Origin of the sequence: Streptomyces sp. NBC_00076, assembly GCF_045041235.1 — a bacterium.
In the GTDB taxonomy this organism is placed as follows: domain Bacteria; phylum Actinomycetota; class Actinomycetes; order Streptomycetales; family Streptomycetaceae; genus Streptomyces.
Map to the genome: position 1 here is coordinate 1,721,480 of NZ_CP108242.1, position 55,602 is coordinate 1,777,081.

56 protein-coding genes (1 of these 56 running past the window's edge) are annotated in these 55,602 nt (G+C 71.9%); 25 read left to right on the top strand and 31 right to left on the bottom strand.

Going from position 1 to position 55,602, the window contains the following annotated elements; translation table 11 throughout:
- Positions 1-160: 160 nt before the first annotated feature.
- The 4 genes from OHA64_RS07930 to OHA64_RS07945 all read left to right on the top strand — a co-directional run bounded on the left by OHA64_RS07930 (position 161) and on the right by OHA64_RS07945 (position 6,566).
- Positions 161-1,582: a PLP-dependent aminotransferase family protein gene (locus tag OHA64_RS07930; protein WP_405609978.1), complete on the top strand. Its 1,422-nt coding sequence runs from the start codon at positions 161-163 to the stop codon at positions 1,580-1,582.
- A 147-nt stretch (positions 1,583-1,729) separates the two neighbouring features.
- Positions 1,730-3,316 carry an alkaline phosphatase D family protein gene (locus OHA64_RS07935; protein WP_405609981.1) on the top strand — a complete coding sequence of 529 codons (1,587 nt, stop codon included), beginning with the start codon at positions 1,730-1,732 and terminating at the stop codon, positions 3,314-3,316.
- A 193-nt stretch (positions 3,317-3,509) separates the two neighbouring features.
- Positions 3,510-4,796, top strand: coding sequence for a GNAT family N-acetyltransferase (locus OHA64_RS07940; RefSeq protein ID WP_405609984.1), 1,287 nt, complete (start codon positions 3,510-3,512; stop codon positions 4,794-4,796).
- Between the two features lie 78 nt (positions 4,797-4,874).
- On the top strand, positions 4,875-6,566 hold the full coding sequence (locus tag OHA64_RS07945; protein WP_405609987.1) for a DUF885 domain-containing protein: 1,692 nt from the start codon (positions 4,875-4,877) through the stop codon (positions 6,564-6,566).
- Positions 6,567-6,624: 58 nt separating this feature from the next.
- Here OHA64_RS07945 and OHA64_RS07950 read toward each other — a convergent pair whose 3' ends face one another.
- The 3 genes from OHA64_RS07950 to OHA64_RS07960 all read right to left on the bottom strand — a co-directional run bounded on the left by OHA64_RS07950 (position 6,625) and on the right by OHA64_RS07960 (position 9,202).
- Entirely contained in the window at positions 6,625-7,848 is a 1,224-nt protein-coding gene (locus OHA64_RS07950; protein ID WP_405609990.1) for an RNA-guided endonuclease InsQ/TnpB family protein, read from the bottom strand.
- Positions 7,849-8,163: 315 nt separating this feature from the next.
- The gene (locus OHA64_RS07955; protein ID WP_405609993.1) at positions 8,164-8,673 is read right to left on the bottom strand and encodes an immunity 21 family protein; all 510 of its coding nucleotides are present in this window, start codon (positions 8,671-8,673) and stop codon (positions 8,164-8,166) included.
- 43 nt (positions 8,674-8,716) lie between these two features.
- Positions 8,717-9,202 (bottom strand): rhodanese-like domain-containing protein, encoded by a 486-nt coding sequence (locus tag OHA64_RS07960; protein ID WP_405609996.1) that lies wholly within the window; start codon positions 9,200-9,202, stop codon positions 8,717-8,719.
- A gap of 122 nt (positions 9,203-9,324) precedes the next feature.
- Here OHA64_RS07960 and OHA64_RS07965 point away from each other — a divergent pair, with 122 nt between their 5' ends.
- Positions 9,325-9,771 carry an Lrp/AsnC family transcriptional regulator gene (locus OHA64_RS07965; protein ID WP_405609999.1) on the top strand — a complete coding sequence of 149 codons (447 nt, stop codon included), beginning with the start codon at positions 9,325-9,327 and terminating at the stop codon, positions 9,769-9,771.
- A gap of 2 nt (positions 9,772-9,773) precedes the next feature.
- On the opposite strand, the gene OHA64_RS07970 is transcribed toward OHA64_RS07965, so the two are convergent.
- The 5 genes from OHA64_RS07970 to OHA64_RS07990 all read right to left on the bottom strand — a co-directional run bounded on the left by OHA64_RS07970 (position 9,774) and on the right by OHA64_RS07990 (position 16,285).
- Positions 9,774-12,956: an AAA family ATPase gene (locus OHA64_RS07970; protein WP_405610002.1), complete on the bottom strand. Its 3,183-nt coding sequence runs from the start codon at positions 12,954-12,956 to the stop codon at positions 9,774-9,776.
- The gene (locus OHA64_RS07975) at positions 12,953-14,113 is read right to left on the bottom strand and encodes an exonuclease SbcCD subunit D (RefSeq protein WP_405610005.1); all 1,161 of its coding nucleotides are present in this window, start codon (positions 14,111-14,113) and stop codon (positions 12,953-12,955) included. The genes OHA64_RS07970 and OHA64_RS07975 overlap by 4 nt, the downstream gene beginning before the upstream one ends.
- Before the next feature lie 177 nt (positions 14,114-14,290).
- On the bottom strand, positions 14,291-14,917 hold the full coding sequence (locus OHA64_RS07980; protein ID WP_405610008.1) for a YigZ family protein: 627 nt from the start codon (positions 14,915-14,917) through the stop codon (positions 14,291-14,293).
- 67 nt (positions 14,918-14,984) lie between these two features.
- The gene (locus tag OHA64_RS07985; RefSeq protein ID WP_405610011.1) at positions 14,985-15,524 is read right to left on the bottom strand and encodes a SixA phosphatase family protein; all 540 of its coding nucleotides are present in this window, start codon (positions 15,522-15,524) and stop codon (positions 14,985-14,987) included.
- Positions 15,521-16,285 carry a hypothetical protein gene (locus OHA64_RS07990; protein ID WP_405610014.1) on the bottom strand — a complete coding sequence of 255 codons (765 nt, stop codon included), beginning with the start codon at positions 16,283-16,285 and terminating at the stop codon, positions 15,521-15,523. Before OHA64_RS07990 ends, OHA64_RS07985 begins: the two co-directional genes overlap by 4 nt.
- A gap of 169 nt (positions 16,286-16,454) precedes the next feature.
- On the opposite strand from OHA64_RS07990, the gene OHA64_RS07995 reads away from it, so the two are divergent.
- Complete coding sequence (locus OHA64_RS07995) at positions 16,455-16,862, top strand: CoA-binding protein (RefSeq protein ID WP_405610017.1); 408 nt, start codon at positions 16,455-16,457, stop codon at positions 16,860-16,862.
- A 37-nt stretch (positions 16,863-16,899) separates the two neighbouring features.
- On the top strand, positions 16,900-18,120 hold the full coding sequence (locus OHA64_RS08000; protein WP_405610020.1) for a 4-hydroxybenzoate 3-monooxygenase: 1,221 nt from the start codon (positions 16,900-16,902) through the stop codon (positions 18,118-18,120).
- 32 nt (positions 18,121-18,152) lie between these two features.
- Here OHA64_RS08000 and OHA64_RS08005 read toward each other — a convergent pair whose 3' ends face one another.
- Entirely contained in the window at positions 18,153-18,512 is a 360-nt protein-coding gene (locus tag OHA64_RS08005; RefSeq protein ID WP_405610023.1) for an ArsR/SmtB family transcription factor, read from the bottom strand.
- Positions 18,513-18,573: 61 nt separating this feature from the next.
- Here OHA64_RS08005 and OHA64_RS08010 point away from each other — a divergent pair, with 61 nt between their 5' ends.
- Positions 18,574-19,713, top strand: a complete 1,140-nt coding sequence (locus OHA64_RS08010; RefSeq protein ID WP_405610026.1) for a cation diffusion facilitator family transporter — start codon at positions 18,574-18,576, stop codon at positions 19,711-19,713.
- 9 nt (positions 19,714-19,722) lie between these two features.
- Here OHA64_RS08010 and OHA64_RS08015 read toward each other — a convergent pair whose 3' ends face one another.
- The 3 genes from OHA64_RS08015 to OHA64_RS08025 form a co-directional block, all read right to left on the bottom strand.
- On the bottom strand, positions 19,723-20,280 hold the full coding sequence (locus OHA64_RS08015) for a YbaK/EbsC family protein (protein ID WP_405610029.1): 558 nt from the start codon (positions 20,278-20,280) through the stop codon (positions 19,723-19,725).
- Between the two features lie 32 nt (positions 20,281-20,312).
- Entirely contained in the window at positions 20,313-20,885 is a 573-nt protein-coding gene (locus OHA64_RS08020; protein WP_405610032.1) for a helix-turn-helix domain-containing protein, read from the bottom strand.
- Between the two features lie 142 nt (positions 20,886-21,027).
- The gene (locus OHA64_RS08025) at positions 21,028-21,792 is read right to left on the bottom strand and encodes an acyltransferase (protein WP_405610035.1); all 765 of its coding nucleotides are present in this window, start codon (positions 21,790-21,792) and stop codon (positions 21,028-21,030) included.
- A 107-nt stretch (positions 21,793-21,899) separates the two neighbouring features.
- Between OHA64_RS08025 and OHA64_RS08030 the strand changes: the two genes are divergently transcribed.
- Positions 21,900-22,427, top strand: coding sequence for a gamma carbonic anhydrase family protein (locus tag OHA64_RS08030; protein ID WP_405610038.1), 528 nt, complete (start codon positions 21,900-21,902; stop codon positions 22,425-22,427).
- A gap of 89 nt (positions 22,428-22,516) precedes the next feature.
- Here OHA64_RS08030 and OHA64_RS08035 read toward each other — a convergent pair whose 3' ends face one another.
- Positions 22,517-23,167: a DedA family protein gene (locus OHA64_RS08035; RefSeq protein ID WP_405623897.1), complete on the bottom strand. Its 651-nt coding sequence runs from the start codon at positions 23,165-23,167 to the stop codon at positions 22,517-22,519.
- Between the two features lie 299 nt (positions 23,168-23,466).
- Entirely contained in the window at positions 23,467-25,386 is a 1,920-nt protein-coding gene (locus OHA64_RS08040) for a ricin-type beta-trefoil lectin domain protein (RefSeq protein ID WP_405610041.1), read from the bottom strand.
- A 386-nt stretch (positions 25,387-25,772) separates the two neighbouring features.
- Here OHA64_RS08040 and galU point away from each other — a divergent pair, with 386 nt between their 5' ends.
- Positions 25,773-26,735: a UTP--glucose-1-phosphate uridylyltransferase GalU gene (gene galU / locus OHA64_RS08045; protein ID WP_405610044.1), complete on the top strand. Its 963-nt coding sequence runs from the start codon at positions 25,773-25,775 to the stop codon at positions 26,733-26,735.
- A 159-nt stretch (positions 26,736-26,894) separates the two neighbouring features.
- Here the strand turns inward: galU and OHA64_RS08050 are convergent, their stop codons facing one another.
- The gene (locus OHA64_RS08050) at positions 26,895-27,332 is read right to left on the bottom strand and encodes a DUF4442 domain-containing protein (RefSeq protein ID WP_405623898.1); all 438 of its coding nucleotides are present in this window, start codon (positions 27,330-27,332) and stop codon (positions 26,895-26,897) included.
- An 85-nt stretch (positions 27,333-27,417) separates the two neighbouring features.
- On the opposite strand from OHA64_RS08050, the gene OHA64_RS08055 reads away from it, so the two are divergent.
- Both OHA64_RS08055 and OHA64_RS08060 read left to right on the top strand, forming a co-directional pair.
- Positions 27,418-28,374: a hypothetical protein gene (locus OHA64_RS08055; RefSeq protein ID WP_405610047.1), complete on the top strand. Its 957-nt coding sequence runs from the start codon at positions 27,418-27,420 to the stop codon at positions 28,372-28,374.
- A 66-nt stretch (positions 28,375-28,440) separates the two neighbouring features.
- On the top strand, positions 28,441-29,442 hold the full coding sequence (locus tag OHA64_RS08060; RefSeq protein WP_405610050.1) for a hypothetical protein: 1,002 nt from the start codon (positions 28,441-28,443) through the stop codon (positions 29,440-29,442).
- Between the two features lie 33 nt (positions 29,443-29,475).
- Here the strand turns inward: OHA64_RS08060 and OHA64_RS08065 are convergent, their stop codons facing one another.
- Entirely contained in the window at positions 29,476-30,321 is an 846-nt protein-coding gene (locus tag OHA64_RS08065; RefSeq protein ID WP_405610053.1) for a spermidine synthase, read from the bottom strand.
- 123 nt (positions 30,322-30,444) lie between these two features.
- Complete coding sequence (gene tuf / locus OHA64_RS08070) at positions 30,445-31,623, bottom strand: elongation factor Tu (protein WP_405610056.1); 1,179 nt, start codon at positions 31,621-31,623, stop codon at positions 30,445-30,447.
- Between the two features lie 309 nt (positions 31,624-31,932).
- Between tuf and OHA64_RS08075 the strand changes: the two genes are divergently transcribed.
- The 3 genes from OHA64_RS08075 (at position 31,933) to OHA64_RS08085 (ending at position 34,123) form a co-directional block, all read left to right on the top strand.
- A complete protein-coding gene (locus OHA64_RS08075) occupies positions 31,933-32,721 on the top strand; it encodes a TVP38/TMEM64 family protein (protein ID WP_405610059.1) in 789 nt (262 codons plus the stop codon).
- A gap of 218 nt (positions 32,722-32,939) precedes the next feature.
- Entirely contained in the window at positions 32,940-33,815 is an 876-nt protein-coding gene (locus OHA64_RS08080; RefSeq protein WP_405610062.1) for an undecaprenyl-diphosphate phosphatase, read from the top strand.
- A gap of 128 nt (positions 33,816-33,943) precedes the next feature.
- Positions 33,944-34,123, top strand: a complete 180-nt coding sequence (locus OHA64_RS08085) for a hypothetical protein (protein ID WP_405610065.1) — start codon at positions 33,944-33,946, stop codon at positions 34,121-34,123.
- Between the two features lie 90 nt (positions 34,124-34,213).
- Here OHA64_RS08085 and OHA64_RS08090 read toward each other — a convergent pair whose 3' ends face one another.
- Positions 34,214-34,954 carry an SDR family oxidoreductase gene (locus OHA64_RS08090; RefSeq protein ID WP_405610068.1) on the bottom strand — a complete coding sequence of 247 codons (741 nt, stop codon included), beginning with the start codon at positions 34,952-34,954 and terminating at the stop codon, positions 34,214-34,216.
- Between the two features lie 101 nt (positions 34,955-35,055).
- A complete protein-coding gene (locus OHA64_RS08095; RefSeq protein ID WP_405610071.1) occupies positions 35,056-36,042 on the bottom strand; it encodes an LLM class flavin-dependent oxidoreductase in 987 nt (328 codons plus the stop codon).
- A 240-nt stretch (positions 36,043-36,282) separates the two neighbouring features.
- Here OHA64_RS08095 and OHA64_RS08100 point away from each other — a divergent pair, with 240 nt between their 5' ends.
- The 3 genes from OHA64_RS08100 to lnt all read left to right on the top strand — a co-directional run bounded on the left by OHA64_RS08100 (position 36,283) and on the right by lnt (position 39,640).
- A complete protein-coding gene (locus OHA64_RS08100) occupies positions 36,283-37,461 on the top strand; it encodes an FAD-dependent monooxygenase (RefSeq protein ID WP_405610074.1) in 1,179 nt (392 codons plus the stop codon).
- Between the two features lie 88 nt (positions 37,462-37,549).
- Positions 37,550-38,041 carry a nuclear transport factor 2 family protein gene (locus tag OHA64_RS08105; protein ID WP_405610077.1) on the top strand — a complete coding sequence of 164 codons (492 nt, stop codon included), beginning with the start codon at positions 37,550-37,552 and terminating at the stop codon, positions 38,039-38,041.
- Positions 38,042-38,065: 24 nt separating this feature from the next.
- Positions 38,066-39,640: an apolipoprotein N-acyltransferase gene (gene lnt, locus OHA64_RS08110; RefSeq protein WP_405610080.1), complete on the top strand. Its 1,575-nt coding sequence runs from the start codon at positions 38,066-38,068 to the stop codon at positions 39,638-39,640.
- Here the strand turns inward: lnt and OHA64_RS08115 are convergent.
- Positions 39,564-40,469, bottom strand: coding sequence for a Gfo/Idh/MocA family protein (locus OHA64_RS08115; protein ID WP_405610083.1), 906 nt, complete (start codon positions 40,467-40,469; stop codon positions 39,564-39,566). The two genes, lnt and OHA64_RS08115, sit on opposite strands and share 77 nt — an antisense overlap.
- A 259-nt stretch (positions 40,470-40,728) precedes the next feature.
- Here OHA64_RS08115 and OHA64_RS08120 point away from each other — a divergent pair, with 259 nt between their 5' ends.
- Together OHA64_RS08120 and OHA64_RS08125 are read left to right on the top strand one after the other, a co-directional pair.
- On the top strand, positions 40,729-41,241 hold the full coding sequence (locus OHA64_RS08120) for a DinB family protein (RefSeq protein ID WP_405610086.1): 513 nt from the start codon (positions 40,729-40,731) through the stop codon (positions 41,239-41,241).
- 141 nt (positions 41,242-41,382) lie between these two features.
- Positions 41,383-41,868 carry a hypothetical protein gene (locus OHA64_RS08125; RefSeq protein WP_405610089.1) on the top strand — a complete coding sequence of 162 codons (486 nt, stop codon included), beginning with the start codon at positions 41,383-41,385 and terminating at the stop codon, positions 41,866-41,868.
- Positions 41,869-41,933: 65 nt separating this feature from the next.
- Here the strand turns inward: OHA64_RS08125 and OHA64_RS08130 are convergent, their stop codons facing one another.
- The 5 genes from OHA64_RS08130 to fabG form a co-directional block, all read right to left on the bottom strand.
- Positions 41,934-42,455 (bottom strand): hypothetical protein, encoded by a 522-nt coding sequence (locus OHA64_RS08130; protein ID WP_405610092.1) that lies wholly within the window; start codon positions 42,453-42,455, stop codon positions 41,934-41,936.
- 175 nt (positions 42,456-42,630) lie between these two features.
- Complete coding sequence (gene ung, locus OHA64_RS08135; protein WP_405610095.1) at positions 42,631-43,314, bottom strand: uracil-DNA glycosylase; 684 nt, start codon at positions 43,312-43,314, stop codon at positions 42,631-42,633.
- 106 nt (positions 43,315-43,420) lie between these two features.
- On the bottom strand, positions 43,421-45,007 hold the full coding sequence (locus tag OHA64_RS08140) for an ABC transporter substrate-binding protein (protein ID WP_405610098.1): 1,587 nt from the start codon (positions 45,005-45,007) through the stop codon (positions 43,421-43,423).
- 184 nt (positions 45,008-45,191) lie between these two features.
- On the bottom strand, positions 45,192-45,950 hold the full coding sequence (locus OHA64_RS08145) for an SDR family oxidoreductase (protein WP_405610101.1): 759 nt from the start codon (positions 45,948-45,950) through the stop codon (positions 45,192-45,194).
- A gap of 12 nt (positions 45,951-45,962) precedes the next feature.
- Complete coding sequence (fabG, locus tag OHA64_RS08150; protein WP_405610104.1) at positions 45,963-46,724, bottom strand: 3-oxoacyl-ACP reductase FabG; 762 nt, start codon at positions 46,722-46,724, stop codon at positions 45,963-45,965.
- 285 nt (positions 46,725-47,009) lie between these two features.
- On the opposite strand from fabG, the gene OHA64_RS08155 reads away from it, so the two are divergent.
- On the top strand, positions 47,010-47,426 hold the full coding sequence (locus OHA64_RS08155) for an excalibur calcium-binding protein (RefSeq protein WP_405610107.1): 417 nt from the start codon (positions 47,010-47,012) through the stop codon (positions 47,424-47,426).
- A 20-nt stretch (positions 47,427-47,446) separates the two neighbouring features.
- Here the strand turns inward: OHA64_RS08155 and OHA64_RS08160 are convergent, their stop codons facing one another.
- Entirely contained in the window at positions 47,447-47,863 is a 417-nt protein-coding gene (locus tag OHA64_RS08160) for a DUF3037 domain-containing protein (RefSeq protein WP_405610110.1), read from the bottom strand.
- The gene (locus OHA64_RS08165; protein WP_405610113.1) at positions 47,860-48,624 is read right to left on the bottom strand and encodes a HipA family kinase; all 765 of its coding nucleotides are present in this window, start codon (positions 48,622-48,624) and stop codon (positions 47,860-47,862) included. Before OHA64_RS08165 ends, OHA64_RS08160 begins: the two co-directional genes overlap by 4 nt.
- A 93-nt stretch (positions 48,625-48,717) precedes the next feature.
- Between OHA64_RS08165 and OHA64_RS08170 the strand changes: the two genes are divergently transcribed.
- Positions 48,718-49,188 carry a Rieske (2Fe-2S) protein gene (locus tag OHA64_RS08170; RefSeq protein ID WP_405610116.1) on the top strand — a complete coding sequence of 157 codons (471 nt, stop codon included), beginning with the start codon at positions 48,718-48,720 and terminating at the stop codon, positions 49,186-49,188.
- On the opposite strand, the gene OHA64_RS08175 is transcribed toward OHA64_RS08170, so the two are convergent.
- Positions 49,175-49,825 carry a cysteine hydrolase gene (locus OHA64_RS08175; protein ID WP_405610119.1) on the bottom strand — a complete coding sequence of 217 codons (651 nt, stop codon included), beginning with the start codon at positions 49,823-49,825 and terminating at the stop codon, positions 49,175-49,177. The two genes, OHA64_RS08170 and OHA64_RS08175, sit on opposite strands and share 14 nt — an antisense overlap.
- Before the next feature lie 135 nt (positions 49,826-49,960).
- Here OHA64_RS08175 and OHA64_RS08180 point away from each other — a divergent pair, with 135 nt between their 5' ends.
- Entirely contained in the window at positions 49,961-50,428 is a 468-nt protein-coding gene (locus tag OHA64_RS08180; RefSeq protein WP_405610122.1) for a pyridoxamine 5'-phosphate oxidase family protein, read from the top strand.
- Between the two features lie 90 nt (positions 50,429-50,518).
- Here the strand turns inward: OHA64_RS08180 and OHA64_RS08185 are convergent, their stop codons facing one another.
- The gene (locus tag OHA64_RS08185; protein ID WP_405610125.1) at positions 50,519-51,421 is read right to left on the bottom strand and encodes a LysR family transcriptional regulator; all 903 of its coding nucleotides are present in this window, start codon (positions 51,419-51,421) and stop codon (positions 50,519-50,521) included.
- 74 nt (positions 51,422-51,495) lie between these two features.
- On the opposite strand from OHA64_RS08185, the gene OHA64_RS08190 reads away from it, so the two are divergent.
- Positions 51,496-52,431, top strand: coding sequence for a DMT family transporter (locus tag OHA64_RS08190; protein ID WP_405610128.1), 936 nt, complete (start codon positions 51,496-51,498; stop codon positions 52,429-52,431).
- Positions 52,432-52,522: 91 nt separating this feature from the next.
- Here the strand turns inward: OHA64_RS08190 and OHA64_RS08195 are convergent, their stop codons facing one another.
- On the bottom strand, positions 52,523-53,854 hold the full coding sequence (locus OHA64_RS08195; RefSeq protein ID WP_405610131.1) for an aminotransferase class I/II-fold pyridoxal phosphate-dependent enzyme: 1,332 nt from the start codon (positions 53,852-53,854) through the stop codon (positions 52,523-52,525).
- A gap of 35 nt (positions 53,855-53,889) precedes the next feature.
- Between OHA64_RS08195 and OHA64_RS08200 the strand changes: the two genes are divergently transcribed.
- Positions 53,890-54,564: a pyridoxamine 5'-phosphate oxidase family protein gene (locus OHA64_RS08200; RefSeq protein ID WP_405610134.1), complete on the top strand. Its 675-nt coding sequence runs from the start codon at positions 53,890-53,892 to the stop codon at positions 54,562-54,564.
- Between the two features lie 131 nt (positions 54,565-54,695).
- Here the strand turns inward: OHA64_RS08200 and OHA64_RS08205 are convergent, their stop codons facing one another.
- A protein-coding gene (locus tag OHA64_RS08205) for a DMT family transporter (RefSeq protein ID WP_405610137.1) crosses the window boundary here: on the bottom strand, positions 54,696-55,602 show its 3' portion. The gene runs 56 nt beyond the window's last position; 907 of the gene's 963 nt are visible here — the last part of the coding sequence; its start codon lies off the right edge, out of view — the gene reads right to left on this strand; the stop codon is at positions 54,696-54,698.

Sequence of the window (55,602 nt, forward strand, 5' to 3'; positions counted from 1 at the left end):
GGGCCTTGAACGCGCCCTTCCGGGTCCGCCGTCGAGGGCGGTCGGCTCGGCGGCCGACGGAACGCGGGGGCGGGCGCGAGGGCAGGGCACGCGGGAGCGGGGGCGACCCCTCACACGAGCGAAGGCGGGTCGGGGCGCCCCAGGTCTAGGGTCCCGTTGCATGACGATCGAGTTGCTGCTCCATGCCGCGTCGGCGCCGGCCCGCGCGCGTGGTCGTGCCCTTCAGACGGCCCTGCGGGACGCGGTCCGCTCGGGGCGGCTCGCGGTGGGCACCCGGCTGCCGTCGAGCCGCGAGCTCGCGGCCGACCTCGGCGTGTCGAGGGGCCTGGTCACGGAGGCGTACGAGCAGTTGACGGCGGAGGGCTACCTGCGCAGTGGCCGCGGTGCCGGGACCTGGGTGGGCGACGCGGTGCGGGCCGCGCGCCCTCCCGCGCGTGACCTCGCTCCGCGCCCCGTCGGCGCCCGGGTCGACTTCGTCCCCGGCACACCGGACCTGTCGCTGTTCCCGCGCGCCGCGTGGTCCGCCGCCCAGCGCGGCGTCCTGGCCGAACTGGCGCACCATGAGCTGGGCTATCCCGATCCGCGCGGACTGCCCCGGCTGCGTACCGCGCTGGCCGAACTGCTCGCCCGCCGCCGCGGTGTGGTCGCGGACCCGGAACGGATCGTGGTGGTCTCCGGAGTGACCCAGGCGACCACCCTCCTCGGTTTCGTTCTCCACGCGCGCGGGATCCGCGCCGTCGGCGTCGAGGACCCCGGAAGCCCCCAGCACGCCGAGCTGTACGCGGCGGCCGGCGTCACCACGGTGCCCGTCCCGCTGGACGACGAGGGACTCGCCCTGGCCCCCCTGCGGTCCTCCGGCGTGCGGGCCGTGGTGACGACACCGGCCCACCAGTTCCCCACCGGGGTCGCCTACTCGGCGCGCCGACGCGTGGAGCTGCTCGACTGGGCACGGTCCGTGGACGGTCTCGTCCTGGAGGACGACTACGACGGCGACTTCCGGTACGACCGTGCCCCCGTGGGCGCGTTGCAGGGGCTCGACCCGGAGCACGTGGCGTACACGGGCTCGGTCAGCAAGTCGCTCGCGCCAGGGCTGCGGCTGGGCTGGCTGCTGGTCCCGGAGCCGCTCGTCGAGGAGGTCGTCGCGCGCAAGCGGACCCTGGACCTGGGCCATCCCGCGCTCGACCAGGCGCTGTTCGCCCGGTTCGTGGAACGCGGCGACTACGACCGCCAGTTGCGCCGCTGCCGACGCGCCTACCAGGAACGCCGGGACACCCTGCTTGCCGCCCTGCAAGAGCACTTCCTCGGCACGGAGGTGTCCGGGATCGCCGCGGGACTGCACGTCATCGCCGCGCTGCCGGAGCGCTACGGCCCCCAGGAACGGTTCCTGACGGAGGTGGCCGCGGCCGGGATCGCCGTACGCCCGCTGGCGCACTGCGGACACGCGCGGAACGAGACCGATGCCGGGACCGGAGCGGAGGCCGCCGAGAAGGAGAGTGTCCGCCTTGTCCTGGGATATGCCCACCTCTCTCCCGCGCGGATCCGTGACGGCGTACGGATGATGGCCGCGGCGGTCACCCGCTGACCGGCGTGATCGCCCTGCTCAGTGAATCGCACACAGGTTCCCTTGTTCCCGCGGCCAGTTGTTCACCTGCGGTTTCCGTGCGCGCTGCGGCGCCCCAGTAGTTGTGGCACTGCACACTGGCCGGATCCCGTCGCTGGAGGCGTATCCATGTCACACCGTCCGCTCCCCGGTCGCCGCAGCGTCCTGCGCGGCTCCCTGGCCGCCTCGGCGGCCCTGACCCTGCCCGCCACCCTCGGCGCGACGCCGGCCTTCGCCCTGTCCGGGCGCCCGAAGGCCGGTTGGGGCGTGCAGACCGGAGACGTGACCGCCGACTCCGGACTGGTGTGGGTGCGGTCCGACCGGCCGGCCCGGATGATCGTCGAGACGTCCGCGACCGAGTCGTTCCGCAACCCCCGCAGATGGCACGGTCCGCTGCTCGGCGCGGACACGGACTTCACCGGCACCACCCGACTGCGGGGGCTGCCGTCGGGCGAGCAGATCAACTACCGCGTGCTGCTCGCCGACCCCGACGATCCGCGCCGCACCGGCGAGCCGGTCACCGGCACCTTCCGCACCGTGTCGCCGCGCAGGCGCAACGGCGTGCGCTTCCTGTGGTCCGGTGACCTGGCCGGGCAGGGCTGGGGCATCAACCCCGACTTCGGCGGCTACACGATCTACAGGGCGATGGCCGGGCTCGACCCCGACTTCTTCCTGTGCAGCGGCGACAACATCTACGCCGACGGCCCGATCACGGCGACCGCGGCCCTGCCCGACGGCAGCACCTGGCGGAACATCACCACCGAGGAGAAGTCCAAGGTCGCCGAGACCCTGGCCGAGTTCCGCGGCAACTTCCGCTACAACCTGCTGGACGAGAACCTGAAGAGGTTCAACTCGCAGGTGCCGTCCGTCATCCAGTGGGACGACCACGAGGTCCGCAACAACTGGTATCCGGGCCAGACGATCGCGGAGACCGACACCCGCTACACGGAGAAGGACGTGGACGTGCTCGCGGCACGGGCCAGGCGGGCGTTCAGCGAGTACTTCCCGATCTCCACGCTGGCACCGGGCGCGCGTGACGGCCGGGTGTACCGGGTACTGCGGCAGGGCCCGCTGCTGGACGTGTTCGTGCTGGACATGCGGACGTACCGCAACGCCAACTCGGCCGACGACCAGACCGTGGACCCCCAGGGCATCCTCGGCCGGGAGCAGCTCGAATGGCTCAAGCGGGAACTGTCCCGGTCGCGTGCGGTGTGGAAGGTGATCGCCTCCGACATGCCGCTCGGGCTGGTGGTACCGGACGCCACCGAGGGCAAGCAGAACATCGAGGCGGTGGCGCAGGGCGATCCGGGTGCGCCGCTCGGGCGGGAGCTGCAGATCGCCGAGCTGCTGCGGTACGTCAAGCACCGTCGGATCACCGGCACGGTGTGGCTGACGGCCGACGTGCACCACACCTCGGCACAGCACTACCAGCCCTCGCGGGCGGCCTTCACGGACTTCGAGCCGTTCTGGGAGTTCGTGTCCGGACCGCTCAACGCGGGCGCCTTCCCGGCCAGCGCGCTGGACAACACCTTCGGCCCGGAGCGGGTGTTCGTGAAGGCTCCGACCGCGTCGAACGTGTCGCCCGCGGGCGGCTACCAGTTCTTCGGCGAGGTCGACATCGACGGCGACAGCGGGGAGCTGACCGTGCGGCTGCGCGAGCAGGACGGCAGCGTGCTGTTCACGCAGGTGCTGCAGCCGGGCCGGGTCGGCCAGTAACTCCCGTACCCCTCAACTCCCCTACCCTCGAAGGCGCGCCGCGCGCACCGGCGTCATCTCCCGGTGCGCGGCACCACGGCGCCAAGAACGCAACATCGTGGTACAAAAAGCAACGAACGGTACGGAAGCACACTTTACCCAGCAGTCACAGGGCGTTCGTGATCACGCAACACCATTCCTCCACAGTGGGTGCATGACTCGAAACATCTCTGTTGTGACACGTACCGGGGACGCTCGTCCCGTACACCCCTGGCAGCTCGTCTCGGCGGCCTTCCGTACATGGCTGTCACGCCGCCACGGTCACGCCCCACCGACGAGTGATACCGACGCCCGTCCGCTGCCCGAGGAGCAGCGGGCCGGGGAGAGCACGCTGTGGCGGATGCGGACGACGGTGAAGGACGAACCGGGCTCGCTGGCCGCCCTGTGCGCGGCTCTCGCCGGGCAGCGGGTCGACATCCTGAGCCTGCAGGCGCACCCGCTGGCCGAGGGCACGGTGGACGAGTTCCTGCTGCGCGCCCCCGCCGACCTCGCGGGGTCCGACATCACCCGGGATGTGGCGACGGCCGGCGGTGCCGACACCTGGATCGAGCGGGCGGACGCCCATGACCTGGTCGACGCGCCGACCCGGGTCCTCGGCCTGGCCACCCGTACGGCACTGGACGCGGCGGAACTTCCGCTGGCGCTACGGCAGTTGCTGGGCCGCTGCACCATCCGTCAGCTGCCCGCCAAATCCACGTCCGGAACCGTCCGGGGGCCTGGAGCCGTGCCCGTGGAAGGAGTACTGGAGGACACCGTGATGCGGCTGCGGGCGCCGGAGGGCGGGGTGATCACCGTGGAGCGGCCGTATCTGCCGTTCACCCCGACCGAGTTCGCGCGGGCCCGCGCCCTGGTGGAGCTGGACGCCCGCCTCGGCCCCCGGGTGCCCCGCAGCCAGGACGTGCTGACCCTGCCCGAGGGCAACGCGATCACCGTGCGCCGCGCCGACGCCGGCGACCTGGAGGCCGCGACGGCGATGCACGAGCGGTGCTCGGCGCGGACGCTCGGGATGCGCTACCACGGGCCGGTCGGTGACGCCGACCGCTATCTCAAGCACCTGCTCAGCCCGCGCTTCGGCCGGACCCTCGCCGTGCAGACCGCCTCCGGACGCATCGTCGGACTCGGGCACCTGCTGTGGGACGGGGACGAGACGGAGGTCGCGCTGCTCGTCGAGGACGCCTGGCAGCGGCGCGGCATCGGCGCCGAACTCCTCGGCCGGCTGGTGGGGATGGCCCTCGAGGCGGGCTGCGCGAGCGTGTACGCGGTGACGCAGTCGTCCAACACGGGCATGGTCGCCGCCATGCGCGGGCTCGGGCTCCCCCTCGACTACCAGATCGAGGAAGGCACCCTGGTGATCACTGCCCGCCTGGACACGGCCGCGGTCGGCGCACAACCGTCGTACGAAGGGGCACGGGAGTTCTCGGAGGAGATCGTGCGGGACTGATCTGATCGTGCGGGACCGATCGCGCCCTCGGCTCAATCCGAGTGACGCGCGACGGTCCCTCGTACGAGGATGGGCCGCATGTCAGAGACCAAGAGCCCGCTCCCCCGCGAAGTCGCCGACGCCTATGTCGACGAGCTCATCGCCCTCGACCCCGTCACCGGTACGTATCTCGGCGTGCCGGAGAGTTCGCGTCGCCTGCCCGATCTCTCGCCCGCGGGCCAGCAGGCGCTCGCGGAGCTGGCGCGCGAGACGCTCGCACGGCTCGACGAGGCCGAACGGCAGCCCGGCGCTGACAGCGACATCGAGCGTCGGTGCGCCCGTCTGCTGCGCGAGCGGCTGACCGCCGAGCTCCAGGTGCACGAGGCCGACGAGGGCCTGCGCACGGTCGGCAACATGGCGACACCGGCGCACTCGGTGCGCGACATCTTCAGCGTCACGCCGGCGACCACCGACGAGGACTGGACGGCGATCGCGGAACGGCTGCGCGCGGTGCCGACCGCGTTCGCGGGGTACCGCGAGTCCCTCGCGCTGGGCCTGGAACGCAAGCTGTACGCCGGTCCGCGCCCGACCGCCACCTTCGTCGGCCAGCTCACCGAGTGGGCGGACACGGACGGCAAGGGCACCGGCTGGTTCGAGGACTTCGCGGCGGCGGGGCCCGAGACGCTGCGCCCGGAACTCGACGAGGCCGCCCGTGCGGCGACCGCGGCCGTGGCCGAACTGCGGGACTGGATGCGCGACGTGTACGCGCCGGCCATCGAGGGCGCCCCGAACACGGTGGGCCGGGAGCGTTACGCTCGCTGGTCGCGCTACTTCAACGGCACCGACCTGGACCTCGACGAGGCGTACGCCTACGGCTGGGCCGAGTACCACCGTCTGCTGGCCGAGATGAAGCAGGAGGCCGAGAAGATCCTGCCCGGCGCCGAGACGCCGTGGGTGGCGCTGGCCCACCTCGACGAGCACGGCAGGCACATCGAGGGCGTCGACGAGGTCCGCGACTGGCTGCAGGGCCTGATGGACCAGGCGATCGACGCGCTGGACGGCACCCACTTCGAACTCGCCGAGCGGGTGCGGAAGGTGGAGTCCCGCATCGCCCCGCCCGGCGGCGCGGCGGCCCCGTACTACACGCCCCCGTCGGAGGACTTCTCGCGCCCCGGCTGCACCTGGCTGCCGACGATGGGCCAGACCCGCTTCCCGGTCTACGACCTCGTCTCGACCTGGTACCACGAGGGCGTCCCGGGCCATCACCTGCAACTCGCCCAGTGGGCGCACGTCGCCGGGAGCCTCTCCCGCTACCAGGCCTCGATCGGCATGGTCAGCGCCAACGCGGAGGGCTGGGCGCTGTACGCGGAGCGACTGATGGACGAGCTGGGCTTCCTCACGGACGCGGAGCAGCGGCTCGGCTATCTTGACGCGCAGATGATGCGGGCCGCCCGGGTCATCGTCGACATCGGCATGCACCTGGAGCTGGAGATCCCGGCGGACTCGCCCTTCCACCCGGGTGAGCGCTGGACGCCGGAACTGGCGCAGGAGTTCTTCGGCGCGCACAGCAGCCGTCCGGCGGACTTCGTGGAGAGCGAGCTGACCCGCTATCTGACCATTCCGGGGCAGGCGATCGGCTACAAGCTCGGCGAGCGGGCCTGGCTGCTGGGCCGGGAGAAGGCGCGCGAGCGGCGCGGCGACACCTTCGACCTCAAGGCCTGGCACATGGCCGCCCTGTCGCAGGGCTCGCTGGGCCTGGACGACCTGGTGGACGAGCTGTCCCAGCTTTGACATGCTCCTCGCCCTGAAGGGCGAGGATTCTGGCCTTCCTTGACTGGCTGCCGTGCCGCTACGCGGCACGGTTTCCGGTCGGGAATCCGTGGCTTCCTGTTTCTGCGCGCTGCGCCAGAACGGGTTCTGGTCTTACCGGCGCTCCGCAGGCTGATACCGCCAGTCCGGCGGCCGTTTTGATGTTGATCGCGGCGTTGGTGTCCCGGTCGTGGACGGTGCCGCAGGCGGTGCAGGTCCATTCCCGGACGTTCAGGGGTTTGGGTCCGTCCTTGACGCCGCAGGTGGAGCAGGTCTGGGAGGTCGGCTCGAACCGGCCGGTTTTCACCAGGGTGCGGCCGTACCGTTCCGCTTTGTACGCCAGCATGCTGATGAACGATGCCCATCCGGCATCGTGCACGGACTTGGCCAGCTTCGTGCGCGCCAGTCCCGCCACCGACAAATCCTCCACGGCGATTCCTTGGTTCTCGGCAATCAGTTTCGTGGAGAGCTGGTGGTGGAACTCACGGCGCGCGTCAGCAACTTCGGCGTGGGCGCGGGCGACCTTGAGGCGGGCCTTGGCCCGGTTCTTTGATCCCTTCTGCTTGCGGGACAGCTCCTGCTGGGCCTTCTTCAGTTTCTTCTCCGCGCGCCGCAGAAACCGCGGGGAGTCGATCTTCGTGCCGTCGGACAGGACGGCGAGGTGGGTCAGGCCTAGATCGATGCCGATGATGCGGTCGGTCTCCGGCATCCGCATCGCGTCGGTTGCGGGGTCGGTGTCGATGACGAAGGAGGCGACATACCTGCTGGCCCCGTCCTTGACGACGGTGACGGAGGTGGGAGTGGCGGGCAGAGTGCGGGACCATTTCACCTTCACCGCGCCGATCTTCGGCAGGCTCAGACGGCCACTGCCGGTGATACTCCAGCGGGCGTTGGCGGTGAACCGGACCGACTGCCGGGCGTCCTTGCGGGACTTGAAACGGGGCGAGCTTATCTTCGGCCCCTTCCGGGCGCCCTTGAGAGAGGCGAAGAAGTTGCGGTACGCGGCCTCGGCGTCCCGCAGGGACTGCTGGAGCACCACCGCGGAGACCTCACCCAGCCAGGACCGCTCGGCAGTCCGTTTCGCCTCCGTGATCAGCCGCGTTGACAGCTGACTGGCCGTCGGGAAAGGCCGCCCGGCCTTACGGGCGTCCTCGCGGGCACGCACCGCGTCGTTGAACACGACACGGGCGCACCCGAACGCCCGGGCCAGCGCGGCCTGCTGAGTGGCGTCGGGGTACAACCTGAAGGCGTACCGCAGCTGCATGACGATCACACTAGGCACGTCGAACCCACGTCGTCACCGGGAACGTGTGAACGATCTGTCACCGTCGCGAGCAGGGTCCGGATCCGCCGGAACGAGACCGCTACGCTCCGCGTCGCAACCACAAGATTCGCTCACCCCGGCCTGAAGGCCGGAGCACTGCGAATGATGTCCGGTAGTCGACCGCGGGGTCTGCCGCGGCCCGGCCCCGCCGGGTCGATCAGCCGTCCGGCGCTCCCTGCCCGTCTCCTCGCGTGGGCCGACAGCGCGAGGGAACGGAGGAGACGGGCGAGGAAACCAACGGGGAGGGGGCGGGGGTCACAGCCGCCGTAGCTGCACGAGGCCGAGCCAGGTCTCGGGGCCGGGTCTGACCTGGGCCGCGCGGACCGCGTAGCTGCCCGGCTCCAGGACGACACGCAGGTGGTCGGTACGGGCGGAGTCCTGGCCCGGCCAGGCCGCGTCGAACAGCACCACCGGTCCGGGCACCGTCCAGAGCACCTCGTCCTCCCAGGCCGCGGTGGCCAGAGCGGCCGGCACTTCGGCGAGCAGTTCGTCCTCGGAGTCCGCGGCTCCCCAGCGGACGAAGACGGCGTGGTCGGGCAGGAACGCGGTCGAGGCCGGTTCGTCCCCGAGGACCAGCGCCGCGGAGTCGCCCACCGGGAGCAGTCCGACGAACCCGTCGACCTCGCACGCCCGGTCGTAGTCCGAGGCCGTCTCGTCTCCGTCGGCGCCGGCCCAGAACGGCAGGACCGTCTCCGGCACCGCTATGAGCGGGCCACCGCCCGATTCCACCCACTCCGCCACGCCCGGCTCCGCGTATCGCACCATGCGCCAGAACCTACACGGCCGCAAAGTTCGCCGAACTCCCGCCTCAGCAACCGCAGTCGCGCGCGTCCACCGGAGCGGTCAGCGGGTCGGCGGCGCGGCGCCCACGGCCCTCCCAGGTCTCGACCTCGAAGCCCTCGCGCGACCAGTACTCGAAGCCGCCGAGCATCTCCTTGACCTGGTAACCGAGTTCGGCGAGGGCGAGGGCGGCCCGGGTCGCGCCGTTGCAGCCGGGGCCCCAGCAGTACGTCACCACGGGCACGTTCCGGTCGAGGAGCCGCTCGGCCTGCTCGGGGACGAGCGCGGTGGGCAGGTGAATCGCACCCGGAATGTGGCCCTGGTCCCAGGACTCGGTGGAGCGGGAGTCGAGGACGACGAAGCCGGGGTCGTCATCGTCCGCGAGGGCGGTCGCGACGTCCGACACGTCGGTGTGGAAGGCGAGGCTCGCGCGGAAGTGGGCGGCTGCCTCGGCCGGGGCGGCGGGGGTGACGCGCAGGACGGGGTTGGCAGGAGCGGTGCTGGTGGTGGTCATGGTCCGGCCTTTCGTGGCGGGGCTCGATGACCAGGAATCTACGGTCGCCGAGCCGGCCGCTGAAGGTGCGATCCACGGCACATCCCTTGAGCGGCCGGGGATTCCCCTGCTATCTCTCGGACATGACCGTCTATTCCCCGGACGCCACCGACTGGCGCATCCTCGACGTCCTCCAGCACAACGGCCGGGCCGGTTTCGCCGAGCTCGCCCGTGCGGTGTCCATGTCCGCGAGCGCGGTCACCGAGCGGGTGCGTCGGCTGGAGGAGGCGGGCGTCATCCAGGGGTACGCGGCCGTGGTGGACCCGGAGCGGCTGGGCCTGCCGATCCAGGCGTTCGTGCGTCTTCGCTACCCGAACGGCAACTACAAGCCGTTCCACGATCTGGTGGACGCGACCCCCGAGATCCTGGAGGCGCACCATGTCACGGGCGACGACTGCTTCGTCATCAAGGTCGTGGCCCGTTCCATGGGGCATCTCGAAGAGGTGTCGGGCAGGATCGGCGCGCTCGGCTCGGTGACGACGAGCGTCGTGTACTCGTCGCCGCTGCCGCGCCGCCCCCTGGGGCGATGAACTCAGACGCCCCGCTGCCGCAGCGTCGACCCTGTTCGCCCCTTCACGACCTCCAACTGCGCGTGGACGCGCCGCCGCAGATCCGGGACATGGCTGACGATGCCGACGCTGCGGTCACGTTCGCGCAGTGAGTCGAGGACGTCGAGGACCTCGTCGAGGGTCTGGTCGTCGAGACTGCCGAAGCCCTCGTCGATGAAGAGGGTGTCCAGCCGCACCCCGCCGGCCTCGTCGGTGACGACGTCCGCGAGGCCCAGGGCGAGGGCGAGCGAGGCGAAGAAGGTCTCCCCGCCGGACAGCGTGGCCGTGTCCCGCTCACGCCCGGTCCAGGCGTCGACGACGTGCAGCCCGAGCCCGCTGCGGCCGCGGCCGGTGCGGTCGTCGGAGTGGACCAGGGTGTAGCGGCCCGAGGACATGCGTTGCAGCCGTACGGTCGCGGCGGCCGCCACCTGTTCCAGCCGGGCCGCCAGCACATACGACTCCAGGCGCATCTTGCGGTCGTTGTCCGCCGAGGTGCCCGCGGCGAGGCCCGCCAGACGGGCCACGCGCTCGTACTCCGCACGCAGCGGCGCCAGCCGTCGCACGCCGGTGACCGCACGCGCGGAGAGCCGGTCCAGTTCGGTGCAGCGCCGGTCCGCCGCGTCGCGGCCGGAGGCGGCGTCCCGCAGCCGCCGGCTCGCGGTGGCCGCGGCCTGCTCCGCCGCGGTGAGGTCGGCGGGCGGGCGCAGGGCCGCGGCCGCGGTGTCGGCCTCGGCGAGGACGGCCCGTACGGCGGCCTCCTCCGACTGCCAGGCGTCCAGGCGTCGTTGGAGTTCACGGTGGGCCGTCGCGTCCAGAAGGGCGGCGGCCGCGGCCTGCGGAGTGTCGAAGCCGGACCGGAAGGCGGCGTCGGCGAGGCGGGCGTCGGCGTCCTTGAGGCGCTGGGCGGTGTCCTCGGCGACCCGCGCGCAGTCGGCGGCGTCACCGAGCAGCGCGACCCTGCGCTCCAACTGCGCGGCCCGCGCGGCCACGCTGCCGGCGTCCCCGCGCGCCTGGGCCAACTCGCCGTCCAGGGTGCTCTTCTCACGGTCCAGGCGCTCGCGACGGCCGACCCGGGCGGCGGCCCGCACGGCGACCTGCTGCTGGGCGGCGGTCCGCTGTTCGTGCTCACCCTCGGCCTTCCGCAGCTCCTCGAGCGCGGGGTGCAGCGCGGAGGCGTCCCGGCGTGCCTGCGCGTAGAGGCGCTCCAACTCGTCCGCCTCTTCGCGGAGTTGATCCGTGGGTGTGTCGCCGGCCTCGGCGGTGGCGGCGGCCAGGGCCTCCCGTACGACACCCAGGCGCCGTTCCTTCTCCGTGTGCAGTTCGTCGGCCTGCTGGTACGCGGCCAGCGCCCGCTCCTCCGCCTCCCGGTCCACGTGCCCGGCGTCCTTGCGCGCGGGGGCGGGGTGCTCGGTGGCTCCGCAGACGGCGCAGGGTTCGCCGTCCGACAGCTGCGCGGCGAGTTCGGCGGCGATGCCGTCCAGGCGTTGCTCCTTGACGTCGAGCCAGTGCGCCTTGACTGTCAGCGCCCGCTCCCGTGCGAGACGGGCCTGCTCGGCGGCCGTTTCCGTGTCACCGGCCAGCTGGTCACGCATCCGTGCGGCGCTGAGCCGCTTCTGTGCGGGCTCGCGCCGCACGGAGAGCTGTTCGGCCCGGGTCGCCGCCTCCTGTGCGGACTCGATACGGCTCTGCAGTCCGGTCCGGGTCGTCTCCCACCCGGCGAGCCAGGCCTGCGCGTCCTGCCGGACCTCCTCGTCGGCCCGCTCCTGCCGGTCCAGGTCGGCACTTTCGGCCACGAGGTCGGCCAGCCGTCGCTCGGCCCGGCGGGCCGACTCCAGGCCGCCCAGTTCCTCCGCGGCCCGCCGGGCGGCGGCGGCGAGTCCGACGGCACCGGCGTCGGCGAAGGCGGCCTGGGGTGCGAGCGGCGCGTGGGGGTCGGCGTGGGCGGCCTCCGTCCCGGCAGTCGCCGGTCCTTCGCCGAAGGCAGCGGTGCGTCGCATGCCCGCCTTCGCCTCCGTCTCCACGTCGCCGAGAGCGTTGCCGAGGGCCCCGTCGCGAGCCCTGTCGACAGCCCCGTCGCGAGCTCCGTCGACGGCGTCGCGCAGCAAGGCACGCGCGTGTGCCTCCGCCGCGGCGGCCCGCCGGTGTTCGCTGTCGGCCGCCTCCCGCAGCTCCAGGGCGGGAGCCACCGCCTCCGCCTTGCGGGCCCGCTCCATCCGCGCCTGCGCCTCCCGGTACGCGTCGGCGCGCTCCTCCAAGCGCGTTCCCCTCTCCCGCGCCTCGGCGCCCCGGCGCTGCAGTCGGGCCAGTTCACGCACGTCGGCCAGGTCGCGCTCGGCCGCCGCCTGGGCGGACTCGGCGGCCGTGAGCCGGCAGTGGGCGATCGTCAGCTGCTCGCGGGCGGTGCTGCGGGCGACGGCCGCCGCGCTCAGAACGGCGTCGGCCAGGCCGGGTTCACCGGGCGTCAGTTCGGGCAGCTCCATGACGCCGCCTGCGGCCTGCTGCATGCGGTGCGCGTCGGCCAGCAACGCGGCGTCCCCGTCGCGCACCTGGGCCTCGGCCGCCCGCCTGCGCTCCGCGAGCCGTTTCTCGACCTCGGCGAAGCGGTGGGTGTCGAAGAGCCGGCCGAGCAGCCGGCCGCGGGCCTCCGCGTCGGCACGCAGGAAACGCGCGAAGTCGCCCTGCGGCAGCAGCACCACCTGGCAGAACTGCTCTCGGCTCATGCCGAGCAGCTGGGTGATCTCCTCGCCGATCTCCTGGTGGGAACGGCTGAGGTCCTTCCAGACGCCGGCCGTCGCGTCGTACTCGCGGAGCCAACTCTGGGCCTTGTCGACGGTGGTGCCCGGACGGCCCTGCTTCTTCGGGCGTTCCCAGGGCGGCTGCCGGGTGACCTCCAACCGGCGTCCCGCCACGGTCAGTTCGAGGCTGATCCCGGTGCGCGTGCCCACCGCGGCATGGTCGCTGCGCAGAGCCATGCCCTGACCACTCTGGCGGGCCCCCGGCACCGAGCCGTACAGCGCGTAGCACACCGCGTCGAGGACGGAGGTCTTCCCCGCTCCCGTCGGCCCGTGCAGGAGGAAGAGTCCGGCCGCCGACAGTTCGTCGAAGTCGACGCTCTGGGAGCCTCCGAAGGGGCCGAAGGCGGTGATCTCCAGTCGGTGCAGCCTCACCGCGCCACCTCGCGCACCGTCGCGTCCGCGCGGACCGTGTCGAACGCGTCCCGCAGCACCACCTGTTCGCGCACGTCGGGTCCGGCGCCGCGCACATGGGCCACGAAGTCCTCCGCGATCTGCTGGTCGCTGCGCCCGGCCAGCCGCCTGGCGTACGACACCGCCTCGTCCGGCGCCCGCTCGGGGTCGAAGACGAGGCTGAGCGTGTGCGGGAAGCGTGTCGTGAGCCGGGCCATGGGGTCGGCGGGCCGGACCGGGTCGGTGAGTGTCGCCTCGACCCACGCCTCCTCGTGCCGGGCCAGTCCGGGATCGGCGAGCAGGTCCTCCAGGGTGCCGCGGACGCGGGCCAGGGAGCGGGGCACCGGGCAGTCGACCCGTTCGGCGGTCACCGCGCCCTCGGCGTCCAGGTCGACGAGCCACATGCTCTTGCGGTGGTCGGACTCGGAGAAGGAGTACGGCAGCGGGGAGCCGGAGTAGCGCACGCGCTCGGTGATGGTCTGACTGCCGTGCAGATGCCCGAGCGCCGCGTAGTCGACGCCCTCGAAGACGCCGGCGGGCACGGCGGCCACCCCTCCGACGGTGATGTCCCGCTCGCTGTCGCTGGCCTCGCCGCCGGTGACGAAGGCGTGCGCGAGGACGACGGAACGCGTGCCCCGCGCGCGGGTGGCGAGGTCGGCGCGGACGCGGTCCATGGCGGCGGCGAGTACCGCCTCGTGTCCGGCCCGCTCCACGGCGAACTCGTCCTTCACCAGGGCGGGTTCCAGATAGGGCAGGCCGTAGAAGGCCACGTCGCCGTGGGCGTCGGACAGCACCACGGGGACCCCGCACGCCGACGGCTCGGTACGCAGATGGATGCCCGCGCGGTCGATGAGTCCCGCGCCCACACCGAGACGGCGGGCCGAGTCGTGGTTGCCGGAGATCATGACCGTGGGCACACCGAGGTCGGCGAGGCGGTGCAGGGCGTCGTCGAACAACTCGACCGCGGCGAGCGGCGGCACCGCCCGGTCGTACACGTCTCCCGACACGACGACCGCGTCAACGTCGTGCTCCCGCACGGTGGTGACGATGTGGCCGATGAACTCGGCCTGGGCGTCGAGCATGTTCACCCGGTGGAAGGCCCGGCCGAGATGCCAGTCGGAAGTGTGCAGCAGCCTCATGATCCTCGAGACTAACGGCCGGGTCTGACAGCACGGGCGGTTACTCCCGTATCGACCCGTCATGACGCTTGCCCCGAGCGGACTTCATGCACCCTTTGTCGCGGGATCGGCCGATCTGCTGACTCCGCTCCCTGGCGACACCTGGCGCTCTTGCGGGCGCGGCGGGCGGACAGGCCATCACACGTCCCCGTACGCCTCTCCCCCCAGTTCGAACCCGGCCGTCCCGGCGGTGGCGTCCGCCAGCCAGGCGCGGAAGGCCGCCACGTCCGCGTCCGGCAGCCCGATCTCGATCGTGACCGCCTCGCCGTAGCGCACGTCCCGCACCTCGCGCCCGGTGGACCGCAGGTCGTTGTGCACCTTGCCCGCCCGTTGGTGGTCGACCGTCACCGTGGCGAGACGGAACCGGCGGCGGGTGATCGTGCCGAGGGTGTCGAGCGCTTCGCCGACCGCTCCGCCGTACGCCCTGATGAGGCCGCCCGCTCCGAGCTTGACGCCGCCGTAGTAGCGGGTGACGACGGCGACGACGTACCGCATGTCGCGGCGCAGCAGCATCTGGAGCATGGGGGCGCCTGCGGTGCCGCCGGGTTCGCCGTCGTCGCTCGCCCGCTGGATGGCGGCGTCGGCTCCGATGACGTACGCGAAGCAGTTGTGCGTGGCGTCCGCGTGTTCCCTGCGCAGGCCCGCGACGAAGTCCTGGGCCTCCTGCTCGGTGGCCGCCGGGGCGAGGGCGCACAGGAAGCGGGAGCGGTTGACCTCGGTCTCGTGCACACCCGCGCGGGCGACGGTGCGGTACTCGTCCTGCATCGGGCCAGCCTAGGCGCACCGCCTCCCGGCCCCTCGTCCGGCGCCGCCCGCCCCCGTCGCCGGGCGGCTAGCGGCTGCCCCGGGCCACGATCACGTTCGTCAGCAGGGCCGTTCCCGGGGCGAGGTCGCGCCATTGGGTGCCGCGCCAGGCCAGTACGGCGATCGCCGAGGTCGGGAACTTCACGCCGACCTCGTCCAGGGTGTCGTCGAGGCCGTCCCCGGCGAGGTCGAGGACCAGCTCCTCCAGTCCGGGGTTGTGACCGACCAGCAGCAGGGTGTCGACCTCGACGGGCGCGGCCCGCACGGCGTCCAGCAGTTCGGGTACGTCGGCCGCGTACACCCCCGCGTCGAACCGCACCGGCGGTGGTGTGTCCCACTGCGCGGAGGCCAGTTCCCAGGTCTGGCGGGCCCGTACGGCGGTGGAGCACAGGGCGAGGTCGGGCAGCGGGCCGGCCTCGGCGAGCGCACGGCCGGCGGCCGGGGCGTCCCGGCGGCCACGCGGGGCCAGCGGGCGTTCGTGGTCGGGTACGCCCTCGGGCCAGGCGGACTTGGCGTGCCGCAGCACGACCAGATGGCGCAGCGGGCCCGCGCCCGCCCGGGCGCTCACGCCGGGGATCCCAGGTCGCGGGTGAGTTCGAGGCCGAGCAGCCGGTCGGCGTAGGCGTACGTCTCGAAGCGGGCCCCCTCCGCCAGCTCGGAGGTCTCCACCCGGCGCAGCACCCGGAGCACACCGGGCACGTCCAGGTCGTTCTCCCAGGCGGCGCGCAGCTCCCCGCGTACGTCCTCCGGGACGGCCCGCGACGGCTGCCGTGCCCAGTCGGCGACCGCGCGCCGCCACCGTACGAGTGTGTCCCGGGCCTCATCCAGGGCGTCCGCGTCGAGCCGCGCGGGCGCGGTCCGTGGCCGGGAGAGCAGCGCCAGACGGACGACGGTCGGGTCGGCGCCCTCGGGAATGCCGGTGGCCTCCGGGGCGGCGGGGGCGACGGAGACCCGGACGCCGCGCGGGAGAAGCGCCGGGTCGGGTTCCGTACCGGTACCTGCCGCGTCCTGGCCGTCGGTCCCGCCCACCACGCTGAGCACCTGCGCCTCGCCCAGACCGGTGCCGGACGCCCGGCCGTCCTCGAAGGGCCGGATGCCCAGGGCCGCGGCGCCCGCTCTCAGTTCCGGCTGCTCCCCTCCGCCGCTCAGCAGCGCCCAGACCGGTGTACCGCCCAGTTCCAGGGCGCGGACGAGGACGTCGGCGACCAGCAGCACCCGCAGCGCGGTCGCGTCGTGGCCCACCACATGGGCCTCGACCCGGGTCAGACCGCGGCGGGCGGGGGCGGCGTCGACGGGCTCGCCGGTCCGGGCGTCGATGATGCGCAGCACGGGCTGAGCGTAGGCGCGCGGGCCGCACCGCGCCACCGATCAACCGAACAGACGTTCAGGCCGGCGCCGCCCGGACCGGGCCCGGCGGGCCGTCCCGGCCGGGAATCACGCGGGACCGTGCGCTGTTGCCTCGTACACCACCCTCCAGCGAGCCCCGAGGAGTCCCATCGTGTACGGCGACGAGGCAACGGTCCGCAAGATCCTCACCGAGCTCGGTGACACCTGGGCCGTGGTGGGCCTGTCGTCGAACCGGCGGCGCGCCGCGTACGGCGTGGCCGAGGTGCTGCAGCGCTACGGCAAGCGGGTCGTCCCGGTCCACCCGAAGGCGGAGACCGTGCACGGCGAGCAGGGGTACGCCTCGCTCGCGGACATCCCCTTCGACGTGGACGTCGTCGACGTGTTCGTGAACAGCGAGCTCGCCGGAGCAGTTGCCGACGAGGCGGTGGCGAAGGGCGCCGGTGCGGTGTGGTTCCAGCTCGGCGTCGTCGACGAGGCCGCGTTCGACCGCACCCGGGAGGCCGGTCTGGAGATGGTCATGGACCGCTGCCCCGCCATCGAGATCCCCCGCCTGGGCTGACCCCCCACGCCTCGCGGGCCGCCGACATAATGTTCGGGTGACCCCAACCACCCCCCACCCCAACACCGGTGGACCGCAACGCTTTCCGGTCGTCGTCGTGGGTGCCGGTCCCGCCGGCCTCGCCGTCGGCAACATCTTGCGGGCGGCCTCCGTCGACTGTCTCGTCCTCGAGACCGAGACGCGCGAGTTCATCGAGCGGCGGCCCCGGGCCGGCGTACTGGAGGAGTGGGCGGTACGCGGTCTCCAGCAACGCGGCCTCGCCGACAACCTGGTGGAGCGGGCACAGCTGCACACCGAGTGCGAGTTTCGGTTCGCCGGCGAGCGATTTCGCTTCTCCTACGTCGAATTGACGGGGCATCACCATTACGTCTATCCGCAGCCGTTGCTGGTGACGGACCTGGTGCGCGAGTACGCGGACGTGCGGGGCGGGGAGATCCGGTTCGGCGTGCGGGACGTGCGGGTGCACGACCTGGACACGGACCGGCCGTCGGTGTCGTACGTCGACCCGGCGACAGGGCGGCGCGAGGAAGTCCGGTGCGACTTCGTCGCGGGCTGCGACGGGGCACGCGGCGTGACGCGGGCCGCGCTGCCCGACACCGCGCGGATCTCCCGGCACGACTACGGCACGGGCTGGCTGGCGCTGCTGGCCGAGGCACCACCCTCCAACGACTGTGTCGTGTTCGGCATCCATCCGAACGGTTTCGCCGGGCACATGGCGCGCAGCCCCGAGGTGACGCGCTACTACCTGGAGTGTCCGCCGGGCGACGACCCGGACAACTGGTCCCACGAACGCGTCTGGTCCGAGCTCCAAGAGCGCCTCGCGGCGACGGGCACGGGGCCGCTGACCGAGGGGCGGCTGATCGAGAAGCGCGTCCTCGACATGCACAGCTACGTCGTGGAACCCATGGTGTTCGGCCGGCTCTTCCTCGCCGGTGACGCCGCCCACCTGACCGCGCCGATCGCGGCGAAGGGCATGAACCTCGCCCTGCACGACGCCTTCCTTCTCGGTGACGCCCTCGTCGCGTACCTCACGAAGGGCGAGGAGACCGGCCTGGACGGCTATTCGGAGGGGTGTCTGCGACGGGTGTGGGACTACCAGGAGTTCTCGCAGTGGCTGTCGGAGGTGTACCACGGCACCTCGTCGGGCGACGCGTACCGCGCGGGCACGACCTTCGCCCGGCTCCGGCGCCTGTTCACCTCCCCCGCCGCCGCGGCGGCCTTCGCGGAGCAGTACCTCGGCACGGCCCCCGCCTACTGATACGGCACCCGCATACGACTCCCACGCGGAGGTCAGTCGTGCGGCGGCCGGTCTTTGATCCGGTGGTCGGCCACGTTCAGCGCCTCGTCCAGGAGGCGGCGCAGATGGCCGTCGCGCAGCGCGTAGACCACCCGGCGCCCCTCCTTGCGGGTGTGGACCAGGCCGGCCAGCCGCAGCCGGGCCAGATGCTGACTGACGGCGGGCCGCGCCGCCCCGCACGCCTCCGTGAGCGTCGTGACATCGGCCTCGCCCGCCGTCAGGGCGTGCAGCAGCGTGAGCCGGGTGCGGTCGCCGAGCAGCGCCAGCAGCTCGGCGGCCAGCGCGAACTGCTCCTCGCCGGGGGTACGCGGGTGCGCATGATGCGCAGGTGATAGGTGCATGCGTGCGCTCATACGCACATAATGGCGTGGTGGGCTCCATGCGTCCACTCCCGCGCACCGGAAGGGGATCCACGTGAGCGACCGACACGACCACGGACACACGCACGACCACAACCACCACGGGCACGACCACGAACACGCACACCCGCCGGCGCGTGCCCGGACGCCCGGGCACGGCCACCCGCACCCGCACCCGCACCCGCACGACCACGCCCCCTCCCGATCCTCCCGCCTCCGCCACCACCTGACCCACCTGCTCGCACCCCACTCCCACGAGACCGCCGACAAGCTGGACTCCGCGCTGGAGTCCTCGGCCCGCGGTCTGCGCGCTCTGTGGATCTCCCTGGCGGTGCTGGGTGCGACGGCCCTGGCGCAGGCGGTCGTGGTGGCCGTGTCCGGGTCGGTGGCGCTGCTCGGCGACACAGTGCACAACGCCGCGGACGCGCTGACCGCCGTACCGCTGGGGATCGCCTTCGTGCTGGGCCGGAGGGCGGCGACGCGGCGCTTCACGTACGGCTACGGCCGGGCCGAGGACCTGGCGGGCATCGCGATCGTGCTGACGATCGCCGCGTCCGCGGCCTTCGCGGGCTGGGTGGCGATCGACCGGCTGCTCGACCCGCGCCCGGTCACGCACGTCCCGGCGGTCGCGGTGGCCGCGCTGGTCGGCTTCGCGGGCAACGAGTGGGTGGCCCGCTACCGGATCCGGGTCGGGCGTTCCATCGGCTCGGCGGCCCTGGTCGCGGACGGATTGCATGCCCGCACGGACGGATTCACGTCCCTGGCCGTGCTGTTGGGTGCGGGCGGCTCCGCCATGGGCTGGCAACTGGCTGACCCGATCGTGGGGTTGGCGATCACCGCCGCGATCGCACTGGTCCTGCGGGACGCGGCGCGCGAGGTGTTCCGGCGCGTGCTGGACGCCGTCGATCCGGCCCTGGTCGACCGGGCCGAGGGGGCCGTACGGGAGGTCGAAGGGGTGCGCGGGGTGGGCGAGTTGCGGCTGCGGTGGATCGGACACCGGCTGCGCGCCGAGGTGGCGGTCGTCGTGGACGGCGAGGCGACGGTACGTCAGGCGCACGCCGTCGCCGTCGAGGCGGAGCATGCCCTGCTGCACGCGGTGCCACGGCTCACGGCCGCGCTGGTGCACGCCGATCCGGCGCCGGTACCGGGCGAGACGGATCCGCATCTGCCCCTGGCCCACCACGCCACGACCTGACCTTCGAGGTCAGGCGACCCCCAGCCCCTCCAGCACCAGCGCGCCAGGCAGTTGGGCGAACACCTTCCCCGGGATCAGCAGCTTGCCGCGCCGGCGTCCGCTGCCGACCAGGACGTACGGCAGGTCGACGACGGCCGAGTCGACCAACAGCGGCCAGCCGTCCGGCAGTCCGATCGGGGTGATGCCGCCGTACTCCATGCCGGTCTCCCCCGTCGCCGTGTCCATCGAGGCGAACGAGGCCTTGCGGGCGCCGAGTCGGCGTCGGACGACACCGTTGACGTCGACCCGGGTGGTGGACAGCGCGACACACGCGGCGAGGGTGCTCTCGCCGCCGCGTTTGCCCGCGACGACCACGCAGTTCGCCGACTGCTCGAGCAGCTCGCGACCGTATCGCTCCACGAAGACCGCGGTGTCGGCCCACCGGGGGTCGGTGTCGACGTAGACGATCTGGTCGGCGGGGACGCTGCCGCTCCAGTGGCGTACGGCGTCGGCGACCGGGCGGATCAGCTCGTCGAGGGCGTCCGGGGCAGGCGTGGCGTGGTCGAAGTGTCCGATGGGTGCGTCCATGGCGGCACGCTAACAGGGCCGCACGGGCCCTCTCAGCGCACCGGCGGGACCGAGACGGCCATGACCATCTCCATCGGGACGTCGCCCTGGTTGCCGTAGATGTGCGGGGTGTTGGCCTCGAAGGTGGCGCTCGCGCCGGCCGGGACCCGGTGCTCCACCCCGTCGACGGTCAGCGTCAGCTCGCCCGCCGTGACATGGACCAGTTCGACGGTGCCGGTGGGGTGCGGGTCCGACGGGCTGCTCTCCCCCGGCATCAGCCGCCAGTCCCACATCTCCAGCGGGCCGGGGGCCTCGGTACCCGCGAGCAGCCGGTTGTAGCTGCCCGCGTCGGTGGACCAGAGTCGTACCGCCCGGTCGGCGGGGACCACCCGGACCTTGGGGCCCTGCTCGTAGTCGAGCAGGGTGGTGACGCTGACGCCGAGCGCGTCACCGATCTTCACGACCGTGCCGAGGCTGGGGTTGGTCCGGGCCTGCTCGATCTGGATGAGCATGCCGCGGCTGACTCCGGCCCGGGCGGCGAGCACGTCCAGAGTGAAGCCGCGCACCGAGCGCCAGTGCTTGACGGTGCGCGCCAGGGACTGGGTCAGCAGGTCGAGGTCCGACACATTCCGTCCAATATCATGGATTGAAGAGTTTACTTCACTGAACTCAGGTGTGGTGCACTCGATCGTTCACCGAACTGTACTGCGAGCGGGACGGGGCTGAGCTCGATCCGGACAGCCCTCGCGGGGCCGCCGTGCAGATCCCCTACGCCTCCGCGTCCAGCTCCGCGAGCCGCGCCACGTCCGCCTCGTCGAGGTCGGCGAGCGCCCGCAGCTGATCCGGAGTGACGCCCGCGGGGATCGGCACCGGGGGCGGTGTCCGAAGCGGCGGCTGCCAACCGTCGGCGGGGGTCCAGCGCCGCACCACCCGCGCCGGGGCGCCCGCCACCACCGCGTGGTCGGGCACCGCACCGCGCACGACGGCACCGGCCGCCACGACGACGTTCCGCCCGATCCGCGCTCCCGGCAGGATCACCGCACCGGTCCCGATCCAGCAGCCCGGCCCGATCTCGACCGACTCCATCCGCGGCCACTGCTTGCCGATGGGCTCGTGGGGATCGTCGTAGGAGTGGTTGGTGGACGTGACGTAGACGTACGGCCCGAAGTAGCAGTCGCTGCCGATGGTGACCGTCGTGTCCGCGATGACATGGCTGCCCCGTCCGAGAACGACCCCGTCCCCTATGCGCAGGATCGGCTCCGGGCCCAGGTCGAGGTCGGGCATCAGACCGGCGGTGAGGGTGACCTGTTCGCCGACGATGCAGTGGGCGCCCAACTGGATCCAGGGTTCGCCGAAGACCGTGCCGAGGGGGAAGGCGAGCCGGGTGCCGGTGCCGAGGGCGCCGAAGCGGAAGCGGCCCGGGCGCTCGGCGGTGACGGAGCCGGTGCGCTGCACCCAGGCCCATCCCGTGTGCACCGCCCGCTGCACGGCGCGACGCCGCCATGATGAGAACGTGTTCTTGCGCTTCGGCACCCGCACACCGTACTCAGCGTGACGTGCGCCCATGACGTCGAGGGCCTGTGATCTTCACCCCACCCGGTGGGCTACGGTGCCCCGATGGCGACGACGAGGAGAGAGCTATGGCGCACAAGGCGTTGATCACGGGCATCGGCGGCCGGGAACCGAAGATCCACGAGGAGTCGTTCGTGGCCCCCACGGCCTCGGTGATCGGGGACGTGACACTGGAGGCGGGCGCGAGCGTCTGGTACGGCGCGGTGGTGCGCGGCGACGTCGAGCGGATCTTTGTCGGAGCGCGGAGCAACATCCAGGACAACTGCACGCTGCACGCCGACCCCGGTTTCCCGGTGACCATCGGCGAGCGGGTCTCGGTCGGTCACAACGCCGTGGTGCACGGGGCGACGGTCGGGGACGACTGTCTGATCGGGATGGGCGCGACCGTGCTCAACGGCGCGGTGATCGGGGCGGGTTCGCTGGTCGCCGCGCAGGCCTTGGTGCCGCAGGGGATGGAAGTGCCGCCCGGGTCCCTGGTGGCCGGCGTCCCGGCGAAGGTACGGCGTGAGCTGTCCGAGGAGGAACGCGAGGGAATCAGTCTGAACGGAACGCTCTACGCGGACCTCGCGAAGGCGCACCGGGAAGTCCACGAGTAGAGCGACCCCCGCCCAAGAGGTGCACGGCCGCGTCGAACACGCCACGTTGCCGTGTGGGCGCGACCGGCCACCCGCGGCCCACCCCGGGATCACTCGGCGGCGGGCACCGTCTCCACGTCGGCGTCCCGCGGAGCGACCTGCGCCTTCTTGGCCTTGCGCTTGAGCACCAGCATGGATGTGAGCCCCACCAGCACCGCCGCCACCAGGCCCAGCCACGAGAACCGCTTCAGCCACGACTCCGCGACGATCCCGACGTAGTAGATGACGGCGGTCGTGCCGCCCGCCCACAGGATGCCGCCGAGCACGTTGGCGATCAGGAACTTCCAGTACGGCATCCGCAGCACGCCCGCCAGCGGTCCCGCGAAGATGCGCAGCAGGGCGACGAAACGGCCGAAGAAGACGGCCCACATGCCCCACTTCTCGAAGGACCGCTCGGCCGTGGCGATGTGCCCCTCGCTGAAGTGCTTGGGGAACTTCTTGCCGAGCCAGGCCAGCAGGGGCCGTCCGCCCTTGCGACCGATGGCGTAGCCGATGGAGTCGCCGATGATCGCGCCGATGCTGGCGCAGGCGCCGAGGATCACCGGGTCGATGCCGGCGTGCTGCGAGGACATCAGCGCCGCGGACACCAGGATGATCTCGCCGGGCAGCGGGATGCCCAGGCTCTCCAGGCCGATGACCAGTCCCACGAGGGCGTAGACGGCTGCCGCCGGCACCGTGTCGAGCCAGTCCTGGACGTGCAACGCCGGTTCCTCCCGAATCGCGTCCTGCATTCCCCCGGCGTGCGCCTGGGCGCATTCCCGGCGTACGTCCTTGCCGGACGCACCCGGGAAGCCTACCGGTTCATCGGGAAGGGCCGGTGTCCTGCGAGTCGCGGGGCAGCCCCTCCCAGCCACCCGCGTGCACCCTCGTCCTCGGCCACCGAATCCCCGGCTCACACTCGGACCGTACGGCGGCCGGTTCCGGGCACGGGGCCACCCGAAAAGGCGATGCGAGTGCAAGAGCCCTGGTTCGAGGCCGGCCCGGTGGGAAGGCCTCCGGATCACCCGGTGGGAAGACCTCCGTGTCGGCGGAGGACGGGCGCGAGGCCGGAGGCGGCCGAGCCGGCCGCCTGCGCCGTGTCGCCCGCTACGCCCGCGACGTCACCCCCGAGGCCGCCCGCGATGTCACCCCCGCGCGTGCCCGCTTCCTCGGCCGGAGCCGCCGGCGCGGGTTCGTCGCAGCAGCCGACCTGGGCGACCCGCGTCTCGTAGTGCCCCGCCGGAGCCCCCGGCACGGCAGGCGGAGACTGATCGCTGTCGGGCGCGGCGGGGGCCCCGGGGACCCCGCGCAGAGAGTCCGCACCGGCTGTCGCGGGAGCGGACTCAGAAGGGTCCGACGGCGTGGGCAGGCCGCCGCCCTGAGGACTGCTGCCCGGCAGCCCCTCCCCCGGGGAGGTTCCGCCACGGCCACGCCCGGCTTCCAGCACCCACCGCTGTCCGGTTGATCCGTTCCGATCGCCGACGACCACGGTCCGGTCCCGTCCCGGGGCGACGAGCAGCCCGCCCCCCCGGCGCAGCAGCAGTTCGCCGTGCACGGTGAGGTCGTAGCGCACCTCGCCGGCGTGCACCAGGCAGTCGGCCAGGACGACGGTGTCGGCGTCGGCGTCGGCATCGAGGCAGCGGGTCGGGTAGGTGACGGAGCGCAGCAGCCCGTCGGCCTGGTACGACCACTGCTGGGAGCCGGCCGACGAGCACTGAGTCAGGACGGTCCGGGTGCCGTCGTCGGTCCGGCCGCCGCGCAGGTCGAGGCAGAGGCCGGCGTCCGTGTTGCGGAGCCTGCCGCGCCCCACCTCGGCAGAGTCTCCGACGGAGGCGGCGGACGGGGGCCCTGCGGCGGACGAGCCGTCCGACTGTCCCGGCGAGACGGAGTGGCCGCTCACCATTCCCCAGGTGGCGCCGGGCTCGGGGGCGCCGCCGTCGCCGGACCAGCTCCGGGTGACGAGTACGGTCGCGAGCAGGGCCAGGGACGTGACGCTCACGCCCACGAGCACCGCCTTGGGATGCCTGCGCACCGGTGCGAGCGGACCGGCCGACGCGGGGCGGTGCCGGCCGCCGGGCCTGGGTCGTGCGCCCGGGCGTACGGATCGCGCCTCCTGCGCGTCGGCACGGCCGGGCCGCGAGTCGAGATAGCGGCGGGCGCCCCAGCCCAGCACGGTCTCGGCGAGCAGCACTTCCAGGCCGCCGTCGAAATGGCTGAGCTGTTCGGCGGCGTGACGGCAGTAGCGGCAGGCCGCCAGATGCCGTTGGACATCGGGCAGCAGGCCTCCGCCTCGGCGAATCGGGATGTCGAGGAGACGGTTGTAGAAGCGGCATTCGCGGGTGGGCGCGAGTTCCCGGTGGGCGCGCACGCATCCCGTCCGGAATTCCTCCCGGGCCTGCTCCAGCGCGGTCGTCGCCGTGGCCGCGTCCACCCCTAGCAGAGTGCCCGGAACGGATATGGGCTCGGCCTCCACCTCGGTGTGCCACAGCAGGCATTGGGAGGCCCCGGGAAGCGTCCGGAATGCACGCTCGGCGAGCTGTCGCTTTTCGGGGGTGACCGACCTCGCCGCACGCAGACCGCGACCGCCGGTCGTTTTGAGGAGTTCCGGCAGCACGGCGGACATGATGTCGTCCGCGGCCCACTCCTTCACCGTGTCCCGTACGGCCGCGAGGAGTTGGGGCCGCACGGCACCGACGCCCGCCCGCTCCAACACCTGGTGGAACGCCGCGGCAGTCGCCATGGACGCCGAATCGGCCGAGGAGGCGAGGCAGATGGCCGCGTAGTCCTGAGCCGCCCGCCAGTGCCGGGCCATCAACAGCGCGACGGCGTGGGCGTCGGGAGTGGTCCCGCCCAGCCGGGCGACGAGTTCACGGTCGGACTCCCAAGGGCTCGCTCCGGGCCGGGGAGGGTAGGGGGGACGGGGCGGGTGTGGCGATTGCACTGAACCATTTCCTTCCAAGCCGCAGGACGGCAAGGCGAATGCCCGTCCGCAGGAAAGCAGGTGCCTGATTGGTGCATACCTGTGCCGCAGCGGATGCGGATTGGCCAGTTTGCATACCGCGCGGTCGGACTGTGAGGCCGCTCACGATCGCACAATTGACACACAGGAAACAAGAAGTTCGAGTGGCTCATGTTCAAAACGCGGTAACTTCAGAAAAGTTACCGGCGGTATCAGCACCCACATTCGAATAACTCCGAACGGCCCCATCAAGTTGTGCGCGCCACACGCCCGTTGGCACACGAAATCTCCAACTTCCGGGACCGGCCCACAGCGGACTCAGAGCTTTCTCCCGGGGCACTCTCATCCCCGTGGGTCACCATGCGCCCATGATCGTCCCCCACGCGACTTCCACCCCCGCCTCCGCCCGCACCTCCGCCCGCACGGTTCGCAAGGCGGTGATCCCGGCCGCCGGTCTCGGCACCCGCTTCCTCCCCGCGACGAAGGCGACGCCGAAGGAGATGCTTCCGGTCGTCGACAAGCCGGCCATCCAGTACGTCGTCGAGGAGGCCGCCGCGGCCGGGCTCGACGACGTGCTGATGGTCACCGGTCGGCACAAGCGGGCCATCGAGGACCACTTCGACCACGCCTTCGAACTGGAACAGGCACTCGCCGCCAAGGGCGACGCGGTACGCCTGGACGCGGTGCGCGACCCGGCACGCCTGGCCGACATCCACCACATCCGCCAGGGCGAGCCCCTGGGCCTGGGTCACGCGGTGCTCTGCGCCCGCCGCCATGTCGGCGACCAGCCGTTCGCGGTTCTCCTCGGCGACGACCTGATCGACCCGCGCGAGACCCTGCTCGGCCGGATGCTCGACGTCCGCGACCAGTACGCCGGAAGCGTGGTCGCCCTCATGGAGGTGCCCCGCGAGCAGATCCACCTCTACGGCTGCGCTGCCGTGGAACCGACCGGCCAGGCCGACGTCGTCCGGGTGACCGGGCTGGTCGAGAAGCCCTCGCCGCAGGACGCGCCGAGCGCGTACGCGGTGATCGGCCGCTATGTCCTCGATCCCGCCGTCTTCGACACCTTGGAGCACACCCCGCCCGGCCGCGGCGGCGAGATCCAGCTGACCGACGCCCTTCAGGAACTCGCCGCGGGCGGTACGGTCCACGGAGTGGTCTTCGACGGACTGCGCTACGACACCGGCGACAAGGCGGACTACCTGCGCACGGTGGTCCGGCTGGCCTGCGACCGCCCGGATCTCGGTCCCGAGTTCACAGCCTGGCTCAAGGAGTTCGTCACAAGCCTGGACCGGGGCGGGGCCGCCGACGGCCGTCGACTCGCGGCCTGACGCGGCGACGGAGCACCGGACACCGCGACGCTGCCCCCGGCCCGGTCAGGCACCGGCCGGGGGCAGCGGGCGCCTGGCCGCCTGGCCGGCTGCGTACGTGCCGGTGCCGGTGCCGGTGCCGGGTGCGGGTGCCGGTGGCCGTGCCGGTGCCCGTGCCGCTCAGCCGTTGGGCCGCAGCGTCCAGATCACGGTCATCTCCCCGGTCACGGCCCCGTCCTCGCGCTGGATGGCGACGGTCACCGGGAACTCCGGCCGCTTGCCCTCGTCGAGTTCGGCGACGACCTCGGAGGCGGGACGTCCGAGCGTCGCGGTGGCCTTGACCGGCCCCAGGGCGATCTTCTTGAAAGCGATCTCGGCGGTCACCGGAAGCGGCACGGCCCGGGAGAGCTGTTCCCCGAAAGCCGCCAGCACGATCGCCCCGCTGGCCGACTCCCCCAGCGTGAACATCGCTCCGGCATGCGGCCCGCCCACGTGATTGCGGTACTCACTCTGGTCCGGAAGGGCCAGCACGGCCTTCTCCGGAGTGGTCTCCAGGTACTCCAGGTTCAGGGTCCGAACCATCGGCACCGTGGCGGCGAGCAACTCGCCGATCGACATCTGGTCTGCGCTCATCCCGGCATGTTACCCATGAGTAGCCAGCGGTGACCAGGGCCGTCGGTCCGTCGCCGTATCCTTGCGGCCCATGTGGCCAGGACAGCAGCCGCCGGGGGGCGGGCAGGACCCGCACCAGCAGCCGGCCGACGGGAACCCGTACCAGCAGCCCGGATACCAGCAGCCCAACCCGTACGCCCAGCAGCAGCCGCCCGCGTGGAACGTCCCCACGGTTCCGGACCGCGCCTCGGCGCCCGGGCCGTCGGGCGGCGGACGGCGGACCAAGGTGATCGCGATCGCCGCGGCCGCGACGGTCGTGGTGGCCGCCTCGGTCACGGGAGCCGTCCTGCTGGGCGGTGGCACGGACGACCACGCCGATCCCGCTCCGACGACCTCCTCGGCCTCGCCGACCGCGTCGGGCGACCCGCGACGAGCGGACGACCAGAAGCCCACCGTGGCCGGCTGGAAGATCGTGGTGAACCCCGACCGGGGCATCGCCTTCGACGTGCCGCCCGACTGGGCTCCGCAGTCGACGGGTTGGGTGTCGTACGTCGCCGAGGACGACGACCCGCAGGAGAAACCCCTGGTCGCCATGAAGGCCCCCGCGATCCTCAAGGAGAAGTGGTGCGGGGCGGACGACGACAAGGACGGCCGGACCGACTACACGGCCCTGGCCAGCGTGGGCACCCGGGGCAACAACGGCGCCAGGAGCACCGAGGAGGCGGCCCGTTCGGACTCGGCGGCCTGGGTCTACGGCTCCTACACCCAGCCGGACCACAAGAAGGTCACCACCGGCCGGGCCCGTTCCTTCACGACCGCGTCCGGACTCACCGGGAGTGTCGTCACGTCCCGCTCCTCAGGGGTCGCCAAGCACAACAAGTGCGACTCGGACGGCAAGGCGACGACCTTCGCCTTCAAGGACGTCGACGGCGACTTCGCGTCCTGGTCGTTCGTCGGTGCCGCGGGGGTGGACGAGGAGGTCCCGGACGCCACGATCCGAAAGATCATGAAGACCGTCCGGGTCTACGAACCCACGGACGAGCGCTGATTCGGTACACCCCTGACGAGGGGCAGTGACCGAATCGTTTCCCTCGCGGCACTAGGGTGGCTGCCCATGTGGCCAGGACAGCAGCCGCCCGGGGGCGAGCAGAACCCGCAGCAGCAGAACAACCCGTACCAGCAGCCGGGGTACCAGCAGCCGAATCCGTATCAGCAGCCCGGGTTCCAGCAGCCCAACCCCTATGCGCAGCAGCCGCAGTGGGGTGCTCCGGCACCGGTGGGCTCGCCCGAGCCGCCGTCCGGCGGTGGCGGAAACCGGACCAAGGTGGTCGCGATCGTGGCGGCCCTCGCGGTGGTCGTGGCGGCCGGCGTGACCGGTTTCCTGGTGCTGGGCGGGGACAAGGACGACGAGGCGGACGGCGGCAAGGACGCCAAGCCGTCGACGAGCAAGTCCACGGAGCCGAGCGCGTCCACCTCCCCGTCCGAGGACGACCCGCGCGGCGGTGACGCCGAGAAGGCGACCGTGGCGGGCTGGAAGATCGTCGTCAATCCCAAGTGGGGCACGGCCTTCGACGTGCCGGCGGACTGGGAGGTGCAGTCCCCGACCTCGGCGGTCGCCTTCGAGGAGGAGAACTCCGACGACCTCAAGCCGATCATCACGATGGGGGCGCCCGCGATCCTCAAGTCCAAATGGTGCGAGTCCGACGACGACAAGGACGGCCGGACCGACACCATGTCCCTGGCCGCGACGGGCACCAAGGGTGCCAACGGCGCCAAGAACACCGACGAGGTCGCGCTGAACACCCCTGCCTGGTGGGTCTACGGCGGGTACACCCAGCCGGACAAGAAGAGCATCACCGTCGAGAAGAAGGCCACGCCCTACACGACCGCGTCCGGCGTCAAGGGCAGCTACTCCTGGGCGTCGTCGACCGACACACCCGCGAAGGGCAAGTGCATCACCGACGGCAAGGCGATCACCTTCGGCTTCAAGAACTCGGCCGGCGACTTCGTGTCGTGGAACTTCTACGGCGCCAAGGGCGTCAAGGAAGAGGTTCCCAAGGCGACCATCATGAAGATCCTCAGCACGGTACGGCTGCACGGGGATCCGACGGGCTGAGCCGCCCGGCACGACGCGGGACGCCTGCCCGGGTCACCCGATTCCGAACGCCCCGTCGGGGGGTTCGGGCGACGGTACGGCGTCCTCGTCCCGGACCGGTCGCGCGGCGCCGATGAAGTCCCGCAGCGCGGGCCCGTGTTCGACCCGCGCCGGGAAGGCGTCGGAGGCGGTGAGCCGGGCCAGGGCTGCGGTGTCCACGGGGTGGTGCGCGGCGACGATCACCGCGTTGCCGAAGCGGCGCCCGCGCAGCACGCCCGGCTCCGCGATCAGCACCAGCTCCGCGAACACCGTCGCGAAGGTGGCGAGTTGTGAGCGCAGGAAGGCGAAGGGCGCCGCGTCGGCGAGGTTGGCCAGATAGAAGCCGTCATCGCGCAGAACCCGTGCGGCCGCACGGGCGTAGGGAACGGTCGTCAGGTGCGCCGGCACGCGCGAACCGCCGAAGACGTCGGCGACGAGTACGTCGGCCGAGTCCGCCGGGGCCGCCTCCAGCCAGACGCGGGCGTCCGCCGCGTGCACGGCGACACCCGCGCCCTGAGGCAGCGGCAGGTGCTCCACGACCAGGTCCAGCAGGGCGCCGTCGGCCTCGACGACGTCCTGCCGGGAGCCGGGCCGGGTCGCGGCCAGATACCGGGGCAGAGTGAGCGCGCCCCCGCCGAGATGCAGCGCGTCCAGCGGACGCCCCGCTTCGGCGACGGTGTCCAGGACGTGCCCGAGCCGCCGCGCGTACTCGAACTCCAGGTGCTCCGGCTCGTCCAGGTCGACGTACGACTGCGGCGCCCCGTCGACGGTCAGCAGCCAGGCCCGTTCCCGGTCGACGTCAGGCATGAGCTTGGCGGTGCCCTGATCGACGGCACGCAGGACGGGGACGGATTCGTTCACGAGATCCATTGTGCCGGTGGAACTCTTCTGCCCCGCCCGCACGGACCCGCCCCGAAGAGGCGCGAGGGACTGCGCGACCAGCCACAACGGTCCCGCGGTCCCCCACGTGCACAAGCCGCCCTCTCACTCGACGGCGGTCACGGTCCCCGCCCCCACGGTCCGCCCGCCCTCGCGGATGGCGAATCCGAGCCCCGTCTCCAGCGGCACCTCACGACCCAGCTCGACGGTCATGGTGACCGTCTCCCCTGGCCGGGCGACCGCGCTCTCCCCCAGGTCCACGGAACCGACCACATCCGCGGTGCGAATGTAGAACTGCGGCCGGTACCCCGTGGCGACCGGCGTCGAACGACCGCCCTCACGCGTCGACAGCACATACACCTGCGCCGAGAAACGGCTCCGGGGCACCACACTGCCGGGCACCGCCACCACATGGCCCCGGCGCACCGCGTCCCGCGGAACGCCCCGCAGCAGCAACGCCACGTTGTCCCCGGCCTCCGCCTCCTCCATCGGCCTGCCGAAGGTCTCCAGTCCCGTGACGACCGTCTCCACGGCGGACCCGAGCACTTCGACCCGGTCCCCGACGCGCACTCTGCCCCGCTCGACCGCGCCCGTGACGACCGTCCCCCGGCCGGTGATGGTGAGCACGTTCTCCACCGGCATCAGGAAGGGCGCGTCCAGGTACCGCTCGGGCATCGGCACATACGTGTCGACCGCGTCGAGCAGCGCCTCGACCGAGGCCGTCCACCGCGGGTCCCCCTCCAGGGCCCTGAGCCCCGAGACCCGCACGACGGGCGCCGCGTCGCCGCCGTAGCCGTGCGCGGTGAGCAGCTCGCGCACCTCCAGCTCGACGAGGTCGATGAGCTCCTCGTCGCCCGCGTCGGCCTTGTTGAGGGCGACGACGACGTGGTTCACGCCCACCTGCCGGGCCAGCAGCACGTGTTCGGCGGTCTGCGGCATGATCCCGTCGAGCGCGGAGACCACGAGGATCGCCCCGTCGAGCTGCGCGGCGCCGGTGACCATGTTCTTGACGTAGTCGGCGTGGCCCGGCATGTCCACGTGTGCGTAGTGGCGGGTGTCGGTCTCGTACTCGACGTGCGCGATGTTGATGGTGATGCCGCGCGCGGCCTCCTCCGGCGCCCGGTCGATGCGGTCGAACGGCACGTAGCGGGTACTGCCGCCGGATCCACGGTCGGCCAGGACCTTGGTGATGGCAGCGGTCAGGGTGGTCTTGCCGTGGTCGACATGACCCATCGTGCCGATGTTCAGATGCGGTTTGGTGCGGATGTAAGCCGTCTTGGACATGGCGGTACCTCGAAGCCTCTGCGTAGGTGATGGGACCCCGAGGACTTGCCGACCCTCCCCCTGCGGGGTCCGCCGGACGATCCGGAGAGGGTCAGCTTCGAGCGCCGTCGACAGCGGCCGGGAAGAAGAGAGCGGCAGCCTTCGGCGCATCCGCGACTGCGGATGCTGCGAGGAGGAAGGCGTACCGGAACATGACGCAGATCATTGCCGACGCGTTGTCCCACGTCGAATGGTTTTTCGCGGGGCCGGACCGGACAACGGACAGGATCCATACGGCGATCACACATGTCCGTCGGTTACCGTCGCAGGATGCTCGATGCCACCACCCGCTCTGGGGGCACCGCCACGGCCTCTCCCCGGGCCACCCTCACGGAGCTCGCCCTCGCCCAGGAGCTCGTCACCACCGCCCCCGCGCCGGTGGGTTTCGCCGCGCGCTGTTCGAGAGTGCTGTTGTCTCCGTGGTCGCGACTGTCCCTGCTCCTCGTGCTGCTCGCCGGCGCCGCCTCGACGGTGCTGCTGTTCGAGCCGCAGCGGCTGCTGGCGGACGGCTGGCCACCACAGCTGGGCGGAGCCGCGGCGGCACTCGTCTTCGCGGTTGCGTACGGGCTGTGCACGGTCGCCTTCGTGCCCCGCCCCCTGCTGAACCTGGCGGCGGGCGCGCTCTTCGGCTCCCAGTTCGGGATCGGCTCGGCTCTCGCGGGCACGGTGCTCGGCGCCGGAATCGCCTTCGGCCTGGGCCGGATCCTCGGCCAGGACGCGCTGCGTCCGCTGCTGCGGGGGCGGTGGCTGAAGGCCGCGGACGGGCAGCTCAGCCGGCACGGCTTCCGCTCGATGCTGGCGGCGCGGCTGTTCCCCGGAGTGCCGTTCTGGGCCGCCAACTACTGCGCGGCCGTCTCCCGCATGGGCTACGTCCCGTTCCTGGTCGCCACGGGACTCGGTTCGATCCCGAACACCGCCGCGTACGTCGTCGCGGGCGCCCGCGCCTCGACGCCGACGTCTCCGGCCTTCCTGATCGCGATGGCCTGCATCGCGCTGCCGGCGCTGGTGGGCGCGGCGATAGCCTGGCGCAAGCGCCACCAGCTGCGCGGGGTCAGGTAACCGGGTCACCGGTCCACCAGGAGGACCTGTCGGCCCACCCGCGGGCGCCGGGCCGGACGGTGACGGGCCCGTGGCGCGGGCCGTCACTTCCAAACCCCTGTGCCTGGACTGTCACTTCAGGACGCTACGCTGCCCCTCGACACATCTGATCACCGCATGCTGCGGCTCGGTGTGCACGTCGCTCCTCACCACGATCAGCGCTTGGACTCCGTAACTTCATGTCTTGGTTTGAATCCCTCATCCTCGGACTCGTCCAGGGGCTGACCGAGTTCCTCCCCGTCTCCTCCAGCGCGCACCTGCGCCTGACGGCGGCCTTCTCGGGCTGGAAGGACCCCGGCGCGGCCTTCACCGCGATCACCCAGATCGGCACCGAGGCCGCGGTGCTGATCTACTTCCGCAAGGACATCGGGCGGATCATCTCCGCGTGGACACGTTCGCTCACCAACAAGGAGCTGCGCGGGAACCACGACGCGCAGATGGGCTGGCTCGTCATCGTCGGCTCGATCCCGATCGGTGTGCTCGGGGTGACGCTGAAGGACCAGATCGAGGGGCCGTTCCGCGATCTGCGGATCACCGCGACGATGCTGATCGTCGTGGGCGTGATCATCGGCATCGCCGACCGGCTGGCGGCACGCGACGAGAAGGGCGGCCGGCACCGGGCGCCCAAGCAGCGCAAGTCCATCGAGAACCTGGGCGTCAAGGACGGCTTGATCTACGGTCTCTGCCAGGCCTGCGCCCTCATCCCGGGCGTCTCCCGCTCCGGGGCGACCATCAGCGGCGGCCTGTTCATGGGCTACACGCGCGAGGCCGCGGCCCGTTACTCCTTCCTCCTCGCCATCCCCGCGGTGCTCGCCTCCGGCCTGTTCGAGGTCAAGGACGCGATGGAGAGCGACCACATATCCTGGGGCCCGACGATCTTCGCCACGGTGATCGCCTTCGGAACCGGCTACGCGGTCATCGCATGGTTCATGAAGTTCATTTCCACGAAGAGCTTCATGCCGTTCGTCTGGTACCGCATCGCCCTGGGCATCGTCATCATCGCCCTGGTCGCCACGGGCTCCCTGAGCCCGCACGCGGCCGAGTCCTCGGGCTGACGCCCGCCAACTCTCCTCGTCCGCCCGGGTGTTCCGGCAGCGGTGACACGAAATGCGTGACCAACCACATACGTGATGGGTAGCCATCCGGTAGCGGACCGTCAGTGCTTGCCCCTAGGCTTGTGCGCATGTCCCCCGATACCCTGACTCCTGGATCCGTGCGATCTGCTGCCGAGTTGAACGAGCGGATCCGGGCCCTCTGGATGCGCGCGGGCGGCACCCTCTCGCCCCAGGAGCGCGCGGAGTACGAGCTGTTGGTGGTCGAGTGGGCGGCCGCGATCCGCGGCGAGATCGTCCAGGCGGCCTGAGACCGACGCGCAGGTCGGGCCGCGCCGCCGAACTCGTCCTGCTGTCGGGCCCGTTCGACGACCGGGCCCGTTCGGTCGACGCCCCCTCACTCACCGCCCGCCGGACACCCGCAACACCGCCCCCGTCGCGTACGACGCGTCCGGAGACATCAGCCAGGCGATGGCCGCCGCGATCTCCTCCGCCTGCCCCGGCCTCCGCAACGGAATCGTGCCGGCCGCGCGGCGCGCACGGTCCGGGTCGCCCATCGTCGCGTGCATCTCCGTGTCGATCATTCCGGGCGCGACGGCGTTGACCCGGACCCCGTCCGGCCCGAGTTCCTTGGCCAGTCCCACCGTCAGAGCATCGACGGCGGCCTTGGTCGCGGCGTAGTGGACATAGTCGCCCGGGCTTCCGAGGGTGGCGGCGGCCGACGACACGTTCACGATCACGCCGCTCCCCCGCGCCGTCATGAGCTGCGCCGCCCGTCGTGAACACAGCAGCGTGCCCAGCAGGTTGACGTCCACGACCCGACGCAGATCCACCGGTTCCGCGTCCGCGAGCCGCCCCAACGCACCGGTCACACCCGCGTTGTTGACCAGCCCTGTCACCGGCCCGAGCCGCTCCTCCGCCACCTCGAAGAGCCCGGCGACCTCCGCCTCGACCGAGGTGTCCACCCGCACCGCGACACACCGACGCCCGGCGTTCCGCACTCCGGCCGCCACCTCCTCGGCGGCGGCCGCGTCCCGGACGTACCCCACCACCACGTCATGCCCGTCCGCCGCGAGCCGCAGACAGGTCGCGGCCCCGATCCCCCTGCTGCCGCCGGTGACCACCGTGACGGGTCGTGCCATGACAACCTCCTGCGCTGTCTGTCCTGTTGATCGGTCCACTCCTGGCCGGTCCACCTGGTCGGTTTACTCGGTGGCCATCGCCGTCCACGGAGTGGGCATCGCTACGACGCCGCCGGCATCACGATCTGCTGTCGGACCAGTTCGTACGACCTGAGTCGGTCGGCCAACGCGTAGACGGGCGTCACCAGCATCAGTTCGTCCGCGCGCGTCACGTCCACCAGATCCGCCAGTCGCTTCGCCACGGTCTCGGGCGTGCCGTAGGCCTGTTGGGCGCGGAAACCCGCCAGCGCCCGCACGTCGTCCGCGGAGAACGAGTGCGCCGCCGCCTCGTCGGGCGTGGGGAAGGGGATGTCGCCGCGGCCCTTGAGCAGTCCGGCCTTGACGACCTCCATCGGGCCCGCGAGCCGGGCGGCCTCCTGCTGCGTCTCGGCGCACAACGTCTCCACGCAGATCAGCACTCGGGGACGCGCACACCAGCGGGAGGGGGAGAAGTGCTCGCGGTAGTGGTCGAGGGAGGCGAGAGTGTTGTCGGGACGAATGTGGTGGGCGAAGGCGAGCGGCAGTCCGAGTTCACCGGCGAGCGCGGCACCGGCCGGGCTCGATGACAGCATCCACGGCTCGGGAAGCGGACCCAGCGCGACCTCGTCCACCAGGAGACGCAGTGTCGCGGACACGTCGTCGCGGTATTCGTCGTCCGTCGTCGGTCCGGCCCCACGCCGCAGGGCCCGCGCCGTGGACTCGTCGAAGGTACCCGGGCCGCGGCCGATGCCCAGGTCGATCCGGCCCTCGTGCAGTGCGGCAAGCGTGCCGAACTGCTCCGCCAGCATGATCGGGGCGTGGTTGGGAGCGAGAACACCCCCGGACCCGAGACGGATGGACGACGTCAACGCGGCCGCGTGGGCGGTCAGGACGACGGGCGGAAAGGCGCCGATGGCCGGAGAGTGGTGGTGCTCGGCGTACCAGAGTCGCCGGTAGCCGAGGTCTTCGACGCGTCTGGCGAACTCGGCGGTGTCTCGTAACGTGTCTGCGGCTCGGGCGCCCGTCTGGACCATCGCCACCTCGAGCGCGCTGAGCGGAATGCTGATCATTCCGCTCAGTATAGGAAGCGACGATCAGCGCCCGGACGGAACCGGCAGGCCGGGCGACGGTCGCGGTCGCCGCACCCGACGTGGGCCGAAATGCCCCGTACAGCAGTGGAGTTGGGTCCGATAACCTGCCTGAGCCGGTGGTCGCCGACAGCGCACCGCGCATGGCGCGCGAGTACCGCGAGCATCGCAAGCGCCGCGAGCGTGTCGAATGTGCGCGAACGGGCGAAATGAGGTCCTCGCATGAGAGCGATCGTCGTGGGGGCGGGCATCGGGGGGCTGACCGCGGCGCTGAGCCTGCGCCGCGCCGGTCATGAGGTCACGCTGGTCGAGCGGACGTCGCGGTTCGCCGAGGTCGGTGCCGGGATCCAGCTCGCGCCCAACGCGAACCGCGTACTGCGCCGACTGGACCTGCTCGACGCGGTCGCCGCACGGGCCGCCCGCCCCAACCACGTGAGCTTCCGCACCTGGTCCGACGGGGCCGAGATCTGCCGCTATCTGCTCGGGCGTGCGGTCGAGGACACGTTCGGCGCACCCTACCTCCAGGTCCACCGGGCCGATCTGCACACGGCCCTGGCCGCCGCGGTGCCGCCCGGGTCGGTACGTATGAACACCGATGTCGTCGGCATCGACCAGGACGACGAGTGCGCCTGTGTGACGACGGCCGGCGGCGAGCGCCTGCGGGCGGACCTGGTGGTGGCAGCGGACGGGGTGCGGTCCGCGGCCCGGCAGTGGCTCTTCGGTGCCGATGAGGCCGTCTTCTCGCGAACCGCCGCCTACCGGGCGCTCCTCCCCGCCGCCGAGGTGGCCGACATGGACCTGCCGGACACCGGGATCTGGCTCGGACCGGACCGGCACGTCGTCCACTACTGGGCACGTGGTGGGGAACTGCTCAACATCGTGGCCGTCTTCAAGACGCGGGCGGCCGAGGAGTCATGGACCGCGCAGGCGGAACCGGGAGAGCAGCTGCGCGAGTTCGGCGGGTGGGACCCTCGGGTGCGCGACCTCCTCGAACGCGCGGGACAGGTGTTCCGCTACGGCATCCACACGCGGTCCCCGCTCCCGCGGTGGAACACCGGGCGGGTGACCCTGCTGGGCGACAGCGCCCACGCGATGGTGCCGTTCCAGGCTCAGGGCGCGGCGCAGGCGATCATGGACGCGGCCGTGCTCGGCGACGTCCTCGTGGGTGCGACGCCGGCCGAGGTGCCCGACGCGCTCGACCGGTACGTGCGCCGGCGGCTGGCGGCCGCCACGAGCACGCAGAACGCTTCCGCCCGGGCGGGCGAGGACTTCCATCTCCCGGACGGGCCCGAGGCCCTGGCGCGGAACGCCCGCATGGCGGCCCATGCGGCCGGGAACGTGTTCATGCCTCAGGCGACCGCGTGGGCGGCCGACGTCCTCGACGATCAGGCGCCGTCGTGACCGGCGCCGGGTCGGCGGTCGGCGGTCGGCCGGGTGGTTTCTCCCGCGCCCCCTTGGCGCCGCCCCCGCCATGCCCAACACTGAGCCGATGACGCAGCGTGTGGAGCTTGCCGCCGTGATGGACAGACTGGCTGTCGACGGTCTGATCACCGACTACGCCGTGGCCGTGGACGACGGTGACTGGCCGGCGTACCGAGATCTGTTCACGTCCGACGGGCGGGCGGACTACCGCTCGGCCGGTGGTATCGAGGGCGACGCGGGGAACGTCGCCACGTGGCTCGAGGAGAGCATGCGGGTGTTCGCGATGCGCCAGCATCTGATCGTCAACCGTCGGCTGCGCTTCGGTGTACTGGAGCAGGACACTGGGGACACGGCCCATGTGCGGGCCGACTACGTCAATCCCATGCGCCTCGCGGAGGAGGGCGACGGCGCCGGCCCTGGCGCTCCCGACTTCGTGTGCGGCGGCCGGTACGACTTCGGGCTGCTGCGCACCGACGACGGCTGGCGACTGCGCGAGGTGATCGTCCGGGAGAAGTGGCGGCGCCTGCCCGACCGGGCCCCGGCGCCTGTGATCGACTGAGCCACGCAGGGTAGAAGGCGCCGTATGACTTCGTTCGGCCAATGGCTCGCCTCCCCGTGGCGGCGCTCGACCGTCGCCGCGCTGGCGGGTGCCCTGCCCGTGCTCGCGTTTCCCGCCCCGTCGCTGTGGTGGTGCGCCTACGTCGCCCTCGTCCCCTGGATCGCGCTGGTCCGCTCGGCGCCGACCGGGAAGCGGGCGGCGTACGACGGCTGGTGCGGCGGTTTCGGCTTCATGCTGGCGATGCACCACTGGCTGTTCCCCTTCCTGAACGTGTTCACGGTCGTCCTCGCCGCGCTCCTGGGCGCGCTGTGGGCTCCCTGGGGCTGGCTGGTGCGCCGGTTCCTGGCCGGAACGCCCTCACGGGGCGCGATCGCGGCCGCCCTCCTGGTCCTGCCGTCGGGGTGGCTCGGGGTCGAGTTGGTGCGCTCCTGGCAGGGTCTGGGCGGTCCGTGGGGCGTGCTCGGCGCCAGTCAGTGGGACGTGGCGCCCGCGCTCAGGCTGGCCTCGGTGGGCGGGGTGTGGCTGCTCAGCTTGCTGGTGGTGGCCGTCAATGTGGCCGTCGCCGTGCTCGTCGTGATCCGCGAGTCCCGGCTGCCCGCCCTGGCCGGGCTCGTGGCGGCGGCCGCCGCGGCCTCGGCGGCCTGGGTCTGGTCGCCGCGCCCCGAGCCCGACGGCCGGTCCAGGATCGCGGTCGTCCAGGCGGGCGTGGTGGACGGTGCCGGGAGCGCCGACCGCCGGTTCGACCTGGAGGAGCGGCTGACCCGGCGGCTGGTCGGGCAGGACGTCGACCTGATCGTGTGGGGCGAGAGCAGCGTCGGTTTCGACCTGGACGACCGTCCCGACCTCGCCCGGCGGATAGCGGTCCTCTCCCGTGACACCGGCGCCGACATCCTGGTCAACGTGGACGCCCGGCGCTCCGACAAGCCCGGCATCTACAAGAGTTCCGTCCTCGTCGGCGCGGACGGTCTCACCGGCGAGCGCTACGACAAGATGCGGCTCGTCCCCTTCGGCGAGTACATCCCGGCGCGCTCGCTGCTCGGCTGGGCGACCTCCGTCGGCAAGGCGGCCGGCGAGGACCGCAGGAAGGGCTCCCGGCAGGTGGTGATGAACGTCGGGCACGGGCTGCGGATCGGCCCGATGGTGTGCTTCGAGACCGCCTTTCCCGACATGACCCGCCATCTCGCCGAGGACGGTGCCGACGTACTGGTCGGCCAGTCGTCGACATCGTCGTTCCAGCGCAGCTGGGCCCCGGAGCAGCACGCCTCGCTCGCCGCGCTGCGCGCCGCCGAGACGGGCCGCCCCATGGTGCACGCGACGCTGACGGGCGTGTCCGCTGTCTACGACCCGAGCGGCCGACGGGTCGGCTCGTGGCTCGGGACCGACAGCAGCGCCGCCCAGGTGTACGACGTGCCGCTGGCGAAGGGCGTCACACCGTACGTCCGTCTCGGCGACTGGCCGGTGCACGCGGCGCTGTCGGTGCTCGCCGTGTGGGCCGTCACCGAGGGGGTGCGGACGCTGCGGATCAAACGCCTCGCTCCTGAACCGCGCGTACCACCCGCTCGCACAGCTCATGAGTCGCCAGCGCGTCCCGGGCGCTGAGCACCTTGCCAGCGCGGACGGCGTCGAGGAAGGTGAGCACCGCCTGCTCGATGCCGCGCTGCCGGGCCACCGGCACCCAGTCCCCGCGCCGCCGCACGGTCGGCTGGCCCTTGTGGTCGATCACCTCCGCGAGGTTGACCACCTGACGCTTGGTGTCCTGACCGGACACCTCCAGGATCTCCTCGGCCGAGCCGCTGAGCCGGTTCATGATCCCGAGCGCGGTGAAGCCGTCCCCGGAGAGCTGGAGCACGACGTGGTGCAGCAGCCCGTCCTCGACACGGGCGCGGACGGTGACGTCGTCGACCGGGCCGGGCACCAGGAAGCGGAGTGTGTCCACGACGTGGATGAAGTCGTCGAGGATCATCGCGCGCGGCTCCTCCGGGAGCCCGATCCGGTTCTTCTGCATGAGGATCAGCTCGCGCGGATGATCGGCGCACTGTGCGTATCCGGGGGCGTGGCGCCGGTTGAACCCGACGGCCAGGCCCACGTTCCGCTCCTCCGCGAGGGCCACCAGCCGCTGGGAGTCGTCGAGTTCGTACGCCAGCGGCTTGTCGACGTACGTCGGCACACCCGCCGCCAGCAGCCGCGTCACGATCTCGGGGTGCACGGTGGTCGGCGCGTGCACGAAGGCGGCGTCGAGGTCCTGTGCGAGCAGGGAGTCCAGGTCGGTGTGGCGCTGGGCCGCGGGGATGCGGAGACCGTCGGCGACCCGGGTGAGCGTCGCGGGTGTACGGGTCTGCAGGTGCAGTTCGACGCCGGGCTGCCCACCGAGCACCGGCAGGTAGGCCTTCTGCGCGATGTCGCCCAGCCCGATGCAGCCGACCTTCACGGGGACTCCCTCACTGCTTGCCTGCGCGTGCGCGTGCGCATGCCTGCGCCTGCCTCCACGGCAGCATACGGCGGCCGCGGGGGTCGCCGACCGGAGGTGCTGTCGAAGGCGCGCGACAAGAGCGCGGGTCCGGCCTGCGACAGGGCCGTGATCGTGGTGACGCGGACGGCCGTACGCGACGGCCGTACGCGGCAGGTCGCCCGTCATGGCGCCCTGAAAACGCGTGGTGGGAGCAGGCGAATCAGGTGATGATGCGTGCATGACGACACCGCGCAGTGAACCCGCCCAGAACGCCGACGAACGCACCATGCTGGAGGGCTGGCTGGACTACCACCGGCAGACCCTGGCGTGGAAGTGCGAGGGTCTGACCGACGCCCAGCTCCGGACCGCTTCGGTCGCGCCGTCCGAGCTGTCGCTGATGGGGCTGGTGCGGCACATGGCGGAGGTCGAGCGGGGTTGGTTCCGCAAGGTACTGGTCGGCGAGGACCCCGGACCGATCTACTACACCGACGAGGACCCGGACGGCGAGTTCCATCTCACCGACGCGGACACCTGGGAAGAGGCCCACGCCACCTGGCAGGCCGAGATCGAGGTCGCCCGGCGCAACGCTGCCGGCTTCGCCCTGGACGATCTCTCCCAGGGCAAGAGCAGGTTCACCGACGAGCCCTTCAACCTGCGCTGGATCTACACCCACATGATCGAGGAGTACGCCCGCCACAACGGCCACGCCGACCTGGTCCGCGAGTGCCTCGACGGCGCGACGGGAGACTGACCCAGGAGCGCCGCGCGTCCGCCCGGCGAAAGTCAGCGGCTGCGGACTCGAACCCGCCTTACGGGGCCGGAGATCACCCGTGCGGGGCATCCTCCGCTTGTCCGCTGTCCAAAGGCCGTCGGACCCAGCAGAGTTGCGCGCGTGCATCGAACGACCACCACCGCAACGCTCCTGGTCACCGTGGCTGTCTCCGCCCTCGCGGGTTGTGTGACGGTCCAGCGTCCGCCCGTGTCCCGCCCCCCGGCGGCGCCCTCCCAGCCGTCGGCGCCCCGGAGCGACGGCCGGGACGAGCCGCAGGTCGTGCAGGCGCCGGCCCGTGAGGCCCTGGAAATGATCGGCCCGCCCCGCCGCCCGAAACCTGCCGCGCCCCCGTCCGCCCCGGCGAAGACACACCGGCAGCAACCGCCCCGCACGCAACCGGCCCGCCCGGCGCGCCCCGAACCCCGCCGCCCCGAACCCCGCCACCCGGCCGCCGGACACCCCCGGCAACCGCGCGTCGAGATCCCCGACGTGCCCACACCGGTCCCCCCGAACCAGCAGGACGTCTGCGCTCTCGGCAAGAAGTACGGCGGCTGGCAGGCGGGGAGTCCGGAGTCGACGATCTGCCGGCAGACGTACGGGCGTTGAGCACCCGCCCGCACCTGGCGTCGCGGCTGGCAACGTCCGCCCGCACGTTGCCTCGGGGCACTGGCTCAGGGCCGCCGACGCGGCGGCCCCCAGGCTCCCCCTTCGCCCAGGTCCCCCTCCCCCAGCCGCAGCTCCAGTCGGCTGATCGCCGCCCGCACCCCGTCGCCGTAGCTGTCGTCCACCAGTGCCTCGGACGCTCCACGGGCCCGGCGCAGATGGGTGCGGGCTGTCTCGGAGCGGCCGAGTTTCACGTAGTCCGCCGCCAGGTTCAGGTGCAGCGAGGGGTAGAGCGCCCGCACCGCGAGCGCCCCCTGGTGGCCGGCGAACCGGTCGTCCGTCAACTCCTCCGCGGCCGTCAACGCCCGTAGGTCCCAGGCGAGTTCGTCGAACGGGTCGTCCTGGGTGTCGGCCAGGTAGTGCGCCAGGGTGCAGCGGTGCAGCGCGTCGCCGTCCTCCCCGATCTCCGCCCACAGGTCCAGGAAGCGGTGCCGGGCCTCCTCGCGATCGCCCGCGTGATGCAGGATGACGACCTGCCCGATACGGGTCATGACGGCATCCGCGGCCGCCTGTCCCTGTCGCTCCGCCACCGCGTCCTCCGCCCACTCGCCGGCTGTCGCTCCCGACGCTAACCGCAGGCACGGACAATCCCGGTCAGGCGGCACCGGGCCGGTCCCGGCCGGAACCGGCCCGGCGGTGGTCCGCCCCTCGATGGTCCGCCCGGAGCAGACCGGCCCCGGAGATGAGCGACCGCCCCGGTACCGGTCAGCCCAGGTTCGGGACGCGCCAGTCGATCGACTCGTGCCCCTGCTGGGCCACCGCCTCGTTGATCTGCGTGAACGGCTGGGAGCCGAAGAACTTCTTCGCCGACAGCGGGGAGGGGTGCGCGCCCTTGACCACCACGTGCCGTGTCTCGTCGATCAGCGGGAGCTTCTTCTGCGCGTAGTTGCCCCACAGCACGAAGACCGCCGGGTCGGGCCGGTCGGCCACCGCGCGGATCACCGCGTCCGTGAACTTCTCCCAGCCCTTGCCCTTGTGCGAGTTGGCCTCACCGGCACGGACCGTGAGCACCGCGTTGAGCAGCAGGACGCCCTGCTGCGCCCAGGGCATCAGATATCCGTTGTCCGGAACGGGCAGACCCAGCTCCGCCTGCATCTCCTTGTAGATGTTGCGCAGGGACGGCGGGGTCTTCACTCCGGGACGCACCGAGAAGCACAGGCCATGCCCCTGGCCCTCGCCGTGGTAGGGGTCCTGGCCGAGGATCAGGACCTTCACCCGCTCGTACGGCGTCGCGTCCAGCGCGGCGAAGACCTCTTCGCGCGGCGGGTACACGGGACCCTGCGCCCGCTCCTCCTCGACGAACTCCGTCAGCTCCTTGAAGTAGGGCTGCTGCAGCTCGCCGCCCAGAACCCCGCGCCAGGACTCGGGCAGCATGGCGGTGTCGGTCACGTCAACGTCCTTACGGTGTGCGGTCACTACGACGTGCGGTCACGTCCAGGCCACAGAACCTACAGGCGGGCACTGACAATCGCCGCCGGGGACTACGAAACCGCCCCTACCAGCTGGTCTTCCGGTACAGCTGCCACACGGTCATGATCGTCGACGGGTCCAGCGCCCGCTCCGCACCCGAGATGTCCTCGCTCGCCGCCACGTACTGCCGGCCCTGCCACAGCGGCAGCAGCCGCGCGTCGTCGACGAGGATCTGCTGGGCCTCCTCGAAGTCCTTCTCGCCGTCGGCCCGGTTGCTCTCACCGCGCGAGCGGGGCAGCAGCACACCGGTGATCTTGGATGCGGGGTAGGGAGTGCCGAGCGCGTTCTCCTTCCCCACGAACGGGGCGATGAAGTTGTCCGCGTCCGGGAAGTCGGGGAACCAGCCGCGCCCGAACACCGGATACTCGCCCTTCTGGTAGCCCTCGACGTAGGTCTTCCAGGGGCGGCTCTTCAACGTGATGGTGAAGAGGCCCGAGCCGTCCAGCTGCCGCTTGAGCTCCTGGAACTGCTGGGCGGTCTCGGAGCCGTAGCGGTCGGTCGTGTACCAGAGGGTGAGCGGGACGCGTTCGGTGATGCCCGCCTCGGAGAGGATCTGGCGGGCCTTGGAGGTGCTGGGGTTGCCGAAGTCGTCGAAGAAGCCGGTGGTGTGGCCGGTGAGCCCCTTCGGGACCATCGAGTACAGCGGGTCCACGGTGTCCTTGTAGACCTTGTGCGCGATCGCCGCCCGGTCGACGACTTGGGCCACGGCCCTGCGCACGGCGCGCTTGTTCGCCCACGGGTCCTTCGGGTTGAACACCAGGTAGCTGATGTCGGTGCCGGAGCCCTCGACCAGCTGGAGGTTCCCGTCCTTGTCGCTCTCGAGGGAGACGATGTCGTCGGCGGCGAGACCGCGGTAGGTGACGTCGATCTGGTGGTCCCGCAGCGCCTTGACCATGGACGGCGAGTCCTGGAAGTAGCGGATCGTCACCGCGTCGTTCTTGCTCTCCGCGAAGCCCTTGTAGCTCTTGTTGCCGACGAGCTCGGCCTTCTTGCCCTCCTCGTACGACTTGAGGGTGTACGGTCCGGATCCGGACACCTCACCGTCCTTGCGGAGGGATTTCGCCGGGTAGTCCTCGGGGTCGACGATCGACATGGCCGGGGTGGCGAGCACGAACGGAAACGTGGCGTCGGGCTTGTTGAGGTGGAAGACGACCTCGCGCTCCCCCAGCGCCTGCACCCGGTCCAGGCTGCCCAGAAGTCCGGCGGGGCCGCTGGGTGCCTTGATGGACTTGATCCGGTCGATCGAGTACTTCACCGCCCGGGCGTCCAGCGAGTGCCCGTCGGAGAACTGCATGTCAGCGCGCAGCTCGCAGCGGTACGTCTGGTTGGTTCTGTCGGTGAACGCGCAGCTCTCGGCGGCGTCCGGCCGGGGCGTGGTCGCGCCGTTCGGGTAGGCCAGCAGCGTCTGGTAGACGTTGCGGAAGAGCTCCCAGGAACCGTCCCAGGAAGCGGCGGGGTCGAGCGTGCTCGGTGCGCTGGTGGTGCCCACCACGATCGGCCCGTCGTCGGCAGAGGAGTCGGACGACAGCACACCGCAGCCGGTGGCCAGGGACGATATGGACGCGATGGCGGCCACCTGCCGCAGGCCTCGGTTCCGGATGAACACGCGCACGCTCCTCGATCTGCCGTACCAAGGGTCGGCAGACCATACCGCAGCGTTCCGCCCGCGGAACCTCCTCGTCAAACCTCTCGTTGATCGACATCTGGATGACGACGTTGTCATCGTCCTGTGAAGCTCTTGTCCGTCGACACGGGCGCCGCTGCATCGACGAGCGCCCGTGTCAATGTGACGAACGTCAGCCCACGCCGGCGTTCAGGAAGATGCCGCCGTCGACGACGAGGGTCTGGCCGGTGATCCAGTCGGACTGGTCCGAGGTGAGGAACGCGGCGGTGCCGCCAATGTCGGAGGGCATCCCGAGGCGGCCCAGGGGGTAGGCCGCGGCGGCCTCCGTTTCCCGGCCCTCGTACAGCGCCTTCGCGAACTGGGTCTTCACGACGGCCGGGGCGATCGCGTTGACCCGCACCTTGGGCGCGTACTCGTGCGCCAGCTGGAGGGTCAGGTTGATCATCGCGGCCTTGCTGATGCCGTAGGCACCGATGAAGGGCGAGGCGGAGACACCCGCGACGGAGGCGATGTTGACGATCGCGCCGCCGTTGTCCTTCTGCCAGGCGTGCCAGGTCTTCTGCGCGAAGCCGAGAGCCGAGATCACGTTGGTCTCGAACACCTTGCGGGCGATGTCCAGGTCGAGGTCGGCGATCGGCCCGAACACCGGGTTCGTACCGGCGTTGTTGACCAGGAAGTCGACGCGGCCGAAGGCCTCCATCGTGCGCTCGACGACGGCGGCCTGGTGGGCCATGTCGTGTGCCTTGCCCGCGACGCCGATGACCCGGTCGGCGCCGAGTTGCTCGACGGCCTCCTTGAGGGCGTCCTCGTTCCGCCCGGTGATGCAGACGCGGTCGCCGCGCGCGACGAGCGCCTCCGCGACTCCGTACCCGATGCCGCGGCTGGCGCCCGTGACGAGCGCGACCTTGCCGGAGAGTTCCACCGAAGTCATGTTCCCGAGCCCCTAGTCGAGCGGCCCGCCGGCCACGTACAGCACCTGGCCGGAGACGAAGCCGGCGGCCTCGTTCGTGAAGAAGGCGATGGCGTTGGCGATGTCGTCGGGCTCACCGACACGGGCCACCGGGATCTGGGTGGCGGCCGCGGCCTTGAACTCCTCGAAGCCCATGCCGACCCGGGCGGCGGTCGCGGCGGTCATGTCCGTGGCGATGAACCCGGGCGCCACGGCGTTGGCGGTGATGCCGAACTTGCCGAGCTCGATGGCCAGGGTCTTGGTGAAGCCCTGCAGACCGGCCTTGGCCGCGGAGTAGTTCGCCTGACCGCGGTTGCCGAGCGCGGAGGACGAGGAGAGGTTGACGACACGGCCGAAACCGGCGTCCACCATGTGCTTCTGGACGGCCTTGGTCATCAGGAAGGAGCCGCGCAGGTGCACGTTCAGGACGGTGTCCCAGTCCGTGGCGCTCATCTTGAACAGCAGGTTGTCGCGGAGTACGCCCGCGTTGTTGACCAGAATCGTCGGGGCGCCGAGCTCCGCGACGACGCGCGCGACGGCCGCCTCGACCTGAGCCTCGTCGGAGACGTCCGCGCCGACCGCGATCGCCTTGCCGCCCGCCGCGGTGATCTTCTCGACGGTGTCCTTGCAGGCCGCCTCGTCGAGGTCGATCACGGCTACCGCGCGACCCTCGGCGGCCAGGCGTACGGCGGTGGCGGCACCGATGCCGCGCGCTCCGCCGGTGACCACAGCGACCCGCTGCTCAGTGGTGGACATTGCTGGTTCTCCTCGCCCTCGAGAAGGACGCCCATCAAGTGAGCGACCGCTTAGTACCTTCAGCAGACGTGACGCTAGAAGCCCTGGCACGCGGTGTCAACGGCAGGTGGGGTACGTGTGATCCATCACCTGCGCGGATGACCCCGCGACGGGCCGCGTCCGCCCGCCATCGTCCCGCACCGACGGTCCCCGAAGCACCCGTTCGGGCCCGCACCGCACGCCTCTGCTCCGTGTGGCCCATAGCGTCGGAGCGCGGGCCACTCGTGGCCGGAAAGGAGGCGCTCCATGCGCCGTCATACCGGTGCCATAGGCACGCTGATCGCGCTCGCCGCGATAGTGCCGTCGGCCGACACCGCTCATGCCCAGGACCTGGACTGCCGCGACTTCACCTACCAGGAGGAAGCCCAGGCCGTCCTCAACACCGACCCCGGCGACCCGAACCGACTGGACGAGGACCAGGGCCCGGACGACGGCATCGCCTGCGAGGCGCTGCCCCACCGCGGCGCACCCGTCATCTCCTCGACCACCCGTCCCCGCGTTTCCTCGACCCCGACGGCCGTCACCCCGACGCTCGGCGTGCGCGGCGGCCTGGGTGGCGGGTCGGACTCCGGGCCGAGCGGCTGGGACACCGGGATCGGCCTGGCCTTCGTGGCCGGCGGGGTCCTCGCGACCGGCATCGTGGTGAAGCGGCGCCGGACCTGAACGGGATGTCGCGGGCTCGGTCACCGCACCAGCAGGCCGAGGAGCCGGTCGGCCTCCGCGGCCGGGTCGGCGGTCAGGCCGGTGTGTACGGGCCCGGGCTGGACGATCGTCGATCGGGGAGCGACCAGCCAGCGGAAGCGGCGACCGGCGTCGTCGGGCGCGGCCCGCCCGGCGGCCTCGCCGCCCGCGCAGACCCCTTCGACGGCACGCAGTGCGGACCGTACGCCGGGCACGTCCACGTCCGGGTCGAGGGCCAGCAGCTTCTCCTCGTCGAGGTGGGTGCGCACGCCGACGTACGACTTGGCCCGGCAGTACACGAGCACCCCGGCGTTGACGCACTCTCCGCGCTCGACGCGGGGCACGATCCGCAGCAACGCGTACTCGAAGACCTCACGGTCGCCGCGGCGGCCCCCCTTGATGATGTGTCGCTCGCTCACTTGGGTCCTCCGGTGACGTCGACGTGGTCATGGACGACGGCGGCCCGCGCGAGAAGGGGTCTCGCGTAGGCCCGCCGGAGCTCGTCCGGCGTCTCGAAACCGGGCTCGTCCGCGAGCCACACGTCCGGGATCTCCGCGGTGACCTCGGCGAGGAGCTCCTCGGTGACCCGGGGCGCCAGCGCGGCGGCGGCCGCGGCGACATCCGGCGAGAAGGGGCTCAGGACGTGGTCGGAGGCGTCGTACGGGCGGGCCGCGGAGGCTTCGGCGCCGGGCCAGTTGTGGTGCCAGATCATGGTCGCGCCGTGGTCGATGAGCCACACCTCGCCCTGCCACCGCAGCAGGTTGGGGTTGCGCCATGAACGGTCGACGTTGTTCACCAGGGCGTCGAACCACACGATCCGCCCGGCCTCCTCGGGGCTCACCGCGAAGGCGAGGGGGTCGTAGCCGAGGGCGCCGGAGAGGAAGTCCATGCCGAGGTTGGTGCCGCCGCTGGACTTGAGCAGGCCCTGCACCTCCGGGTCGGGTTCGCCCAGGCCGAGGTCAGAGTCGAGGTCGACGGTCACCAGCCGGGGCACCCGGAAGCCGAGGCGTCGGGCGAGTTCCCCGCACACCACCTCGGCGACCAGCGTCTTGCGGCCCTGCCCGGCGCCGGTGAACTTCATGACGTACGTCCCGTGGTCGTCGGCCTCGACGAGCCCCGGCAGCGACCCGCCCTCACGCAGGGGCGTGATGTAGCGGGTGGCGGTGACTTCCTTGAGCATCGCCCCAGGTTACTGGGGTGTGGCTGAACAACCGGCACTCCGGGTCCGTACCTCTGGGCAGTTCACGAGGCATTCGTTGAAGGGATCGTCAGCATGGCCAGCGAATCGCACCACCCCGTTCCGGCACCCAGCCGCCGTACCGTCGTGGCGAGTCTGGGCGCGGCGGGGCTCGCCGTCGCGCTGACCGCCTGTGGGTCGGACGACGACGCGTCCGGCTCGTCCACCGAGCAGGGCGCCGACACCGGCACCGGGGGTGCCGGCGCGGGCACCGGCGCGGGCGCCGCGCTCGCGAAGACCTCCGACATACCGGAGGGCGGCGGCAAGGTCTTCAGCGACGAGAAGGTCGTCGTCTCGCAGCCTAAGGCGGGCGACTACAAGGCGTTCTCGACCATCTGCACGCACCGGGACTGCCCGATGACGGATCTCAAGGACGACGTGCTGTCCTGTTCCTGCCACGGCAGCCAGTTCTCCGTCACCGACGGCAGCGTCAAGAAAGGCCCCGCGACCGAGCCGCTGGCCGCCAAGCAGATCACCGTGGACGGGGACTCGATCAAGCTCGCCTGACCGGGGGCCGGCGCTTCAGGCAGGCCAGCACCTCGTCCGTGGTCGTGACCGTGGCGACCAACGCGAGGGTGTTGCGGATCATCGCCGGGGTGTAGTCGGAGGGCACCCCGGCGATGGCGTCCGTCGGCACCACGGCGGTGTAGCCGCGGTTGACGGCGTCGAAGACGGTGTTGGGTATCGCCACGTTGGCCGACACGCCGGTCACGACCAGCGTCCGGCAGCCCAGGTTGCGCAGCAGCGCGTCGGCCTCGGTGCCCTGGATCGGCGACAGCCCGTGCAGCCGTCGCACGACGAGGTCCTGCTCGGCGACCTCGATCGGGGCCGCCACCCGGACCGCCGTGGTGCCCGACAACTGCTGGACTGGCAGCCGTTCGGCGGCGCGGAAGAGCCGGGCGTTGCGGCTCGCTCCGCGGCCGTCCGGGCGGCGCTCGGCGATCGCGTGGATCACCTGGACGCCGCTCTCGTGCGCGGCGGCGACCAGCAGGGCGACGTTGCCGAGGGCGCCCGAGGAGAGTGCCTCCTGGGCGAGTTCGGGCAGGGCGCTGTCGGGTCCGACGACGCCCTGCTGGCACTCGACGGTGAGCAGGACCGTGGTCGCGGGGTCGAGGAGTTCGCTGAGCTGTTCGTACGACGGCACGGTTCCCCCTGGTCGCCGACGGTGTGGGCGGGTGAGATTAACCACCATTGCGCGGGGACGGAAGACGACCCATTCTTTTCTGACGTGATGTCAGAGGATCTCCTCTGACACGACGTGAGAGAAAGAGGGGGGCGCATGACCGTCACTCAGCGCCGGGGCCGGAAGATCATGATGACGCCGGGTGAGCTGGACGAGTTCCTGACCAGTCAACGCACCTGCCGCGTGGCCACCGTCTCCGTGGGCGGCGCCCCACACGTGAGCACGCTGTGGTTCGCGTGGGACGGCACCTCGATGTGGCTCTACTCGGTGGTGCGCAGCAGGCGGTGGACCGATCTGCGGCGTGATCCGCGGGTCGCAATCGTGGTCGACACGGGGGAGGAGTACGACGAGTTGCGCGGCGTGGAGCTGTCGGGGGCGGTGGACTTCGTCGGCGAGGCACCGCGCACCGGGGAACTGTGCGCGGAACTCGACCTCCCGGAGACCTTGTTCGCCCGCAAGAACTTCCGCCTGGAGGAGATTCCGCACGACGGCCGGCACGCGTGGGTGCGGCTGACACCGGAGAAGATCGTCTCCTGGGACTTCCGGAAACTGGGCTCCGCGTAGGCGGGGGCCTCAGGCACAGCCTGGCCGGGCTTTTCCGCCGGGCTTGTCAACGCGCGTAGCGCGACAGGCACTTCGGCACGGTTCCTCAGCTCAGTCGATGGTCGAGGCCGCCGTCCGCAGCGCCTCGACCGCCGCCCGGATGGAGGGGCGGCGGTCGGCGTCCGCGCGCCATACCGCGTAGACGTACCGGTGGACGCGATGCCGCAGAGGCACCGCCCGCACCCCCCTCGGCATCGGGTCGCGGCCGAGGCGGGGCGCCACGCAAACGCCCAACCCGGCGGCCACTAGGGCGAGTTGGGTGTGGTGCTCCTCGGCGCGATGGGCGATCCGGGGTTCGATACCCTTGGCGCGCAGCGTGAACAGCAGCCACTCGTGGCAGAACTCGCCCTCGCGCCAGGCGACCCACTCGTCGTCCGCGAAGTCCTCCAGGTCGATCTCGTCCCGGTCCGCGAGCGGGTGATCCTCGGCCATGGCGATCTCCACGGGATCGTCGAGGATCGACGCCTTGGCGAGCCCCTGGGGCATGGGCAGCGGCTTGTTGTACCAGTCCAGGACGACCGCCAGGTCGGCGTCACCCCGGAGCACGGCGTTCACCCCGCTCTCCGGTTCCAGCTCGCGGGACCGCACGCGCAGCGCCGGATGGTCGGTGCGCAGCGTGGCGAGCGCCTCGGGGAACAGTCCCCGCATCGCGGTGGGGAACGCCGCCAGCCGCAGCTCGCCGACGACCTGTCCGCGCTGGGCCTCCAGATCGGACTGGGCGAGTTCGACCTGCGACAGGATGCGCGCCGCGTGCTCGGCGAGCAGCCGGCCCGCGTCCGTGAGCCGCACCCCCCGGCCGTTCTTGGCCAGCAGCTGCTGGCCGATCTCGCGCTCCAGCTTGGACATCTGCTGAGAGACGGCCGAGGTGGTGATGTGCAGCCCCTCGGCAGCGCCGCTGACCGAGCCGTGCCGGGCGAGGGCGTCGAGGGTGCGCAGGCGCTCGAGGTTCAACATGTAAGCAATGCTACGATATACCGCTCGAAAAATCTTGCTTGTGCTACGAGATCATGCCCGCCATCGTTGCAGCCATGACCGCCGTCTCCCCCGCCTCGGCTCCCGTCGCGACCGTCTCCCGCCCAGGCCCCGGCCTTGACTGGCGGCTGCGCTTCGGCGCCCTCTCGCTGATCTGGGGTTTCAGCTTCCTGCTCATCAAGGTCGGCACGGAGGGCTATGCCCCTTTCCAGGTCACGCTCGGCCGTCTGGTGTTCGGCACGGCGGTGCTCGCCGTGGCGATGGCGGTCAGGCGGGAGCGGCTTCCCCGGGGCACACGCACATGGGCGCACCTGACGGTCGCCGCCTTCCTCCTCAACGCGCTGCCGTTCTCCCTGTTCGCCTACGCGGAGCTGACGATCCCGTCCACCCTCGCCGGCATCTGCAACGCGACCTCACCTCTGTGGGGCATGGCGCTCTCCCTGGTCGCGCTCTCCGAGGACCGGCCGACCAGGACCCGGGTCGCGGGTCTCGGCCTCGGGTTCCTGGGCGTCCTGACGGTTCTCGGGGCCTGGCAGGGCTTCCACGGCCTGGACGCCACGGGCACGGCGATGGCCCTGCTGGCCTCCCTCAGCTACCCGATCGGCTGGATCTACGTCCGTCGCACCCTGGCCGGCTCCAGCCACTCGAACCTGTCGCTGACCGGCGCGCAGTTGCTGCTGGCCACACTGCAACTGGCATTCGTCACCCCGCTGTTCACCAGCGCGCCCAGCCACTTCCCGGTCGTCCCGCTGCTGGCCACGGCCGCGTTGGGCGCCCTCGGCACGGGACTCGCCGTCCTCGTCCAGTACGGCCTGGTCGCCGAGGTCGGCCCGACGACCGCTCAGATGGTCACGTACTTCATCCCGGTCATCGCGACGGCCGCGGGTGTCGCGATCCTCGGCGAGTCCCTGAGCTGGTCGACCCCGGTCGGCGCGGCGATCGTCCTGGCGGGCGCGGCGCTCACCCGGGCGCGGCCGAGGACCAGGCCCTGAAGCGACACACCGACCCGACCCGATCCTGATCCCGGGCCCGGAATCACCGTCGCTGCGGTCGCGACGGGGCGACCATCTCCTGCCACGGCACCTAGGCATAACTCCGGACCAGGCCCGGGCCGACGGCGGAGGCGATCGCGTCCGCCAGCGGTCCGGTCTCGTCCGGAGTGAGGGTCGCCACGGTGACCCGGATGCCGGGGGGCGCGTTCAGCCGGAACCGTGCGCCGGGCGCGACCGCCCAGCCGGCGTGCAGCAGTCGGGAGACGGCTCCGGTCTCGTCGGGCACCGGAATCCACACGTTCAGACCGGAGCGCCCGTAGGCCCGTACCCCGCGCTCGGCGAGCGCGTCGATCAGCAGGTCCCGGCGCCCTCGGTAGGCCGCCGCCACCGCCGCCGTATCCAACGCGCCGTCGGACCACAGCCGCACTACGGCCCGCTGGAGGACCCGGCCGACCCAGCCCGGGCCGAGCCGCTGCCGGCCGCGCACCCGGTCGAGCGTGACGGGGTCCCCGGTGAGCACGGCGAGCCGCAGGTCGGGGCCATAGGCCTTGGCGACCGAGCGCACGAAGACCCAGGTGTGGGTGGTACCGGCCAGGGAGTGCAGGGGCAGGTCGACGATTCCGTGGCCGTGGTCGTCCTCGATCAGCAGGATCTCCGGGTACTCCCGGAGAACGGACCGCAGGGCACGCGCGCGCGTGGCGCTCACCGAGGCGCCCGTGGGATTCTGCGCGCGGTCGGTGACGATCAGTGCGCGCGCCCCGGATTCCAGGGCACGCCGCACGTCGTCGGGAAGCGGCCCCTCGTCGTCGACGCCCACCGGGGTCGTGCGCAGCCCGAGGGCCGGGACGAGGTCGAGCAGGCTGCCCCAGCCGGGATCCTCCACGGCGACGGTGTCCCCGGGCTTCAGATGGGTCGCCAGCACGCGCTCGATCGCGTCGAGCGAGCCGGAGAGGACGGCGAGGGGCCCGTCCGGCACACCGTCGGCGTCGAGGCCGGCCCGTGCGAGCCGAGCCAGCCCCGGTTCGACGGGGACGTCTCCGTAGAGGACCGGCTCCCGGTCCGCCTGTGCGCCGGCCGCCGCGAACGCCTTGGCCAGGGACGGCAGCAGCGCCGGGTCCGGGTTGCCGTCGGCCACGTCCCGCACGCCCGCCGGGGGGTCCACCCGGATGTGCTGACGCCCGGTGGTGGCAGGCCTGGGCCGCACCCGGCTGCCTCTGCGCCCGGCGGTCTCGATGACTCCGCGTTCGCGCAGGATGCGGTAGGCGGCCGCGACGGTGTTCGGATTCACCCCCAGCTCCGTCGCCAACTCCCGCATCGGCGGCAGAAGTTGACCAGGCTCCAGCTCTCCGGCCCCCACCGCACGCTCGACGCTCGCCGAAATGTCCGCCGCACGTCGGCCTTCGATCCGATATTCTCCTAGCACAAAGCCAATTATGCACTAGTGCAATGGAGAGTGCCATGCAGGGGACCCCCCAGCCGACGACGGCCGCCGACTACACCGCCACCGACCGCACCGTCCCCACCCGCTCCCCCGACCGGGCCTCGTACGACGCGGACGTCGTGCACGCGATACTCGACGAGGGCTACGTCTGCCATCTCGGCTTCGTCCGCGACGGCGCGCCGGTCGTCCTGCCCACGCTGTACGCCCGGGTCGGCGAGCGGCTCTACGTGCACGGCTCGACCGGCTCCCGCCCGCTGCGGATGACGGGACAGGCCGACCCGGGCCTGCCGGTGTGTCTGACCGTCACCCACGTCGACGCGCTGATCCTGGCCCGCTCGGCCTTCCACCACTCGATCAACTACCGCTCCGTGGTGGTGCACGGCGTCGCCCACGACGTGACGGACCCCGAGGAGAAGCGGGCCGTCCTGAACGCGCTCGTCGACCACGTCGTCCCCGGCCGGGCAGCCGACTCCCGCCCCGCCAACAAGAAGGAGCTGGCCGCCACCGCGGTGATCCGCCTCGACCTGAACGAGGTCTCCGCCAAGCTGCGCACGGGCGGTGTCAACGACGAGCCCGAGGACCTGGCCCTCCCCCACTGGGCCGGCGTCGTCCCGCTGCGCAAGGGCTACGACACTCCGGTCGCGGACGCCGACCTGGCCCCCGGCATCGAACTCCCGGACTATTTGGGGTGAGTGACGGGGACGGGGGCGTCGCGCACACCTGCCCGTCCCGCACAGGCCGTCGTCCCGCACGCCGTCGTTGCGTCGCACGCCCGGCGCGTACACACGCCCGGCGCGTACGCCTGCCGGAAGGCCCCTTCCCGTCAGGTGAGCGCGGCCTCCTCCTCCGTCGCGCCCCGTGTCTCCGCTCCGCCCCGTGTCTCCGCCACCGCGAGCCCCGCGACGGAGCCGAGCATCAGCAGGGTGCCGGCGAGGGTCGCGAGGGTGAGTCGCTCCCCCAGCAGGGCCACGGCCAGCACCGCCGCGCTCACCGGCTCCAGCAGCATGATCACGGCCACGGTGGCGGGCCGGACGACGGCGGCGGCAGCGAAGTAGAGGGCGTAGGCGAGGGCCGTGGGGACGGCCGCGATGTACGCCAGCAGCCACAGCAGCCGGCCGAGGTCGGCGGTGTACGGCACCAGGCCCTCGGCCAGGGCGAACGGCAGCAGGCACAAGCTGGTGACGGCGAACGCCGCCACGGACGTACTGGCCGCGTCCACCCGCCCGTCGCGACCCCACCGACGGGTGAGCAGGGTGATCACACAGCACCCGGCCGCCGACAGCAGCCCCAGCAGGACACCCCACGGCCGTACGGTCGCGCCCCCGCCGCCGAGGGTCAGCACCCCGAGTCCGGCGAGTGCCCCGGCGACGGCGACGATCCCGCCCCGTCCGAGCCGCTCCCCCAGAGTCAGGCGGGCACCCAGTGCGCTGAGGACAGGACCCGCGCCGAGAGTGACGACGGTGGCAACTGCGAGCCCGGTGGCAGCGACAGCCGCGAAGTAGGCCGTCTGGAACACGGCCAGTCCGACACCCGTGACGACGGCCCGGAGCGCCCGGCGCCCCAGCGGTTCGGCCACGTCGGTCCGGGCACGCGGACGCAGCAGGCGGGCGGCGGCCAGCAGCACGAGCCCGGCCGCGCAGCGCCAGAAGGACAGGGCGACCGGACCGATGTCACTGGCCCGGTAGGCCAGGGAGCCGGCCGCGCCCGCGGTGCCCCAGGCGACACCGGCG

Excerpts from the sequence above, each read along its gene's own strand:
- OHA64_RS07930 (WP_405609978.1), top strand. The coding sequence starts at position 161 with ATGACGATCGAGTTGCTGCTCCATGCCGCGTCGGCGCCGGCCCGCGCG.
- OHA64_RS07935 (WP_405609981.1), top strand. The coding sequence starts at position 1,730 with ATGTCACACCGTCCGCTCCCCGGTCGCCGCAGCGTCCTGCGCGGCTCC.
- OHA64_RS07940 (WP_405609984.1), top strand. The coding sequence starts at position 3,510 with ATGACTCGAAACATCTCTGTTGTGACACGTACCGGGGACGCTCGTCCC.
- OHA64_RS07945 (WP_405609987.1), top strand. The coding sequence starts at position 4,875 with ATGTCAGAGACCAAGAGCCCGCTCCCCCGCGAAGTCGCCGACGCCTAT.
- OHA64_RS07950 (WP_405609990.1), bottom strand. The coding sequence starts at position 7,848 with ATGCAGCTGCGGTACGCCTTCAGGTTGTACCCCGACGCCACTCAGCAG.
- OHA64_RS07955 (WP_405609993.1), bottom strand. The coding sequence starts at position 8,673 with ATGGTGCGATACGCGGAGCCGGGCGTGGCGGAGTGGGTGGAATCGGGC.
- OHA64_RS07960 (WP_405609996.1), bottom strand. The coding sequence starts at position 9,202 with ATGACCACCACCAGCACCGCTCCTGCCAACCCCGTCCTGCGCGTCACC.
- OHA64_RS07965 (WP_405609999.1), top strand. The coding sequence starts at position 9,325 with ATGACCGTCTATTCCCCGGACGCCACCGACTGGCGCATCCTCGACGTC.
- OHA64_RS07975 (WP_405610005.1), bottom strand. The coding sequence starts at position 14,113 with ATGAGGCTGCTGCACACTTCCGACTGGCATCTCGGCCGGGCCTTCCAC.
- OHA64_RS07980 (WP_405610008.1), bottom strand. The coding sequence starts at position 14,917 with ATGCAGGACGAGTACCGCACCGTCGCCCGCGCGGGTGTGCACGAGACC.
- OHA64_RS08005 (WP_405610023.1), bottom strand. The coding sequence starts at position 18,512 with ATGAGCGCACGCATGCACCTATCACCTGCGCATCATGCGCACCCGCGT.
- OHA64_RS08015 (WP_405610029.1), bottom strand. The coding sequence starts at position 20,280 with ATGGACGCACCCATCGGACACTTCGACCACGCCACGCCTGCCCCGGAC.
- OHA64_RS08030 (WP_405610038.1), top strand. The coding sequence starts at position 21,900 with ATGGCGCACAAGGCGTTGATCACGGGCATCGGCGGCCGGGAACCGAAG.
- galU (WP_405610044.1), top strand. The coding sequence starts at position 25,773 with ATGATCGTCCCCCACGCGACTTCCACCCCCGCCTCCGCCCGCACCTCC.
- OHA64_RS08050 (WP_405623898.1), bottom strand. The coding sequence starts at position 27,332 with ATGTCGATCGGCGAGTTGCTCGCCGCCACGGTGCCGATGGTTCGGACC.
- OHA64_RS08055 (WP_405610047.1), top strand. The coding sequence starts at position 27,418 with ATGTGGCCAGGACAGCAGCCGCCGGGGGGCGGGCAGGACCCGCACCAG.
- OHA64_RS08060 (WP_405610050.1), top strand. The coding sequence starts at position 28,441 with ATGTGGCCAGGACAGCAGCCGCCCGGGGGCGAGCAGAACCCGCAGCAG.
- tuf (WP_405610056.1), bottom strand. The coding sequence starts at position 31,623 with ATGTCCAAGACGGCTTACATCCGCACCAAACCGCATCTGAACATCGGC.
- OHA64_RS08075 (WP_405610059.1), top strand. The coding sequence starts at position 31,933 with ATGCTCGATGCCACCACCCGCTCTGGGGGCACCGCCACGGCCTCTCCC.
- OHA64_RS08080 (WP_405610062.1), top strand. The coding sequence starts at position 32,940 with ATGTCTTGGTTTGAATCCCTCATCCTCGGACTCGTCCAGGGGCTGACC.
- OHA64_RS08085 (WP_405610065.1), top strand. The coding sequence starts at position 33,944 with ATGTCCCCCGATACCCTGACTCCTGGATCCGTGCGATCTGCTGCCGAG.
- OHA64_RS08090 (WP_405610068.1), bottom strand. The coding sequence starts at position 34,954 with ATGGCACGACCCGTCACGGTGGTCACCGGCGGCAGCAGGGGGATCGGG.
- OHA64_RS08095 (WP_405610071.1), bottom strand. The coding sequence starts at position 36,042 with ATGATCAGCATTCCGCTCAGCGCGCTCGAGGTGGCGATGGTCCAGACG.
- OHA64_RS08100 (WP_405610074.1), top strand. The coding sequence starts at position 36,283 with ATGAGAGCGATCGTCGTGGGGGCGGGCATCGGGGGGCTGACCGCGGCG.
- OHA64_RS08105 (WP_405610077.1), top strand. The coding sequence starts at position 37,550 with ATGACGCAGCGTGTGGAGCTTGCCGCCGTGATGGACAGACTGGCTGTC.
- lnt (WP_405610080.1), top strand. The coding sequence starts at position 38,066 with ATGACTTCGTTCGGCCAATGGCTCGCCTCCCCGTGGCGGCGCTCGACC.
- OHA64_RS08120 (WP_405610086.1), top strand. The coding sequence starts at position 40,729 with ATGACGACACCGCGCAGTGAACCCGCCCAGAACGCCGACGAACGCACC.
- OHA64_RS08145 (WP_405610101.1), bottom strand. The coding sequence starts at position 45,950 with ATGACTTCGGTGGAACTCTCCGGCAAGGTCGCGCTCGTCACGGGCGCC.
- fabG (WP_405610104.1), bottom strand. The coding sequence starts at position 46,724 with ATGTCCACCACTGAGCAGCGGGTCGCTGTGGTCACCGGCGGAGCGCGC.
- OHA64_RS08155 (WP_405610107.1), top strand. The coding sequence starts at position 47,010 with ATGCGCCGTCATACCGGTGCCATAGGCACGCTGATCGCGCTCGCCGCG.
- OHA64_RS08165 (WP_405610113.1), bottom strand. The coding sequence starts at position 48,624 with ATGCTCAAGGAAGTCACCGCCACCCGCTACATCACGCCCCTGCGTGAG.
- OHA64_RS08170 (WP_405610116.1), top strand. The coding sequence starts at position 48,718 with ATGGCCAGCGAATCGCACCACCCCGTTCCGGCACCCAGCCGCCGTACC.
- OHA64_RS08180 (WP_405610122.1), top strand. The coding sequence starts at position 49,961 with ATGACCGTCACTCAGCGCCGGGGCCGGAAGATCATGATGACGCCGGGT.
- OHA64_RS08185 (WP_405610125.1), bottom strand. The coding sequence starts at position 51,421 with ATGTTGAACCTCGAGCGCCTGCGCACCCTCGACGCCCTCGCCCGGCAC.
- OHA64_RS08190 (WP_405610128.1), top strand. The coding sequence starts at position 51,496 with ATGACCGCCGTCTCCCCCGCCTCGGCTCCCGTCGCGACCGTCTCCCGC.
- OHA64_RS08200 (WP_405610134.1), top strand. The coding sequence starts at position 53,890 with ATGCAGGGGACCCCCCAGCCGACGACGGCCGCCGACTACACCGCCACC.